54 protein-coding genes, 1 tRNA gene and 1 pseudogene (2 of these 56 running past the window's edge) are annotated in these 57,671 nt (G+C 46.3%); 42 read left to right on the forward strand and 14 right to left on the reverse strand.

Annotation, left to right across the window (positions count from 1 at the left end):
- From AC2T15_RS05100 to pdxH, 10 genes are all read left to right on the forward strand, one after another.
- On the forward strand, positions 1-538 hold the 3' portion of the coding sequence (locus tag AC2T15_RS05100; RefSeq protein WP_053099476.1) for a heme ABC transporter permease. It extends 212 nt beyond the left edge of the window; the window shows 538 of its 750 coding nt (coding positions 213-750); its start codon lies off the left edge, out of view; the stop codon is at positions 536-538.
- Between the two features lie 2 nt (positions 539-540).
- Positions 541-717 (forward strand): heme exporter protein CcmD, encoded by a 177-nt coding sequence (ccmD, locus tag AC2T15_RS05105; RefSeq protein ID WP_053102329.1) that lies wholly within the window; start codon positions 541-543, stop codon positions 715-717.
- Positions 714-1,217 (forward strand): cytochrome c maturation protein CcmE, encoded by a 504-nt coding sequence (ccmE, locus tag AC2T15_RS05110; RefSeq protein WP_053102330.1) that lies wholly within the window; start codon positions 714-716, stop codon positions 1,215-1,217. Before ccmD ends, ccmE begins: the two co-directional genes overlap by 4 nt.
- Positions 1,218-1,228: 11 nt before the next feature.
- Entirely contained in the window at positions 1,229-3,211 is a 1,983-nt protein-coding gene (locus tag AC2T15_RS05115; RefSeq protein WP_486779018.1) for a heme lyase CcmF/NrfE family subunit, read from the forward strand.
- A complete protein-coding gene (locus AC2T15_RS05120) occupies positions 3,204-3,743 on the forward strand; it encodes a DsbE family thiol:disulfide interchange protein (protein WP_053102332.1) in 540 nt (179 codons plus the stop codon). Before AC2T15_RS05115 ends, AC2T15_RS05120 begins: the two co-directional genes overlap by 8 nt.
- Positions 3,740-4,240 carry a cytochrome c-type biogenesis protein gene (locus AC2T15_RS05125; RefSeq protein ID WP_486778901.1) on the forward strand — a complete coding sequence of 167 codons (501 nt, stop codon included), beginning with the start codon at positions 3,740-3,742 and terminating at the stop codon, positions 4,238-4,240. Before AC2T15_RS05120 ends, AC2T15_RS05125 begins: the two co-directional genes overlap by 4 nt.
- Positions 4,237-5,496: a c-type cytochrome biogenesis protein CcmI gene (gene ccmI, locus AC2T15_RS05130; RefSeq protein ID WP_486778902.1), complete on the forward strand. Its 1,260-nt coding sequence runs from the start codon at positions 4,237-4,239 to the stop codon at positions 5,494-5,496. The genes AC2T15_RS05125 and ccmI overlap by 4 nt, the downstream gene beginning before the upstream one ends.
- A 19-nt stretch (positions 5,497-5,515) precedes the next feature.
- The gene (locus AC2T15_RS05135; RefSeq protein ID WP_486778903.1) at positions 5,516-6,475 is read left to right on the forward strand and encodes a putative 2-dehydropantoate 2-reductase; all 960 of its coding nucleotides are present in this window, start codon (positions 5,516-5,518) and stop codon (positions 6,473-6,475) included.
- 199 nt (positions 6,476-6,674) lie between these two features.
- Entirely contained in the window at positions 6,675-7,238 is a 564-nt protein-coding gene (locus tag AC2T15_RS05140; RefSeq protein WP_486778904.1) for an OmpA family protein, read from the forward strand.
- 34 nt (positions 7,239-7,272) lie between these two features.
- Positions 7,273-7,902 carry a pyridoxamine 5'-phosphate oxidase gene (gene pdxH / locus AC2T15_RS05145; RefSeq protein WP_486779019.1) on the forward strand — a complete coding sequence of 210 codons (630 nt, stop codon included), beginning with the start codon at positions 7,273-7,275 and terminating at the stop codon, positions 7,900-7,902.
- Positions 7,903-7,907: 5 nt separating this feature from the next.
- On the opposite strand, the gene AC2T15_RS05150 is transcribed toward pdxH, so the two are convergent.
- A complete protein-coding gene (locus tag AC2T15_RS05150) occupies positions 7,908-8,168 on the reverse strand; it encodes a hypothetical protein (RefSeq protein WP_486778905.1) in 261 nt (86 codons plus the stop codon).
- Positions 8,169-8,242: 74 nt separating this feature from the next.
- Here AC2T15_RS05150 and AC2T15_RS05155 point away from each other — a divergent pair, with 74 nt between their 5' ends.
- A complete protein-coding gene (locus tag AC2T15_RS05155) occupies positions 8,243-8,704 on the forward strand; it encodes an outer membrane lipoprotein (protein ID WP_486778906.1) in 462 nt (153 codons plus the stop codon).
- A gap of 79 nt (positions 8,705-8,783) precedes the next feature.
- Here the strand turns inward: AC2T15_RS05155 and AC2T15_RS05160 are convergent, their stop codons facing one another.
- Positions 8,784-9,704, reverse strand: coding sequence for a universal stress protein (locus AC2T15_RS05160; protein ID WP_286593689.1), 921 nt, complete (start codon positions 9,702-9,704; stop codon positions 8,784-8,786).
- A 226-nt stretch (positions 9,705-9,930) separates the two neighbouring features.
- Here AC2T15_RS05160 and AC2T15_RS05165 point away from each other — a divergent pair, with 226 nt between their 5' ends.
- From AC2T15_RS05165 to AC2T15_RS05180, 4 genes are all read left to right on the forward strand, one after another.
- Entirely contained in the window at positions 9,931-10,881 is a 951-nt protein-coding gene (locus AC2T15_RS05165) for a sulfurtransferase (RefSeq protein ID WP_486778907.1), read from the forward strand.
- On the forward strand, positions 10,878-11,969 hold the full coding sequence (locus tag AC2T15_RS05170) for a YeeE/YedE family protein (RefSeq protein ID WP_486778908.1): 1,092 nt from the start codon (positions 10,878-10,880) through the stop codon (positions 11,967-11,969). The genes AC2T15_RS05165 and AC2T15_RS05170 overlap by 4 nt, the downstream gene beginning before the upstream one ends.
- A gap of 410 nt (positions 11,970-12,379) precedes the next feature.
- A complete protein-coding gene (locus AC2T15_RS05175; protein WP_286593686.1) occupies positions 12,380-12,781 on the forward strand; it encodes an ArsC/Spx/MgsR family protein in 402 nt (133 codons plus the stop codon).
- A 171-nt stretch (positions 12,782-12,952) separates the two neighbouring features.
- Positions 12,953-13,222 (forward strand): DUF2789 domain-containing protein, encoded by a 270-nt coding sequence (locus AC2T15_RS05180; protein WP_053099490.1) that lies wholly within the window; start codon positions 12,953-12,955, stop codon positions 13,220-13,222.
- Positions 13,223-13,284: 62 nt separating this feature from the next.
- On the opposite strand, the gene metH is transcribed toward AC2T15_RS05180, so the two are convergent.
- Positions 13,285-16,980, reverse strand: a complete 3,696-nt coding sequence (gene metH / locus AC2T15_RS05185) for a methionine synthase (RefSeq protein ID WP_486778909.1) — start codon at positions 16,978-16,980, stop codon at positions 13,285-13,287.
- 134 nt (positions 16,981-17,114) lie between these two features.
- Between metH and AC2T15_RS05190 the strand changes: the two genes are divergently transcribed.
- The 8 genes and pseudogenes from AC2T15_RS05190 to AC2T15_RS05225 all read left to right on the forward strand — a co-directional run bounded on the left by AC2T15_RS05190 (position 17,115) and on the right by AC2T15_RS05225 (position 28,240).
- On the forward strand, positions 17,115-19,406 hold the full coding sequence (locus AC2T15_RS05190) for a fatty acid cis/trans isomerase (protein WP_486779020.1): 2,292 nt from the start codon (positions 17,115-17,117) through the stop codon (positions 19,404-19,406).
- Complete coding sequence (locus AC2T15_RS05195; RefSeq protein ID WP_053099492.1) at positions 19,407-19,655, forward strand: glutaredoxin family protein; 249 nt, start codon at positions 19,407-19,409, stop codon at positions 19,653-19,655.
- An 87-nt stretch (positions 19,656-19,742) separates the two neighbouring features.
- Positions 19,743-20,516: a ferredoxin--NADP reductase gene (locus tag AC2T15_RS05200; protein ID WP_053099493.1), complete on the forward strand. Its 774-nt coding sequence runs from the start codon at positions 19,743-19,745 to the stop codon at positions 20,514-20,516.
- Positions 20,517-20,681: 165 nt separating this feature from the next.
- The gene (locus AC2T15_RS05205) at positions 20,682-23,057 is read left to right on the forward strand and encodes an insulinase family protein (protein ID WP_486778910.1); all 2,376 of its coding nucleotides are present in this window, start codon (positions 20,682-20,684) and stop codon (positions 23,055-23,057) included.
- Positions 23,058-23,134: 77 nt separating this feature from the next.
- On the forward strand, positions 23,135-25,309 hold the full coding sequence (rlmKL, locus tag AC2T15_RS05210) for a bifunctional 23S rRNA (guanine(2069)-N(7))-methyltransferase RlmK/23S rRNA (guanine(2445)-N(2))-methyltransferase RlmL (RefSeq protein WP_053099495.1): 2,175 nt from the start codon (positions 23,135-23,137) through the stop codon (positions 25,307-25,309).
- A 182-nt stretch (positions 25,310-25,491) separates the two neighbouring features.
- Positions 25,492-26,625, forward strand: a complete 1,134-nt coding sequence (rluB, locus tag AC2T15_RS05215; RefSeq protein WP_486778911.1) for a 23S rRNA pseudouridine(2605) synthase RluB — start codon at positions 25,492-25,494, stop codon at positions 26,623-26,625.
- A gap of 159 nt (positions 26,626-26,784) precedes the next feature.
- Positions 26,785-27,168 (forward strand): hypothetical protein, encoded by a 384-nt coding sequence (locus AC2T15_RS05220; protein WP_486778912.1) that lies wholly within the window; start codon positions 26,785-26,787, stop codon positions 27,166-27,168.
- Positions 27,114-28,240: pseudogene (locus AC2T15_RS05225) on the forward strand (PQQ-binding-like beta-propeller repeat protein). The gene AC2T15_RS05220 and the pseudogene AC2T15_RS05225 overlap by 55 nt, the downstream one beginning before the upstream one ends.
- A gap of 66 nt (positions 28,241-28,306) precedes the next feature.
- Here AC2T15_RS05225 and acnB read toward each other — a convergent pair.
- Together acnB and AC2T15_RS05235 are read right to left on the reverse strand one after the other, a co-directional pair.
- A complete protein-coding gene (gene acnB, locus AC2T15_RS05230) occupies positions 28,307-30,916 on the reverse strand; it encodes a bifunctional aconitate hydratase 2/2-methylisocitrate dehydratase (protein ID WP_286593680.1) in 2,610 nt (869 codons plus the stop codon).
- A 286-nt stretch (positions 30,917-31,202) separates the two neighbouring features.
- Positions 31,203-31,763, reverse strand: a complete 561-nt coding sequence (locus AC2T15_RS05235; protein ID WP_486778913.1) for a 4'-phosphopantetheinyl transferase family protein — start codon at positions 31,761-31,763, stop codon at positions 31,203-31,205.
- A gap of 362 nt (positions 31,764-32,125) precedes the next feature.
- Here AC2T15_RS05235 and AC2T15_RS05240 point away from each other — a divergent pair, with 362 nt between their 5' ends.
- Genes AC2T15_RS05240 through AC2T15_RS05260 form a run of 5 tightly spaced genes read left to right on the forward strand, consistent with a single transcriptional unit; the run spans position 32,126 to position 35,671 of the window.
- On the forward strand, positions 32,126-32,824 hold the full coding sequence (locus AC2T15_RS05240; protein ID WP_486778914.1) for a tetratricopeptide repeat protein: 699 nt from the start codon (positions 32,126-32,128) through the stop codon (positions 32,822-32,824).
- A 42-nt stretch (positions 32,825-32,866) separates the two neighbouring features.
- Entirely contained in the window at positions 32,867-34,060 is a 1,194-nt protein-coding gene (locus AC2T15_RS05245) for a hypothetical protein (RefSeq protein ID WP_486778915.1), read from the forward strand.
- 18 nt (positions 34,061-34,078) lie between these two features.
- The gene (locus AC2T15_RS05250) at positions 34,079-34,621 is read left to right on the forward strand and encodes a GTP-binding protein (RefSeq protein ID WP_286593676.1); all 543 of its coding nucleotides are present in this window, start codon (positions 34,079-34,081) and stop codon (positions 34,619-34,621) included.
- The gene (locus AC2T15_RS05255; RefSeq protein WP_486778916.1) at positions 34,614-35,252 is read left to right on the forward strand and encodes a hypothetical protein; all 639 of its coding nucleotides are present in this window, start codon (positions 34,614-34,616) and stop codon (positions 35,250-35,252) included. Before AC2T15_RS05250 ends, AC2T15_RS05255 begins: the two co-directional genes overlap by 8 nt.
- A gap of 56 nt (positions 35,253-35,308) precedes the next feature.
- Positions 35,309-35,671, forward strand: coding sequence for a roadblock/LC7 domain-containing protein (locus tag AC2T15_RS05260; protein WP_486778917.1), 363 nt, complete (start codon positions 35,309-35,311; stop codon positions 35,669-35,671).
- A gap of 60 nt (positions 35,672-35,731) precedes the next feature.
- Here the strand turns inward: AC2T15_RS05260 and dusA are convergent, their stop codons facing one another.
- From dusA to AC2T15_RS05285, 5 genes are all read right to left on the reverse strand, one after another.
- The gene (dusA, locus tag AC2T15_RS05265; protein ID WP_486778918.1) at positions 35,732-36,703 is read right to left on the reverse strand and encodes a tRNA dihydrouridine(20/20a) synthase DusA; all 972 of its coding nucleotides are present in this window, start codon (positions 36,701-36,703) and stop codon (positions 35,732-35,734) included.
- Positions 36,704-37,033: 330 nt separating this feature from the next.
- A protein-coding gene (locus AC2T15_RS05270) for an IS3 family transposase (RefSeq protein ID WP_486778919.1) occupies positions 37,034-38,109 on the reverse strand; the annotation gives its coding sequence in 2 pieces (ribosomal slippage) (positions 37,034-37,860 and positions 37,860-38,109; 1,077 coding nt in all).
- Between the two features lie 493 nt (positions 38,110-38,602).
- The gene (locus AC2T15_RS05275; RefSeq protein WP_486778920.1) at positions 38,603-39,109 is read right to left on the reverse strand and encodes a S16 family serine protease; all 507 of its coding nucleotides are present in this window, start codon (positions 39,107-39,109) and stop codon (positions 38,603-38,605) included.
- A 515-nt stretch (positions 39,110-39,624) separates the two neighbouring features.
- On the reverse strand, positions 39,625-40,314 hold the full coding sequence (locus AC2T15_RS05280) for a hypothetical protein (protein ID WP_486778921.1): 690 nt from the start codon (positions 40,312-40,314) through the stop codon (positions 39,625-39,627).
- A gap of 48 nt (positions 40,315-40,362) precedes the next feature.
- Positions 40,363-40,635, reverse strand: a complete 273-nt coding sequence (locus AC2T15_RS05285) for a DNA-binding protein (RefSeq protein WP_486778922.1) — start codon at positions 40,633-40,635, stop codon at positions 40,363-40,365.
- Positions 40,636-40,750: 115 nt separating this feature from the next.
- Between AC2T15_RS05285 and AC2T15_RS05290 the strand changes: the two genes are divergently transcribed.
- The 11 genes from AC2T15_RS05290 to AC2T15_RS05340 all read left to right on the forward strand — a co-directional run bounded on the left by AC2T15_RS05290 (position 40,751) and on the right by AC2T15_RS05340 (position 48,665).
- Positions 40,751-40,960, forward strand: a complete 210-nt coding sequence (locus AC2T15_RS05290) for a DNA-binding protein (RefSeq protein WP_486778923.1) — start codon at positions 40,751-40,753, stop codon at positions 40,958-40,960.
- A 3-nt stretch (positions 40,961-40,963) separates the two neighbouring features.
- Complete coding sequence (locus tag AC2T15_RS05295; RefSeq protein ID WP_486778924.1) at positions 40,964-41,422, forward strand: hypothetical protein; 459 nt, start codon at positions 40,964-40,966, stop codon at positions 41,420-41,422.
- The gene (locus AC2T15_RS05300; protein ID WP_286593667.1) at positions 41,419-41,670 is read left to right on the forward strand and encodes a hypothetical protein; all 252 of its coding nucleotides are present in this window, start codon (positions 41,419-41,421) and stop codon (positions 41,668-41,670) included. The genes AC2T15_RS05295 and AC2T15_RS05300 overlap by 4 nt, the downstream gene beginning before the upstream one ends.
- A 679-nt stretch (positions 41,671-42,349) precedes the next feature.
- Positions 42,350-42,673, forward strand: a complete 324-nt coding sequence (locus AC2T15_RS05305) for a hypothetical protein (protein WP_286593666.1) — start codon at positions 42,350-42,352, stop codon at positions 42,671-42,673.
- A gap of 220 nt (positions 42,674-42,893) precedes the next feature.
- A complete protein-coding gene (locus tag AC2T15_RS05310; RefSeq protein WP_286640103.1) occupies positions 42,894-43,121 on the forward strand; it encodes a hypothetical protein in 228 nt (75 codons plus the stop codon).
- 17 nt (positions 43,122-43,138) lie between these two features.
- Positions 43,139-43,369 carry a hypothetical protein gene (locus AC2T15_RS05315; protein ID WP_486778925.1) on the forward strand — a complete coding sequence of 77 codons (231 nt, stop codon included), beginning with the start codon at positions 43,139-43,141 and terminating at the stop codon, positions 43,367-43,369.
- A gap of 152 nt (positions 43,370-43,521) precedes the next feature.
- Positions 43,522-44,811: a hypothetical protein gene (locus AC2T15_RS05320; RefSeq protein WP_486778926.1), complete on the forward strand. Its 1,290-nt coding sequence runs from the start codon at positions 43,522-43,524 to the stop codon at positions 44,809-44,811.
- Between the two features lie 9 nt (positions 44,812-44,820).
- Positions 44,821-45,168 carry a DUF2523 family protein gene (locus AC2T15_RS05325; RefSeq protein WP_486778927.1) on the forward strand — a complete coding sequence of 116 codons (348 nt, stop codon included), beginning with the start codon at positions 44,821-44,823 and terminating at the stop codon, positions 45,166-45,168.
- A gap of 6 nt (positions 45,169-45,174) precedes the next feature.
- Positions 45,175-46,302, forward strand: a complete 1,128-nt coding sequence (locus AC2T15_RS05330) for a zonular occludens toxin domain-containing protein (protein ID WP_486778928.1) — start codon at positions 45,175-45,177, stop codon at positions 46,300-46,302.
- Between the two features lie 75 nt (positions 46,303-46,377).
- On the forward strand, positions 46,378-47,649 hold the full coding sequence (locus tag AC2T15_RS05335; RefSeq protein WP_486778929.1) for a hypothetical protein: 1,272 nt from the start codon (positions 46,378-46,380) through the stop codon (positions 47,647-47,649).
- The gene (locus AC2T15_RS05340) at positions 47,649-48,665 is read left to right on the forward strand and encodes a phage integrase (RefSeq protein WP_486778930.1); all 1,017 of its coding nucleotides are present in this window, start codon (positions 47,649-47,651) and stop codon (positions 48,663-48,665) included. The genes AC2T15_RS05335 and AC2T15_RS05340 overlap by 1 nt, the downstream gene beginning before the upstream one ends.
- A gap of 38 nt (positions 48,666-48,703) precedes the next feature.
- On the opposite strand, the gene AC2T15_RS05345 is transcribed toward AC2T15_RS05340, so the two are convergent.
- The 4 genes from AC2T15_RS05345 to AC2T15_RS05360 all read right to left on the reverse strand — a co-directional run bounded on the left by AC2T15_RS05345 (position 48,704) and on the right by AC2T15_RS05360 (position 49,933).
- Positions 48,704-48,793 (reverse strand) — tRNA-Ser (locus tag AC2T15_RS05345).
- Between the two features lie 62 nt (positions 48,794-48,855).
- On the reverse strand, positions 48,856-49,248 hold the full coding sequence (locus AC2T15_RS05350) for a hypothetical protein (protein WP_053099502.1): 393 nt from the start codon (positions 49,246-49,248) through the stop codon (positions 48,856-48,858).
- Complete coding sequence (locus tag AC2T15_RS05355; RefSeq protein WP_053099503.1) at positions 49,245-49,616, reverse strand: phage holin family protein; 372 nt, start codon at positions 49,614-49,616, stop codon at positions 49,245-49,247. Before AC2T15_RS05355 ends, AC2T15_RS05350 begins: the two co-directional genes overlap by 4 nt.
- 2 nt (positions 49,617-49,618) lie before the next feature.
- The gene (locus AC2T15_RS05360; RefSeq protein WP_053099504.1) at positions 49,619-49,933 is read right to left on the reverse strand and encodes an ElaB/YgaM/YqjD family protein; all 315 of its coding nucleotides are present in this window, start codon (positions 49,931-49,933) and stop codon (positions 49,619-49,621) included.
- Between the two features lie 150 nt (positions 49,934-50,083).
- Between AC2T15_RS05360 and recC the strand changes: the two genes are divergently transcribed.
- The 3 genes in view from recC to recD are tightly spaced (at most 5 nt apart) and all read left to right on the forward strand, a layout consistent with a single transcriptional unit that may run on beyond the window.
- Positions 50,084-53,545, forward strand: a complete 3,462-nt coding sequence (recC, locus tag AC2T15_RS05365) for an exodeoxyribonuclease V subunit gamma (protein WP_486779021.1) — start codon at positions 50,084-50,086, stop codon at positions 53,543-53,545.
- 1 nt (position 53,546) lies between these two features.
- On the forward strand, positions 53,547-57,287 hold the full coding sequence (gene recB / locus AC2T15_RS05370; protein WP_486778931.1) for an exodeoxyribonuclease V subunit beta: 3,741 nt from the start codon (positions 53,547-53,549) through the stop codon (positions 57,285-57,287).
- Positions 57,288-57,292: 5 nt separating this feature from the next.
- On the forward strand, positions 57,293-57,671 hold the beginning of the coding sequence (gene recD, locus AC2T15_RS05375) for an exodeoxyribonuclease V subunit alpha (RefSeq protein ID WP_486779022.1). 1,691 nt of this gene lie beyond the right edge of the window; only the first 379 of its 2,070 coding nucleotides appear in the window; its start codon is at positions 57,293-57,295; its stop codon lies off the right edge, out of view.

Consider the following 57,671-nt stretch of genomic DNA (forward strand, 5'->3'; position numbering starts at 1 on the left):
TTATGTGACCCTAGCCATTGCCGGCCTGGTCAGCTTGGTCTGGAAAATGAAGGTTGCCGATGTTGCTTTGCAGCAAGCAGCACCGATTGGGGCGTGGATGACGTTTATTGCACTCTTTACTGGTGCGGTGTGGGGTAAGCCAACCTGGGGTGCATGGTGGGTATGGGATGCGCGTTTGACGGCGATGCTGATTTTATTATTTTTATATTTTGGAGTGATCGCCTTAAGTCATGCGATTACTAACCGCGAAAGTGCGGCTAAAGCGTGCGCGATTCTATCCATTGTCGGAGTGGTTAATATTCCCATAATTAAGTACTCGGTAGAATGGTGGAACACCTTGCATCAGCCTGCCACCTTTACCGTAACCGAAAAACCGGCGATGCCCTTCGATATGTGGATGCCTTTATTGTTAATGGTGTTGGGGTTTTATTGCTTTTTTACTGCGGTGTTATTTGTGCGAATGCGCTTAGAAATATTAAAACGCGAGCACCGAGCCCGTTGGGTCGGTGACATTGTGAAGCAACAGCTGGAGCGCTAGTTATGTATTTTGCGTCCTTGAGTGATTTTTTGGCCATGGGTCAGCATGGCATCTATGTTTGGTCGGCCTATGCCGTAGCCCTTGCGGTGCTAGGTCTAAATGTTATGTTGCCGTTGTTAGCACGTCGGCGTTATCTGAAACAAGCAGCGCGTCAGTTGCGTCGGGAGCAGTCACTGTGAATCCAGTTCGTAAAAAACGTTTAATCATCGTCTTAGCTATTTTATTAGGCGTCAGCGCGACCGTAGGGATTGGATTACTCGCCTTGAAAGAAAATATTAACCTGTTCTACAGCCCAACCCAGATCGCCCAAGGTGAGGCGCCGGAAGAAATGCGGATTCGTGCCGGCGGCTTGGTCAAAGACGGCTCGGTTAAGATTTTAAATGAGCAAGAGTCACAAAGTGACGACAAAACCATCGTCACTCGTCAGTTTGTGATCACCGATGGTCAGCATGATGTAACGGTGCAATTTACTGGCTTCTTGCCTGACTTGTTCCGCGAAGGGCAAGGAATTGTAGCGCAAGGTAAGCTGAATCATGCTCGGGTATTGTTAGCTGATGAAGTCTTAGCTAAACATGATGAAAACTACATGCCGCCAGAGGTGACTAAAGCCTTAGAAGAGGCCGGCGTTCTCAAGCATTATGAAAATGGCGATCAAGCGACCGCTAAGGATAAAAACTAATGAATAGCTTTATGCTGTTTATTCCTGAACTGGGCCACTTAGCGCTAATTTTAGCATTGTGCTTTGCCGTGGTGCAGTCAATTTTTCCGATTATTGGCGCGTGGCGCGGTGATCATCACTGGATGAGTTTGGCGCAGCCAGCCGCTTGGGGGCAGTTTGCATTTTTGCTGGCGGCCTTTGCCTGTTTAACCTGGGCCTTTGTGGTTGATGACTTTAGTGTGTCCTATGCGGCCAGCAACTCCAATAGCTTGTTACCTTGGTACTACAAGGTCAGTGCGGTGTGGGGCGCTCACGAGGGATCATTGCTGTTATGGGCATTGATTTTAGCTGGCTGGACTTTTGCCGTGGCGATCTTCTCCAAGCAGTTGCCAGAAGAAATGCTGGCCCGCGTGCTATCCATTATGGGCATGATCAGTGTCGGTTTTTTACTGTTTTTGATCGTGACCTCTAACCCTTTTGAGCGCTTATTGCCTTTAATGCCAATGGATGGGCGTGATCTTAACCCCTTACTGCAGGACTTTGGCTTAATTGTACATCCGCCTATGTTGTATATGGGGTATGTGGGTTTCTCAGTCGCTTACGCCTTTGCCATAGCAGCATTGCTTGGCGGTAAACTCGATGCGGCTTGGGCACGCTGGTCACGGCCTTGGACCCTAATTGCATGGGCGTTTTTAGGCATAGGGATTGCATTAGGCTCTTGGTGGGCTTACTACGAACTAGGTTGGGGCGGCTGGTGGTTCTGGGATCCAGTAGAGAATGCGTCCTTTATGCCTTGGCTAGTAGGCACAGCCTTAATTCACTCTTTGGCAGTTACCGAAAAACGCGGCGTGTTTAAGAGTTGGACAGTATTACTGGCGATTGCCGCGTTCTCCTTGAGCTTACTGGGAACCTTTTTAGTCCGTTCGGGCGTATTAACCTCGGTGCATGCATTTGCGGCTGACCCTGAGCGCGGTGTCTTTATTTTAGTTTTCTTATTAGTGGTGGTAGGGGCATCTTTAACGCTATTTGCCTTACGTGCCCCCGTTGTTAAAAGCCATATCGGCTTTGGTTTATGGTCACGGGAAACCCTACTGCTAATTAACAACATCATTTTAGTGGTTGCAACCACTATGGTATTAATGGGTACTTTGTATCCTTTAGTTTTAGATTCTCTAACTGGCGCCAAACTATCCGTAGGTCCGCCGTACTTTAATGCGCTCTTTGTGCCATTAATGGGCATCTTGATGCTGGCACTGAGTGTTGGGGTACTGTTGCGTTGGAAAGACACTCCAGTGAAATGGATTAGCAAAATGCTGCTACCAGTTTTATTGCTCAGCGGCATAGCGGCTCTAGGTTTAGGTTATTTCACCGCAGACTTTAATTGGGCGGTGGTAGCGGTTTACTTCTTAAGCTTTTGGATTGCCTTTGCTGTAGTGCGAGATGTGCTGGATAAAACCCGTCATCGTGGCCTTTGGAGTGGCATGCGTAAGCTGACTCGAAGCTACTGGGGAATGCACTTAGCGCATATTGGCTTAGCCGTTTGTGCCATTGGTGCAGTGCTCTCTACTCAGTTTAGCTCTGAGCGCGACCTAAAAATGGAAATCGGCGATAAGCTGAGTATGGGCGGCTATGAGTTTGTATTTGATGGTGCTAAGCACTTTGAAGGCCCTAACTACATTTCAGATAAGGGCACGATTCGGGTGTTTAAGGACAATAAACAAATTGCCACACTGCACCCAGAAAAACGCTTATACATTGTGCAGCAAATGCCAATGACTGAAGCGGGCATTGATCCAGGCTTTACCCGCGACCTCTACGTTGCCTTAGGTGAGCCCTTAGACAATGGCGCTTGGGCGGTACGAATTCACATTAAGCCGTTTGTACGTTGGATTTGGCTAGGTGGTTTTTTAACGGGTTTTGGTGGCTTACTTGCCGCTGCTGATCGACGCTATCGAGTTAAAGTTAAACGTAAAGTGCGTGAGGCTTTAGCAACAGGAGAAACAGCCAATGTCTAAAGGCCGTATAGCGGCAGTAGTCGCAATTTTATTAGGCGTAGCGGCTTTTGCTTGGGTAGCTATCTTTGGGATCCATAATGATCCATCAGAGCTGCCTTCAGCCTTAATTGATAAGCAGTTTCCTGCATTTGAGTTGCAGCAGGTGGATAATAGCCAAGTGCTAATTACTGAAAAAAGCATGCTAGGTAAACCGGCTTTAGTGAATGTTTGGGCAACCTGGTGCGCTGCTTGTAAAGATGAGCATCCGGTGCTGAATGACTTAGCTAAACAAGGCGTGGTAATCCATGGCGTGAACTACAAAGATGATAACGCCTCTGCACAAAAGTGGCTGCGTGACTTCCATAACCCTTATCAGCTGAATATTTTTGACCCTAAAGGTACCTTAGGCTTTGATTTAGGTGTGTACGGCGCGCCTGAAACCTTTATTGTCGATAAGGCAGGGAAGGTTCGTTACAAACTGGTAGGGGTAGTTACCAAGGAGGTTTGGCGTGAACGCTTAGCCCCGATTTATCAGGAGTTGCTAGACGAATGAGTAAGCGAATAAAAGCCTTAATTTTTGGCACCTCGCTTCTGGTTAGCAGTAGCTGGGCGGCAATTGATACGTTTGAGTTTGCGGATAAACAGCAAAATGAGCGTTTTCGAACCCTAACTGAAGAGCTGCGCTGCCCTAAGTGTCAGAATCAAAATATTGCCGACTCAGACTCACCGATCGCTCTCGACATGCGGGCGGAGATTTATCAAATGCTGCAAGAGGGTAAAACCAATCAAGAAATTGAAGAGTTTTTGGTCGATCGCTTCGGTGAGTTTGTGCGCTATCGGCCACCGGTTACCAACAGCACATTGCTGCTATGGTATGGCCCAGCGGCTTTACTAGGCGCAGGATTTGTGATTCTTGGCGTAATTTTATACCGCCGTAAGCGCGCCAGTATTAAGCAAACTCAAGCCAATGCTGCTGAGCTAAATAGTCAAGAGCAACAACAACTCGAGGCTTTGCTGCGTCAACAATCTCAAAATAAGAGTGAATCATGATAGGTTTTTATCTGGCGGCATTGAGCATGCTGCTTATTGCGCTACTGATATTTTTGCTGCCAGTGTTGCGGGTTCGCAAATATCAAGCAGAAGAAGATCGCACCGCATTGAACGTGGCGTTGTACCAAGAAAGTTTAGATGAGTTAGATAGCCAGTTTACCGCCGGAGCGTTATCCGCGGAACAGCTAGCTCAGGGGAAAGCCGAGGCTGCCCGCGTCTTACTGCAAGACACAGAAACCGGTACCCCAAAAAGTATTGGTGGTTTTGGTAAGGCACTGCCATTAATTGCTGCTTTACTGATTCCTATAGCAGGCTTTGGCCTGTATCAGCACTGGGGTGCCTATGACAATGTGAAGCTGGCGATGGATATGGCGGAGCCGCCAGAAAGTATGGCTGAAGTCATTGAGCGCTTACAAAAAGTAGTGGCAGTACAGCCTAAATCCTTAGATGCACTCTTTATGCTAGGCCGCACTTATATGAATGCTGAGCAGCCCCGTGAAGCTGCCCGCACCTTTAATGCAGCAATTGAGTTAGCTGGCCGCCAGCCAGAGCTACTGTCGCAGTGGGCACAAGCAGAGTATTTCGCTAATGGCAAACGCTGGAATGACGACTTGCAAGCAGCCGTTAATGAAGTACTGCAAGATAATCCTGATGAACCTACAGTGCTGGGATTAATTGGGATTGCAGCCTTTGAGTCAGGCGACTTTCAGACCTCAATTAATGCATGGTCCCGTTTAGTGGTGAGCTTAAACACGGAAGATCCTTCAGTTGAACCGATTATGATGGGTATTCAACAAGCCAGACAGGCGCTGGATCAACAAGGCAGTACGCCACGCGGCCCAACCCCGGAATTTAAAGCGGATAGTGCCAGTGAAGACAGCGCCAAGCAAAGCCTAGCAGCTATTAATCCTGAGTCAAAAATAACGGTGCAGGTGAGTTTAGCCAGTGAATTGCAAGGCACGCTTGCAGCTGACGACAGTGTTTTTGTCTTTGCCCGCGCCCAGCAAGGTTCGCCGATGCCGTTAGCGGTTAAGCGATTAACCGTAGCTGATTTACCGGTGACCTTAGAATTATCCGATGCCGATGCGATGCTAGATAACATGAAACTCTCTAGTTTTCCAAAGATCGCTGTGCAGGCTCGGATTTCAAAGCATGGCAATCCAACCGAGGGTGAATGGGAGAGTTTGCCACAAGCTAAAGAACTGCCAGTCACTGCTCCCGTGCACTTAGTGATTGATCAGGCGATTGAACCCTAAAGCGTAGAAGGAAGAGGCAATGACCGCTCAGCAAGCAATTAAAGTGGGAATTATTGGCACCGGTGCCATTGGTGGATTTTATGGCGTCATGCTGGCTAAGGCCGGATATGAGGTGCATTATCTGTTACGCAGTGAATACTCAGCAGTTAAGCAAAATGGCTTAATGATTCAAAGTGATGTCTATGGCGAAATACATCAAGCGCAAGCCAATGCTTGGAATGATGCCAGCCAAATGCCCAAGTGTGATTGGTTATTAGTTGGTGCTAAAACCACCAGTAATCCAAGCTTAGTGCCTTTGATTGAGGCAGCTGCAGCGGATAATGCTAAAGTGGTGCTAATGCAAAATGGCTTTGGTGTAGAAGACGAGCTGCGGCCTTTGCTGTCAGATAAACTGCATTTATTGGGCGGTTTATGCTTTATTTGTGTGCACCGCGGTGCGCCTGGGGTTATTTATCATCAGGCCTATGGCGGGGTAAATTTGGGCTATCACAGTGGTTCCGCTACGGCAGAGCAAGCGCTTGCGATCACTGAAGAGGGCGCCAGTCTATTCCGTAACGCTGGTTTAGACTCCAAAGCCATGGCCAATATTGAGCAAGCGCGCTGGCAGAAACTGGTATGGAACATTCCTTACAATGGTTTATCCGTGTTATTAGACGCCACTACCGGCGAGATGATGAACAATCCTGATGCCCGCGCTTTAATTGCTGATTTGATGCAAGAAACCATTGATGCGGCGACGGCTTGTGGTCATCAATTGCCCGACAACTTTGTACAAACTATGTTGAAAGCCACGGACAAAATGCCGGACTATCATCCGAGCATGTACCATGACTTTACCCACCAGCGGCCACTGGAATTAAAAGGGATTTATGCTGCCCCTTTAGCAGCCGCTAAGGCGGCAGGTTGTTCAATGCCTAAAGTGGAAATGCTGCTGCAAAGCTTAGCCTTTAAAGTAAATCAACCAATTGCCGAACTATAAGTTAAACTATCTACCTAAGTAAGTCGCTGGCTTACTTAGGGAAGATATTTTATTCGCAAGCCCTTTTAAAAAATATTGGGAAGAGTAGGCTAGTAGCTATTCATTTTGTTCACCCCTTTGACGATTTTTTGGGAAGACTATGCGCTTACATAAAGTTTTATGCGTTGCCTCTTTAGCTTTGCTATCCGCCTGCAGCTTTATGCAGAAAAAAGAAGAGCCAAAACCTTTAGTTAAAATGAAAGCTGAGTTGACGGCTGAAGAATATGCCGCATGGATGGCTGAGTATGAGCCTAAGCTTACCCAAGCCATTGTCGGCACACCGTTAGAATTAACCCGTAACGCGCGCAGCTTTATGGTAACCCTGCCAGTCGATCAGGCGTTTAATAAAGATCGTCCAAAAATGTTAATGCCCGCCATGTTGGGGCCTATCACTAAAGTCACTAAGCTGCTTGAAAGTGATGCTAAAACCGGGGTAATTATTTTAGGCCACTCAGATATCAGTGGAAATACTGCATTAAATGCCCAGCTAAGCCAAGATCGTGCTAAAGCCGTCGCGGCGATTTTTAACTTAGGCGGTATCCGTCATGACCGTTTATTGCTGCTAGGCATGGGCGAAGATAAGCCGCGTGCAGGACAAGCAACCGCAACACAACGTGCGCTCAACCGCCGAGTAGAGTTAATTATTACCCCCAAAGGCACCTTAACTAATACATTAGCTCAGTATCGTAGCGCACCTTATGGTGTACTTGCGGCGAATAAATAAGGTCTAATCTGTGTCTATTGAACACGTAGCTGCTATGCGCCGTAACTATCTACGAGATGGATTGCTCGAACATTCGGCGCCAATGGATCCTTTTGTCTTATTTGAGCAATGGTTTAATCAGGCGGTTGCTACTGAGCAAGCACCGATTGAGCCTAATGCCATGATGCTGGCGAGTGTTGATGCCAGTGGTCAGCCGCACTGTCGGGTGCTATTGCTTAAAGGAGTGACCGCTGAAGGCTTTATCTTTTTTACTAACTACGACAGTGCTAAAGGGCAGCAGCTTAGTGTTCAGCCTAAGGCAGCCATGACTTTTTTCTGGCCAACCTTAGAGCGCCAGGTGCGTATTGAGGGTCAGGTAAAACAGGTGGAGCCTGCTGTATCTGATGCTTACTATGCTCAGCGTCCGTTAGGTAGCCGTTTGGGCGCTTGGGCTTCTGAGCAGAGTCAGCCGATTGCTAGTCGTGAGGTATTAGAGCAAGCCATGCAGCAAGTAGAGCAACGTTTTGCTGACAGTGAACCAACTCGACCCGCGCACTGGGGCGGTTTTTGTCTTGAGCCGCAGCGCATTGAGTTTTGGCAGGGAAGAACTTGCAGGCTGCATGACCGGTTAAATTTTGTACGTGAAGCACAGGGCGGTTGGCGTCGAGAACGCCTAGCCCCTTAAGCACTTTAGCCGTTGCTTTGCTCCTGATCAAAGTCTTGGGCCGCTTGTTCTAGCCACTTAGGCAGCTGTTTATGAGCAACTTTTTGTTGCTGTGCTAACTCTAATTTTTTCAGCATGTAGTCACGCTTTAGCTGCTGCTGAGGGTGCTCATGGTCGACAAAGGAGAGCGCTAGGTCACGGTTAGACCAGCGCTTAATGCGCACATACAGCCACCAGTGAAAGTACAAGCCTGATAAAGTGGCAATAGCGATAATAAAGTAGTCCATAATTTCCTCGTTGTGAGCAACTTATTTGATTCTGCTTGGTCTAATAGGCCAAGCAAAATTTAGGAGTAAAAAATATGCGTAAGTCTATTGTGCTTGCCGCTTCATTAACAGCAGTTTCTTTATTGACCGGTTGTGCTTCAAGCTTAACGGGTGATAGTTATTCCCGTGCCGATGCACGTCAGGTACAAACAGTACGTATGGGCTCTATTGTTTCTTTACGTCCAGTTAAAATTGAAGGAACTAAAACCCCTGTTGGTGCAGGTGTCGGTACTGTTATTGGTGGAATCGCTGGAAGCGGTGTAGGTGGTGGACGTGGTAGCGCTGTGGCTGCTGTGATCGGTGCGGTCGCTGGTGGTTTAGCCGGTGCTGCTGCTGAGGAAGGCCTAACGCGCACCCAAGGTGTTGAAATTACCGTACGTGAAGATGACGGCTCTACTCGCGCTTATGTTCAAGCAGTACAAAAGAATGAAATTTTCCGTGTCGGTGAGCGTGTGCGCATCGTTACGGTTAATGGTCAAAGTCGTGTGACACACTGACAGTAACGCTGTATCGTTAAAAAAGCCCCGCCAGTTTAAATAACTGGCGGGGCTTTTTGTTGCTTTTATTACTTAAATACTAAGCAAAGCGCTGATTTGGATGGCGCATAATTAATAGATCACAGTTGGCTTCTTCAAGTACTCGTTCAGCAGTATGGCCAATCAGCGCAGTTTCTAGGCTGCCACGGGCAATCGCGCCTATCACCAGCAAATCAACCTCTTCTTGCTCTACAAACTCTGGAATGGCATTTTCAGCAAAGCCTTCGATCAGATGTTTGCGCTCGTCAGCGACGTTGTAATTACTAAAGAGCTCGGCAAAGCGTTGTTTGTGTTGGCTAATGCCAGCGCTTACTTGCTGATCATAGGTAGCGGCCAGGGTTGCATCAAAAATTAAGGATTTAGGGAAGGGGGCATAAGTATGTAGATAGTTTGCCTCCAGTTTAAGGGTTTGCTCGAAATATTGTGCGACTTGAATTAAATGATGGTCCAGCTCATTTTTTGTATCGTTTAAATGCCCTGGGTCTACCGCAGCACAAAGTTTCTTGCCGCGCCATTCAGAGTCGCGTGAGAGCCATAAAGGCACTGGGCAGTGGCGAATTAGCTGCCAGCTGGTGTTATTTAAAAATAAGCGTTCCAATAAACTATGGGTGGTGGCATCACGAAAAACAATATCTGGCTGTAGCTCTTTTACCCGCTGAATGACCATTTTAGATAGCGGCTTGCCCCAGCGCGACTCACAATTTACGGTAAGGCCTTTTTCTTTTAGCGGTTCAGCCAGCTTTTCTAGCCATTTTTTTCGGTTGGCTAGCAAAGAGTTACGTGCCTTTTCTTGGGCTGGGCCATCAAAGAAAAAACCACCTTCTAAAGCCGGGTTGTGCTCACAAACAATCAGCTCTAGCGCGGCCCCCGAGCGTTCAGCAACCCAAGCAGCGCGCTCTAAAGAAGGCTGCTTGTCTTCATGGGTGGGATCCAAAACAACGAGTAACTGCTTTAATTCCATTCCTAACTCCTTAGGTATTGCTAAACATAAATAATAGGTTCAGTAAATCCTGAAATCTACTAGGTGGTGTTGATAAGCGTCATGCGAACGAGGTTACACCGCTACAGCGTAAGGTCAACAGATTAAATAACTATATAACAATTAGTTATTAAATCATCCTTGGAATCTATGCCACTATCGCGCTCTTGTTGAATTTCGGAAAAACTTAGGTAGTCGGGTGGCCCTTATGTACCCAGTACAGCTATTTATCCTTGCGTTTTTGTTGTTTAGTCGCTTAGTGGCGGCTGAAGGCTTAACGCCATTAATTGAACCAGAGCAGTTAGCCGCTTACGTTGCAAGTGAGCAACCGCTGACCGTGTTAGATATTCGAACGCACGATGAATATCAGCAAGGCCATGTGCAAGGTGCTGTATCTGCACCTTACGCTCTGTGGCGCGGGCCGGCTAATAATCCTGGGCAGCTATTAAAGCCAGCTGAGTTGCAAGGTTTAGCGCAACAACTGGGGTTAGTTGAACAGCCGATCGTGGTTTACTCATCCGGTAGCGATGAAACTGATTTTGGTGCAGCAGCGCGGGTGTACTGGACCTTAAAATACATGGGCTTTACCCAGCTAAGTGTGTTGAATGGCGGCTTAGCTTACTGGCAAAAGCAGGGCTATCCACTGGATCAGCAATTGGTTCAGCCTCAACCATCCACCACGGCTATTCAATTACGCCCAGAACTTGTGATTTTACAGCCAGAACTGCTGCAAAAAGTGCAGCAACCTTCAGCACTGACGCAATTACTTGATGCTCGGCCGCAGTTGTTTTATCAAGGTACAGTCAAAGCGCCTACCGCCAGCGTGCCAGGCACTATTGCTAGTGCTCAGAGCCTTGAGTTTAGTCAGTGGTTTAGTGGTAAAGATAACCGCTTAAAAAGCCCGAGCGAAATTAAGCAGCTGATTCAGCACAGTGGATTAATGGCCGCTCAAGAAACCGTGTCATTTTGTAATACAGGGCACTGGGCAGCTACCAACTGGTTTGTACTTTCAGAGATTGGTGGCTTAACACAGGTACGTTTGTATCCTGCTTCATTGGCTGAATGGACACAAAGTCAGCAAGCATTACCGATGGAAAATACCCCTACACGGTTAGAGCAAATACACAGTAAGTTTAAGCAGTTGGTAGAGGCATTATGAAAAATCGTGCGTTATTGATCGTGTTATTTACCCTATTTACAGGGTTCTTATTTTGGTTTGTCTCGATTCGGCAAAGTCTGCTGTTTATCGTTGGAATAGGCTTAGGTTTAACCTTGGCCGGTGCTCGCTTTGGCTTCACCACGGGTTGGCGCAACCTGATTGAGCAGCGCGATGCTAGTGGCGTTTTAGCGCAACTGGTTTTACTGGCCATTGCCGCAGGTATATCCATCCCTTTACTGGCTAAATTTCCCACTGAACTCAATGCAGCTTTAGGTCCACCGAGTATTAGCTTACTGATCGGTGCCCTGGTTTTTGGGGCGGCGATGCAAATTGCCGATGGTTGCGGCTCAGGCACTTTGTATAAAGCAGGGTTAGGTATTCCTCTTAATATGGCTATTTTACCTGTCTTTGCCTTGGGCAGCTTTTTAGGCTCCGCACACTTGGGCTGGTGGCTAGAGCTGGGGCATCTACAGCCGGTTGGCTTAGTTACAGAGTTGGGTGCCAGTAAGGCACTGCTGGTGACCTATATAGGGTTATTGGTGCTGGGATTAGCTGCCTGGGCCTGGTCGAAAACTGCAGGGCCCACACGACAGTTATTTAATAAAACTTTATTAGTTGGGGCGGTGGTTATTGCTTTATTGGCCGTTTTAAATTTGCTGATTGCTGGTCAGCCATGGGGGGTAGTCTATGGATTTGGCTTATGGGCAGCGAAAATAGCCCAAGCCACTCAATTATTTGATCCAACGCTCAATACTTTTTGGAGTCAGCCGGTGAATGCGGCAGCGTTAGAGCAGTCAATCTTTTTAGACCTGACCTCAATTACTAACCTAGGTATTTTAGCAGGAGCGTTATGGGTCTTTTCTCGTAAGTCGGGTCAAGCATCTCAGCGCTTAACCGCTAAGCAGTGGATGGTCGGGATTATTGCCGGTTTTCTATTGGGCTACAGTTCGCGGTTAGCCTTTGGCTGTAATGTGGGGGCCATGGTCAGCGGTATTTCAACTGGCAGTTTGCATGGTTGGATTTGGGTTGCGATGGCCTTTATCGGTTCCTTATTTGGCGTACGTATACGCCGATATTTCGGATACTAATACTATGAACATTCATGGATCACTTCGTGTGGCTGTTTTTTGGATTGCTTTGCTTGGCTTTTTGAGTTGGGACTGGCTGCAGAGTCCACCTGTCAATTTGCGCTTAGAGGCCCCCATTATTGCCATAGGTTCTGGACAGGCGCCTTCTGGCGGACACTGCGCAACCTTTTAGTTAGCGCTGTCACTGACTTTTAATACAACTTTGGTTGAATAAGGTAGGCAGACTGCAGAGTTTTGTTAAAAAGTGTGACGCAGTTTGTGTAATAGTAAGGGCTTGAAAAGTGTCGTGCAGGTTGGGCTGCGGTTAAGTCACTCCAGGGAGGAGAGGCACCTATCTCGGTAGAGGTCACGCTTGTCGTGATCTAGCAATTATTAGCGCATCCGTTGTTATCTGTTAATTGGAGCAAAAAATGGCAAAGATCATTTTGTACCACGATCCTAAATCCTCGGTCTCGCGTGCGGCTTTGGTGTATTTAGAGCAACAGCGTTATCAGGTAAAGGTGGTACGTTACTTGGAGCAACCATTAACAGTAGGGAAGCTGAGTTCAATTGTGCAGCGTTTGGCTTTACCCGCCGTGCAATTGGTTAATCAAGAATTACTGGCAAAAATTAAAATGCCCTATGAGCGGTTAGTCCAGTTACCCGATGAGCAAATCATTAACTTGATTGCTGAGCACCCACAATTACTAGCTTATCCAATTTTAGTGGTTGATAAAGAAGCGGTCTTGGCCACTAGTCAGCAAAATATGCTGCGTATTTTACCCATGCGCGTCTACGAGTATTCCAATAAAGTTATTTTATTGTCTTATTAATCACAGTATTGGCAGTGATGTTCGCGGTGGCGAGGTAGGTGGTGCTGGCTCAGCGCCACTTTCAAGCAGGCTGTGAAAAGGCTGAAAGTCTAAAGTTTGTAAGCAAACTCTTTGCAAGATAGCGGGTCTTAAAGCTAACCCGTTTATTAGATCAAGCAAGGAGTACTAAGCATGAATACCGTGACTGAACCGCGCATGACTACGCTTTTTTCCCAGCTAGGGCTTGAGGACTCGCCTGAGGGGATTAAAAACTTTATAGCAACCCATCAACTGCCTGCAGAAGTTAAACTTACAGAGGCGCCGTATTGGTCAGAAGCCCAGCGTCAGCTTCTTAAAGAGCTATTAGAAGAAGATAGTGAGTGGGCGCTGGTGGTAGATCAACTGAATGAAGCATTGCACAAAGGTGATATGGGCTTTTTAGAGGGACTGAGTATTTTCTGATTGTTCAAGCCTGTTTATCAAAGTCCCAGCGGTTATTGCCGCTGGGACTTTTTAATGGTTGCTTATTCAGGATCATAGGCTAGGTTAGGCATTAACCAGCGTTCGGTTTGTTCAAGGTTTTGTTGCTTACGTGCAGCATAATGTTCCACCTGGTCTTTTTCTATTTTTCCTACCGCAAAATACTTGGCTTCTGGGTGAGCAAAGTACCAGCCACTGACAGCCGCTGTGGGGAACATCGCATAGTGCTCAGTCAGCCAAACAGCGCAGTTACCTTCTGGGTCTAGTAATTTAAATAAAGGACCTTTTTCAGTGTGATCAGGGCAGGCGGGGTAACCTGGCGCTGGACGAATTCCAGTATATTTCTCCCGAATCAGCGCTTCATTATCTAACGTTTCGTCAGGTGCGTAGGCCCAATACTGGGTGCGTACTTGTTGATGCAGCCATTCAGCACAGGCTTCCGCTAAGCGATCGGCTAAGGCCTGGACCATGATGGCATTATAGTCATCGCCTTGGGCTTGATATTGCTTACATAGCTCATCCACACCGATACCGGCGGTGACAATAAAGCCACCAATATAATCGCTGATACCACTTGCTTTAGGCGCTACATAATCCGCCAAACAGCGATTTGGCCCTTGATCACGGATAATTGACTGCTGGCGTAAGTGATGCAGGCGCGAAAGTACGTTTCCCTCCGCGTCATACACTTCTAAATCATCGTAATCCACTTGGTTGGCGGGCCAAAAGCCAAATAGCGCTTGAGCTTGAATTAGCTGCTCGTTGATTAGTTTGTCGAGTAATATCTGGGCGTCATTAAATAATGACTGAGCCGCCTCGCCGACCACTTCATCTTGGAAAATGCGGGGGTATTTACCAACTAAGTTCCAAGAAATAAAGAACGGAGTCCAGTCGATGTACTCACGCAGCACATTTAAATCAATGTTATTTAACAGTTTGGTGCCAGTAAATGTAGGCGCAGGCGCTTGATAATTACTCCAATCAAGTTGCAGGCGATTATCAATGGCTTGCTGATAGGTTAAATAGTCTGTTTTAGCACCGCGATTAGCGGTTCTTTCACGCACCTTGGCGTATTCCTCACGAATACCTTGTACATAAGCAGGCTTTAACTCTTTAGATAACAGGCTAGTAGCTACCCCTACCGCGCGTGAAGCATCGGTGACATAGACTACGGCGTCATTGGTATAGTGAGGATCAATTTTGACTGCCGTATGCGCTTTAGAAGTGGTAGCACCACCAATTAATAGCGGTAGATGAAAATCTTGGCGCTGCATTTCTTTAGCCACATGCACCATTTCATCCAAAGAAGGGGTGATTAATCCGGATAAGCCAATAATGTCGCACTTTTCTTCAATTGCGGTTTTCAGAATTTTATCTGCCGGTACCATAACGCCTAAGTCAACAATATCGTAGCCGTTACAACCCAAGACTACGCCAACAATATTCTTACCAATATCGTGTACATCGCCTTTAACCGTGGCCATCAGGATTTTACCTTTAGCTTCAGGTGTATCGCCTTTTTCAGCTTCAATAAAAGGAATTAGGTGAGCAACCGCTTGTTTCATGACTCGCGCTGATTTCACCACCTGTGGTAAGAACATTTTGCCGCTACCAAATAAGTCGCCCACCACGTTCATTCCTGACATGAGCGGACCTTCGATGACTTCAATTGGACGGTTCATGCCTTGGCGGCACTCTTCAGTGTCTTCCACAATATAGGTGGTAATACCTTTAACCAATGCATGCTCTAAGCGCTTATCGACTGGCAGTGAGCGCCACTCTTCGTTTTCGACTTCTTTTTTGCTGCCATCACCGCGGTACTCTTCGGCAATTTCCAGCAGTGCTTCGGTGGCATGGGGGTTACGGTTGAGAATGACATCTTCAACTTTATCGCGTAAGGCTAAAGGAATTTGGTCATAAATCTCTAGCTGGCCGGCATTGACAATGCCCATATTGAGACCATTTTGAATGGCATAATATAAAAACACAGAGTGAATCGCTTCGCGCACCGGGTTGTTCCCACGGAACGAAAACGACACGTTCGAGACGCCGCCAGAGGTTAATGCATGGGGCAGATTATCACGGATCCAAGCACAGGCATTGATGAAGTCTTGGGCATAATTGTTGTGTTCTTCAATCCCTGTGGCGACGGCAAAAATATTGGCATCAAAAATAATGTCTTCAGCAGGAAAACCTGCTTTATTGACCAATACATCGTAAGAGCGGGCGCAGATTTCAATTTTACGCTCAGCAGTATCTGCTTGACCTTGCTCATCAAAGGCCATGACCACAATGGCTGCACCGTAACGCCGGCAAAGTTTGGCATGCTCAATAAAGGCTTGTTCACCTTCTTTCATCGAAATGGAGTTAACAATACCTTTACCTTGAATACATTTTAAACCTGCTTCTATGATTTCCCATTTTGATGAGTCAATCATGATCGGCACGCGAGAAATATCGGGTTCGCCGGCAATTAGGTTTAAAAAGGTTATCATGGCTTGCTTGGAGTCAAGCATGCCTTCATCCATATTGATATCAATGACTTGGGCGCCAGCTTCAACCTGTTGCAAGGCCACTTCAAGTGCTTCGGTGTAGTTTTCTTCGCGAATTAACCGTGCAAAGCGCGCTGAACCGGTAATGTTGGTCCGCTCACCGACGTTAACAAAAAGAGAGTTACGGTCAATAGTAAAGGGCTCAAGTCCTGATAAACGACAGGCTTTGGGAATATCCGGAATATTACGGGGCGGATACTTGGCCACTACTTTTGCTATCGCTGCAATATGTTCTGGCGTCGTACCACAGCAGCCACCAACAATATTTAAAAAGCCGGAAGCAGCAAAGTCTTCAATTTGTGCGGCAGTTTGCTCTGGAGTTTCATCGTATTCACCAAAGGCATTAGGTAAGCCAGCATTAGGGTGTGCCGAAACGAAGGTGTCAGCTTTGGTTGATAGTTCTTGAAGGTAAGGACGTAACTCTTTAGCGCCTAGTGCGCAGTTTAAGCCAACTGAAAGAGGTTTACAGTGGCGGATTGAGTTCCAAAAAGCTTCGGTAGTTTGGCCTGATAAAGTACGTCCTGAGGCGTCAGTAATGGTGCCTGAAATCATGATCGGTAACGTCACGCCTAACTCTTCAAATACGCCTTCAACGGCAAAGATGGCGGCTTTAGCGTTGAGTGTATCGAAGATGGTTTCAATCATGATGATGTCGGCACCGCCTTGGATTAAACCGCGGGTCGCTTCGCTGTAGTTCTCAACCAAAATATCAAAGGTGACATTACGGTAGCCTGGATTGTTGACATCCGGTGACAATGAACAGGTACGGCTGGTAGGGCCAAGCACTCCGGCAACAAAACGAGGCTTATCAGGGGTTTCTAAGGTTTTCCCATCGGCCACTTCACGGGCAATGCGGGCGCCCTCAAAGTTTAGCTCATAGGCCAGTGCTTGCATGTCATAATCGGCTTGAGAAATACGCGTTGAGTTAAAGGTATTGGTTTCAATAATATCGGCGCCAGCATCAAGATAGGCCCGCTCAATTTTCTGAATTAACTGCGGCTGAGTTAGAATCAACAGGTCATTGTTGCCCTTAACATCCTGACTCCAGTCAGCAAAACGTTCACCTCTAAATTGCTCTTCAGAAAGCTGCTCATTTTGAATCATGGTGCCCATTGCGCCATCAAGTAATAAAATGCGTTGCGTTAATGCATGCAATAGAGCCTGATGGCGATTGCTTGGAGTGGACATGATAAAGGCTTCCTAAACAGACAAATCAACAAAAAGATCATAGCATAGCAAAAGCGATGCCAAAGCGCCTTGAACCACTTATTCGTTTTATTTATATAAAATGGCGAAATTCGCCTTATTTTGAGCAAGGATTTATGCGAGTACTTTTTTCTTTGATCTTAAGCACGTTGCTTGTGTTGTTAGCGCGGGGAGCAACCGCTGAGGCCATTTCTTATCAGCAACAGATTCAGCCGATTTTTAATCAAAAATGTATTGCGTGCCATGCATGTTACGACTCGCCATGTCAGCTTAATTTAGGTAGCAGTGAAGGCGCTAGCCGTGGCGCACACAAAGACAGCGTATATAACGGCACTCGCTTAAAAGCTCAGGCTACCACACGAATATTTGTGGATGCGTTTGGCGCTGAGCAGTGGCGTGACAAAGGTTTTTACGATGTTTTGGCTAAAAATAATCAGCAAGCTGCGTTAATGCAGCAGATTATTGACTTGGGCGCCAAAAACAACCAATGGCAGCCTAATCAGTTATTACCGAAAAATTTGGACATTGGTATTTATCGCGCTAACCAGTGCGCCACACAAGCTGAATTTGCCAGTTATGCAGAAAAAAATCCCCATGGCGGAATGCCCTTTGCCGTCACGGGTTTAACAGCAGAAGAGCGGCAAATCCTTAGCCAGTGGTTGAATCAAGGAGCGCCTATGGATTGGCAGGATTGGCAACCCACTGCGATCGAGCAGCAACAAATTCTACAGTGGGAAAATTTGCTCAATGGCCGCTCACTGAAACAGCAACTGGTAGGACGTTGGCTGTATGAGCACTTATTTTTAGCCCATATTTATTTTCCCGAAGGCGAGACCTCGCATTTTTTTCAGTGGGTACGTTCGCGCACGCCCAGCGGTGAGCCGATTGATTTGATTGCTACCCGTAGTCCAAACGAAGCAGTAGGTACGGATTTTTATTACCGTTTACGTCCGGTGGCGGATGTGTTGGTGCATAAAACCCATATTACCTTTGAGCTTTCTGCGGCTAAGTTAGCACGTACCCAAACATTATTTTTTACCCCGCAGTGGGAGGTTACGCAATTACCTGGTTATGGTGCTTACCACCGCAGTAATCCGTTTGCCGCCTTTGAGGCAATTCCAGCTGAGGCACGTTATCGCTTTATGCTAGAAAACGCTGAGTATTTTGTCCGTAACTTTATCCGCGGGCCAGTGTGCCGGGGGCAGATAGCGACCGATGTGATTCGCGATCAGTTTTGGGCGATGTTCCAAGCACCCGAGCATGATCTTTATATTACTCACCCAGCGTATCGGCAGCAGGTAACAACGTTACTCGATATGCCGGGCCAACAAGATGAACTACTTGATTTGCTTGGCTTATGGAAGGTGTATAAGAAAAAGCGCAATGCCTATGAAGAGTTGCGAAAAAAAGCCTATGCGGAATCTGAGTTACCTGATTGGTCGCATATTTGGCAGGGCAATGACAATGCCTTGCTGACAATTTTTCGTCAACATGACAGCGCCTCAGTGCGTAAGGGTTTAATCGGCGAGATTCCGCAAACCCTGTGGCTGATGGATTATCCTTTACTTGAGCGGACCTATTATCAGTTAGTGGTGAATTTTGATGTATTTGGTAACGTCGCTCATCAAGCGCAGACTCGACTGTACTTTGATCTGATTCGCAATGGTGCAGAAGTTAACTTTTTGCGCTTATTACCGCCAAAGTCACGCAAAAAACTGCTGCATGGCTGGTACCAAAAAAGTGGCAAATTAAAGATGCTGATGGACTATACCCAAGTCGATAGCCATACCGAAACCAGGTTAGAATTGCCCAAAAAACAGGCAAAAGATGCATTTGCTGAGCAATTACTTGTGCGCTTGAGTGCACTGAATGCGAGACCTGATCGATTAAATCGTTGCCCGGATGGCCAGCCCTGTTATCGCGAGAATGTGTCAGTGGCTCAGCAACAAACGGATCAATTATTGAGTCAGTTAGCCAGTCGTCAGGCCGCGGACTTACCGCTGATTAACTTTTTACCGGAAGCAACCTTACTGCGAGTAGCGTACAGTGACCAGCCGCGCGAAACCTATAGCCTGTTAAGAAACCGTGCCCATTCCAATGTAGCCTTTATGATGGGCGAGTCGTTGCGCTATCAACCGAAGCTAGACACATTAACCTTATACCCTGAAGTTCTTAGTAGTTATCCGAACTTTATCTTTAATATACCAGCCAACGAGATTGCTGACTTTGTAGTACAGGCCCAGCAAGTAAAGACTCAAAACGACTTCAGCCAATTAACTGAGCGTTGGGGTATACGCCGTACGCATCCAGACTTTTGGTACTATTTTCATGATGCTGCCGAGCAAATTAAACAGCAGCAGCCACGAGAATATGGCTTATTGGATATGAACCGTTATGAGAATTTATAAATGAATGAAGTTGTTGACTATCTATTTTATGCCACTGAAGGCTGTCATTTGTGTGAGGTTGCTGAACAACTTATCGCGCAAGTGATGACGCCCCGTGAAAGCATTGAATATGTAGAAATTGCACAATCTGATGCCTTAGTGGCGAAGTACGGATTAACCATTCCGGTTTTGCAATGCGTGCGTACGCAGCAGCAACTGATGTGGCCTTTTACTGCTGAGCAAGTGCAGTCGTTATTTACCGAGAGTTAAATTTCGTAATAGATTGCTTAATGAGAAAGCTTCTCAATAAGAGGGCTTTATTCTAAGCTGTAGACTCTGTTGTTTTAAAGGTGGCCCATGAGTAAGTTTTATCAAGAGAAAGTGACTGCTATCCATCATTGGACGGATCACTTATTTAGCTTTACCGCAACCCGTGACCCGGGCCTACGTTTTCGTAGTGGCCAATTTGTCATGTTAGGTTTGGAGGTTGATGGCCGACCGCTAATGCGCGCCTACAGTGTTGCTAGTCCGCACTATGCTGACGAGATTGAGTTTTTCAGTATTAAAGTGCCCGATGGCCCTTTAACGTCTCGCTTACAACATTTAAATGTGGGCGATGAAGTGCTAATTAGTCGTAAGCCGACCGGAACCTTAGTGCTGGATGATTTACTGCCAGGTAAGCGACTATTTTTGTTTAGTACCGGTACAGGGTTAGCGCCTTTTATTAGCTTGTTACAAGACCCTGAAACCTATGAGCGTTTTGAGCAAGTGATCTTATTACATGGCGTGCGCTATGAAAAAGATTTGGCCTACCGAGAGTTTTTTACCCAAGAATTACCCAATAATGAATTTCTGGGTGAATTAGTTCAGCAGCAGTTGGTGTATTACCCCTGTGTTTCACGCGAGCCTTTTAAGCATCAAGGGCGAATTACGAGCCTGATTGAAAACGAGCAGTTTTACCGTGATACGGGGCTGGAGCCACTCAACCCAGCCACCGACCGCGCGATGATATGTGGTAGTACCGCTATGTTGCATGACATTAAAGACATGCTTGAGGCGCGTAACTTTAAAATCTCACCGCGGATGGGTGAGATGGGTGACTTTGTAATTGAGCGTGCCTTTGCCGATTAAGTCCTCTAGAAACCTTGTTAGCCGACAGCACATCTAAGCAAGTGCTGTCGGTTTTTGTGCTTAAACTAATCGAAACGATGAGTAATCTAGGTCCAAAGATGGGTTGTGCCACGTGCTCGTTTAGCTGATGATGCCAAAATCCTGACCAGCTAAGAAGCTATGGCTATGCCGGAAAACGTTACATTAATTGAACAGCTAACTCTCGCCGCCAACGTGCAATTGAGTGTGTTAGAAGCTAATCAGTGTGAGCAAGCTGCACTCGTTATAGTCTGTGGCAGTGGTAGCCATCAAGAGCCTAAGGCTTGGCTAGGTCTGGCCCATTTTCTAGAGCACCTTGTGTTTCGTGGCAGTCAGCAGTACCCCGAGACCGACGGTTTAATGGCTTATGTGCAGCGGGTTGGAGGTAAAGTTAATGCACAAACCCAAGCCAATCTCACTTCATTTCACTTTGAGCTGGCGCCCGCATCACTACTACCGGCTACTGCACGCTTAGTTGATTTATTAGTGCATCCCTTGCTGCAGCCGACAGCTATTGCTTCTGAGCGTGAAGTGATTGAGCAGGAATATCAGCTATATGCTCAGCAACCTGGCGCCTTGCAACAGGCAGCAGTGGGATTAGCATTAGCCGCCGAACATCCGCTACAGCTATTTCGTTGTGGTAATCGGCGCAGTTTGGCACTTGAGCAGCCTGAGTTTATACGCCAGTTAAAAGCCTTTCATCAACACGCCTATCTGCAAAGTCCGCTGCGTATAGTGCTCTGCTGTACTGCTGATGATTGGCAGTTGCAAAAGTCAGCATGGCTGAGCCTACTCACGCCTTTGTTAACCTTGAGGCGACAGGCAAAACAGCCACCAACAAAGATTCAGTTATTGCCTAAGGCAGTTATTAGGCAGCATATTACTCAGCAAGCGCTGCCCCAGTTGGCCCTGTATGTGCCGATAGAGCCTGCATTACCTGATGGGCTGTGGTTAACCCAGGTATTTCAGCAGCAACTAGATCCTGCGCAGTTTTCATCAATCCAAGGTGTATGCCAAGCGGTGAGCGTGCAGCTGTTTTATCAGCAAGCCTGTCAAAGTATAGTGCTGATTAATTTAACCTTTAATACCTTAGCAGTTGATGATCTAAGCGCGCTGTATCAACACTGCCAGCAGCAATTACAGCATGCCATACTTGCGCTTAGCGGTACTGCCGCTCGGCATGATCAGCAAGTGGCAAAGCGGCGACGGGCGTTAACGGCCAGTGCTATGCAGCAGGCGCTACAGTACAGTCAGCAAACGCAACCAGTGGATTATTTTTCCGCCATTGTGCAGCCATTACAAAAGCTACAGCAGCAGCTAGCAGAACAACAGTGCCTCGTGCAGTTAGTTAATCTGGGTCCAGTAACTGCTACTGTGGATGTAGGTTTAACACTGCATGCTGAAGTCAGCTATCAAAACTTAACCCAAGCCTCAGGGCTGCATCGGTTGCCGCAACCCGCCTCAGCAGAACAATCAGTACCCAGCTCTTCACTGGCGCCGCAGCTTAAAAGCTTGTTGCAGCCATTGACTTCAAGAGCTGTGGCACAGACGTTAGTCACGGCTTATCTTGGCTGGTCGTTAACCTCATTATCCATTTCGCCGTATTGGGCGTTACGCCATGCTGAGCAGACATTACAGCCCTTAGTGGCTAGTTTGGCCTATCAAGGGGCGAAAGTTCGTTGTTTAGTGGCTAATCAGCAGCTATTTGTGCAGCTAACGACACCGGCTGATTATTTAATGCAGGCGCTTGCCATAGTGGAATGGCAGCTTGCGAAATTTGATCAACTGAAGTTGACCAATAAGCCACTGAAAGCGGCGGGACTTAGGGCCTATTTGGCGCAACTTGAGATGCGGCTGTTAACTGAGGCCTCTTCAGTCGCGCCGAGCTTAACCTTAGCTATGCCGCCCGATCATTGGTTGCTGTTTGGGCTTAACCTTAAAACTCAGCAAAGAGTCGAATTAGCCAGTGCTCCGCCGATAATGACTGCACCACTGTTGCCCGTCATCCAAGTGCACACACCGTCATTTAACTGCGGTTATTTAGCGCTAGTCATTCCGCTGGGAGTGTCAGAGCTTGGTTGTATTGCTAGGCAGCGGGTGGCGCAGTCCATCGCCAACGCATTACTGACAGTCTTACAGCAGCGCTTACGCGTAGAGTTAGGCTGCTGTTATGCCTTGACGTGCTACGCCGAAGTGCTGTTGCAGCAACCGATGTTAGTGATCGGGCTGCAGTCAGGCAGTGAGTTGGCGTATTTGCAACAACAACTCCAATTACTGTTACAGCAGTGGCTCGCAACGACTAATCCTAAAACTTTACTACAGCAGTTACAGTCAATGGCAAAGCAGCGCTTAGCGCCGGAAATGCTGCAAGACTTAGCGCTGAGCGCTTGGTTGCAACACCACTCGCTCAGTCAGCAGCTAGCCCGTGAGCGAAGTAGGTTACAGAGAGTAACCAAAGTTGAGCTGCAGCAATTGTTACTGCAGATGCAAGACAGCAGGACCTGGTATTGGCTTAGTGAATAACAGCTAAAAATAAAGGCTCATCAATTTTAGTGGCTACGGCTATACTAGGCGCAGATTTTTTTTAGGCGTTGATTGAAATGAGCACATTGTACGAACTGCATTTAACTTGTCCCAAAAGCCTGGAAGGGCTGCTACTAGATGAGGCCCAAGGTTTAGGCTTAACCCATACTCGGGAGCGAGTGGCGGGGGTACAAGGGCAAGGCAGTTTAGAAACCGCCTATCGTTTGTGTTTATGGTCGCGGCTAGCTAACCGCGTGCTGTTGGTTTTGCATCGTTTTCAAGCCAGCGATGCCGAAGCACTCTATCAAGGCGTGCAAGCCATTGATTGGCAAGATCATTTATTGGCTAATGGTAGCCTAGCCATTGAGTTTAGTGGCCGTGGTGCGGGTGTCGATAACACTCACTTTGGTGCGCTGAAAGTTAAAGATGCGATTGTCGATTATTTGCGAGATAAAGCTGGCAATCGTCCCAGTGTTGAGAAAAAAAATCCAGATGTGCGGATCCATGTGCATGTGCAGCGCAATGAGGTGACAGTTTCGCTGGACTTATCAGGAACCAGTTTGCACCAGCGTGGCTATCGTTTGCAGCAAGGCGCTGCGCCACTAAAAGAGAACCTTGCCGCGGCGATTTTAATTCGCGCCGGCTGGCCAGAGTTAGCGAAACAAGGCCAAGCGCTCTCGGATCCCATGTGTGGTGTGGGTACCTTTTTGATTGAAGCGGGTTTAATTGCAGCCGATATTGCACCTAACTTAAAGCGTGAGCACTGGGGCTTTAGCCAGTGGCTAGGGCATGTTCCGGCTTTGTGGGCACGTTTGCATGAAGAGGCGTGTGTGCGTGCCGAACAGGGGTTGGCGAAAACACCGAATTGGATTCGTGGTTATGAAGCTGATCCACGATTAATTCAGCCTGCGCGCAATAATATTGAGCGTGCAGGACTCAGTGAATGGGTCAAAGTGTATCAAGGCGAATTAGCCACTTTTGCTCCCAAACCCGATCAAGGCCAAACCGGCTTAGTGGTTTGTAACCCGCCGTATGGTGAGCGCTTAGGGGAAGAAGCTAGCTTAATTTATTTGTACCAAAACTTAGGCGAGCGTCTGCGTAGTCAGTGTACTAACTGGCAGGCTGCCGTTTTTACCGGTGCACCTGAGTTAGGTAAACGTATGGGCATCCGTAGCTATAAAAATTATGCCCTGTGGAATGGCGCACTGGCTTGCCGTTTATTACTGTTTAAGGTGCAGCCGGATCAGTTTGTGCTTGGCGGTAATACTTTGGCTGCGGAGTCTGTAACAACGGAGCAAGAATCTGCCGCGCGTTTAAGCGAAGGCGCGCAAATGTTTGCCAATCGGTTACAGAAAAATTTGCGCAACCTAGGCAAATGGGCGCGTAAAGAGGGCATTGAATGCTACCGTCTTTATGATGCGGATATGCCTGAGTATGCGGTAGCAATTGATCTGTACGGACAGCAAGTGCATGTACAAGAATATGCTGCGCCTAAATCGGTCGATGCCGCCAAAGCTCAGGCCCGATTTTTAGATGTGATTGCGGCGATTCCAAGTGTTTTGCCAGTCCGTCCTGAGCAAATTGCAATTAAGCGCCGCGAGCGGCAAGCGGGATTAAAACAGTATGAGCGGCAGGCGCAAAAAGGCGAGTTCTTTCAAGTCTCTGAGCAGGGCGTTAAGCTGTTGGTAAACTTGCATGACTACCTCGATACGGGGTTGTTTTTAGATCATCGTCCGATGCGCCGAAAAATTCAGCAGCAAGCCGCAGGTAAACGGTTTTTAAACTTGTTTTGCTACACCGCAGCAGTAACCGTGCATGCGGCTAAAGGCGGCGCTCGCACCACGACCAGTGTGGACTTATCTAAAACCTATCTCGATTGGGCGCGGCGTAACTTATCGTTAAATGGCTTTTCAGATAAGCATCGATTAGAGCAAGCGGATGTCATGCGTTGGTTGGAAAAAGAACAAGAAACCTATGACTTAATCTTTATTGATCCACCGACCTTTTCTAATTCGAAACGCATGACCGAAGTATTTGATGTGCAGCGTGATCACGTCAAATTAATTTACTTAGCCATGCAGCGTTTAGCAGCTAATGGTGTGCTGTATTTCTCGAATAACTTCCGTAAGTTTGTCTTAGCCGATGAGTTAATGGTTCGTTATCGGGTGGAAGAAATTAGTGCGCAGACCCTGGATCCGGATTTTGCTCGTAATCCTAAAATCCATCGCGCATGGAAAATCCAGCACCTATAAGCTGAATGTTTTAGGCGTAAAGTGCGGGCTAAATAATTCACCATAAACGGATGCATAATGCCGTGGCTCAGCGTATGATGCGCCACTGCTGCAACGCTATTTCTCAGCGTTAATCTGCAGTCGATCTCAATCAAAAAATGCGCCCAGCCGCGCAGTGTCAAAAATACACCGGGAGGTGCCAGATGACCGACAATAATCAATTTTTAACTGAATCTGAGGCTATAGAAGACTCAGAATCGGCTGCGCCTACTGGCGAAAAGCTGCAAAAAGTATTAGCTCGTTTAGGCTTAGGTTCACGCCGTACCCTTGAGCAGTGGATCAAAGAAGGTCGCATTAGCATTAATGGCCAGGTGGCTCATTTAGGGGCGCGGGTCGAAGCGCGGGACAGTATCAGTGTTGATGGTCGTCCTGTAAAACGTGAAGAGCTAGAGCAAGATATTCGCCGGGTGCTAATTTATAACAAGCCAGAAGGTGAAGTCTGTACGCGTAAAGATCCTGAAGGACGGCCAACAGTATTTGATCGTTTACCACGACCTAAAGCTGGACGCTGGATCAATATTGGTCGCCTAGATATTAATACCTCGGGCTTATTGCTTTTTACCACAGACGGTGAGCTGGCCAATCGGATGATGCACCCATCGTTTGAAATGGACCGCGAATACGCGGTGCGGGTGCGCGGTGAAGTAACCGATGAAATGATCGAAACCTTAAAAGAAGGGGTTATGTTGGAAGACGGTAAAGCAAATTTTACTGACATTCAGCGTGCGCCGGGTGGTGAAGGTTTTAACCGCTGGTTCCACTGCGTAGTGATGGAAGGTCGTAACCGTGAGGTTAGACGTTTATGGGAGTCGCAAGGCGTAGTGGTGAGCCGCTTGAAGCGGGTACGCTTTGGGCCGGTATTTTTAACCTCTGAAATCAAACAAGGACGCTGGCGTGAGCTCACCCAAGCAGAGCTGAATATCCTCAGTGCTGAAGTAGGCTTAGAGGCCGTACAGTTGCCTGAGGTCAGTGTTAAAGATAAAGCACGACAAGAGCGTCAAGAGCGCAAAGTTAGCCGTCCTGTACATCGTGCGCGCGGCAATCGTCGCCCTGAAGACGAGCGTGAAGTTAAGCGCAATACTTTAGAGCGCGGCCGCAAAGGCAAAGAGGGCAACGCCCGTCCTCAGCCTGTTGAGCGTAAAAAACGTGCTGATCGTGGTGAGCGCAAAGGTGAGTTTAGCGCAAATCAGCGCTATACAACCGAACCTCAGCGCCGTTTACGTCCAGAAAGCGAAGCCGATGTAACTCCAAGTCGTCGTCCTAAAACGCGTCGCTAAATCTGTTGCTTTAAGTGATGAATTAGCCCAGCTGTTGCTGGGCTTTTTTATGCGTTTTATTAGCGCTTTAGCCTAGTGTTTAACAGGCTGGCTGAACTAATTGCGGGCTCTTCTTCTCCTAACAGAGGTGCACAGAACTTCTAACGAGAGGGATGCAAGATGATCACATTAACAGCGGCGGTGATTGCACTGCTGGGCGCTTTTTTGCTCCTGGCGGGTGGTTATTTAACGTGGTTAGGGAGGAGTTGGTTTTATTTGGCCTGTGGCGCGGGCTTATTGCTAGCAGCCTGTGGTATTTATCAGCGGCGTAACTGGGGACGATTAGTTTATCTTGGCGTGCTGGTGCTGACCTTAATTTGGGCGGTCATTGAAACTGGCTTTAGTTGGTGGCCAATGGCTTCACGCTTAGGTTTGTTGATCGTACTGGGGTTATGGTTAGTTAGTCCTTGGATGGAACGTCATTTTCAAGCAGCTGCCACAGCGCGCTTATGCTTAAATTATGGGCTAGCAGGAGTCGTGGTGGCAGTACGCCTGATCAATTAGGTAGCTATCGCAATGAGTCAGAAGAAAAATATGCCTCCTCGGTGGTAGCACTGGATATTAAAACCGGTGAGGCCAAGTGGGTGCAGCAATTTGTGCACCATGATCTTTGGGATATGGATACGCCATCGCAACCAAGTTTGCTGGACCTTGATACCGCAGAAGGTAAACAGCCAGCTTTAGTTGTGCCGACTAAGCAAGGGGATGTGTATGTACTGAATCGAGAAACTGGAGCACCGATTTTACCTATTACTGAACACCCTGCGCCTAAGGGTTTAATGGTACAAGATGAGTTTACTGCAGAGACACAACCGGCTTCGGCTTTAACTTTTAACCCTCCAGAGCTAACAGAGTCAGATATGTGGGGTGGAACTTTAATTGATCAGCTTCTATGCCGTATTCAGTTTAAGCAGTTGAATTATCAAGGCCGTTATACACCACCATCCGAGCAAGGAACAATTGTGTATCCAAGCAATTTTGGGGTGTTTAACTGGGGTAGTGTGGCCGTTGATCCTAAGCGACAAATTATGTTTGGTATGCCGCTGCGCTTAGCCTTTATTTCGCGCATGGTACACAAAGATAATCTTGATCATTCGACTGAGTTTAATACCGGTGAACAGGGGGTTAATTTCAACCAAGGTGCTGATTATGCGATGGAGTTAAAACCCTTTTTATCACCACTTGGGTGCCTTGTCAGCAACCACCTTGGGGGACTATTGCCGCAGCCGATTTAGTAACAGGAAAAACCATTTATCAATATGTAAATGGCAGTGTCCGCGACCTTACGCCTTTGCCTTTAGATTTTGAGATGGGAGTACCAGGCATTGGTGGCCCTATCATTACGGCGGGTAATCTGGCCTTTTTAGCAGCGACTGTTGAAAACAGCTTTAAAGCCTATGATTTGGTTAGCGGAGAAGTGTTATGGAAGACTCGCTTACCTGCAGGAGGGCAAGCCACTCCGATGACTTACTTAAATAGCCAAGGAGAAAAAATGGTTGTGCTAGTGGTAGGAGGGCATGGCTCAATTGGCACTCAAGCAGGGGATTATGTGATTGCTTATAAACTTAAACCGTAATTAGTCTTAACAATAAAAAACGCCTCGCAAATGCGAGGCGTTTTCATTACTTCAGTTAACAGTCACTTAGGCTTGGATTACTGGAATCTCAGCATTAGCGGCTGCTTCTTTATAGGAAGCAATTTGGTCGAAGCTGAGGTAGCGGTAAATATCGGCAGCCATGCTATCGATGTTTTTCGCGTACTCCATATACTCTTCAACGGTTGGTAACTTACCTAGGATCGAAGAAACGGCAGCTAACTCAGCAGAAGCTAAGAATACGTCCGTGTTATCACCTAAACGGTTCGGGAAGTTACGAGTAGAAGTAGAAACTACCGTTGCACCAGTCTGAACACGTGCTTGGTTACCCATGCACAGTGAGCAGCCTGGCATTTCCATACGAGCACCGGCTTTACCGTAGATGCCATAGTAGCCTTCTTCGGTTAACTGGTACTGATCCATACGGGTTGGTGGCGCTAACCATAAACGAGTTGGAATACCGCCTTTTACTTTCTCCAGCAGTTTACCTGCTGCACGGAAGTGACCAATGTTGGTCATGCACGAACCGATGAATACTTCATCAATGGTGCGACCAGCAACTTCTGATAATAAACGAGCATCATCTGGGTCGTTCGGTGCACAGAGAATCGGCTGGTTAATTTCAGCTAGATCAATTTCGATCACAGCTGCGTACTCAGCGTCTTTGTCTGCTTCTAAGAGTTCAGGCTTAGCTAACCATGCTTCCATCGCTTGAGCGCGGCGCTCAAGGGTGCGTGCATCACCGTAACCTTCACCGATCATCCAACGTAACATGGTGATGTTGGACTTCAGGTACTCAGCAATGGCTTCTTCAGGTAGCTTAATGGTGCAACCTGCGGCTGAACGCTCAGCTGAGGCATCTGATAATTCAAACGCTTGCTCAACGGTTAAATCATTCAAGCCTTCGATTTCTAAGATGCGGCCAGAGAAGATGTTTTTCTTACCTTTCTTCTCAACGGTCAGTAAACCTTCTTGGATCGCGTAGTAAGGAATAGCATGAACCAGGTCACGTAAGGTGATACCAGGGTTCATTTTACCCTTGAAGCGTACCAGTACTGACTCAGGCATATCCAACGGCATAACACCGGTAGCAGCAGCAAAGGCAACTAGACCCGAACCGGCTGGGAAAGAAATACCCATAGGGAAGCGGGTGTGTGAGTCACCACCGGTACCAACGGTATCAGGTAGTAACATACGGTTTAACCAGCTGTGGATGATACCGTCACCAGGACGCAGGGAAACACCGCCACGGTTACGGATGAAATCCGGTAGGGTGTGGTGGGTTGTTACGTCGATTGGTTTTGGGTAAGCCGCTGTGTGACAGAATGACTGCATTACTAAGTCAGCAGAGAAACCTAAGCAGGCTAAGTCTTTTAGCTCGTCACGGGTCATAGGACCGGTGGTGTCTTGCGAACCTACAGTAGTCATTTTTGGCTCACAGTAGGTGCCTGGACGAACGCCTTGACCTTCTGCTAGACCGCAAGCGCGACCAACCATTTTTTGCGCTAGAGTAAAGCCTTTACCGCTGTCTGCAGGGGCTTCAGGCTTTTTGAATAGGTCAGATGGGCCCATGCCTAGCTCAGCACGTGCACGCTCGGTTAAACCGCGACCGATGATTAACGGAATACGACCACCAGCACGTACTTCGTCTAGCAGTACGTCAGTTTTCAATTCAAATGTGGTCACTAGCTCGTCTGAACCGTGACGACGTACTTCACCTTTGTAAGGGTAAACGTCGATCACATCGCCCATTGCTAGGTCAGTGCAATCAAATTCGATGGGCAGGGCGCCTGCGTCTTCCATGGTGTTATAGAAGATAGGTGCAATTTTGGTACCAAAGCAGAAACCACCAGCACGCTTATTAGGAACGTTCGGAATATCATCACCGAAGAACCATAGTACCGAGTTAGTTGCTGATTTACGTGAAGAACCCGTACCAACAACGTCACCCACGTAAGCAACTGGGTAACCTTTGGCTTTAAGCTCTTCCATTTGCTTGATCGGACCGACTGAACCTGGAACATCAGGCTTAATGCCTTCACGCTCCATTTTCAGCATCGCTAGCGCGTGCAGTGGGATATCCGGACGTGACCAAGCATCAGGTGCAGGAGACAGGTCATCAGTGTTGGTTTCGCCAACCACTTTAAATACGCTTAGCGTGATTTTTTCTTCAAGTGCTGGACGGTTTTTGAACCACTCGCCCTCAGCCCATGATTCTAAGACGGCTTTAGCGTGTGCGTTACCGGCTTTCGCTTTTTCCGCCACATCATGGAACGCATCAAACATCAATAAGGTGTGCTTGAGTTGTTCTGCAGCAGTTTCAGCTAGCTCGGCGTCATCTAGCAGCTCAACTAGGGTAGCGATGTTGTAGCCACCTTGCATGGTGCCTAACAGTTTAACTGCATGCACCTTGTCAATGAGCGGAGAAGTGGCTTCACCTTTGGCTACTGCTGATAAAAAGCCAGCTTTAACATAAGCAGCTTCGTCTACCCCTGGTGGTACACGATCAGTGATTAGCTCGAGCAGGAAAGATTCTTCGCCTGCAGGTGGGTTTTTCAGCAGCTCAACTAAACCAGCGGTTTGTTCAGCATTTAACGGCTGAGGCACAACGCCTTGTTCAGCGCGTTCAGCTACGTGTTTACGGTAGGCTTCAAGCACAGTTTTACCCTCATCAGTGGCCCCTGTATTATGGCGGGGCGCTTATCCAGAAGCTGTTTTCAAAGTTTTACGAAGGTACTTAAACGGCTAATAATGGTAGGGCTTAGCTAACCGAATTAAGTCCTAACTGTGCGTGACGCTTTGAAAACAGCTTCGGTTCAGATACGGAATGCCTTTAAAAGGCGCCACTATTCTAAGGGAGATACGCAATAAAGTTAAGTCACATTAGCAGAAAGACTAAAACCTGTATCACAGTGAAGGTATAGCTTTGCTCTGCAGCCACAGGTTAAGCTGGCACTCGCACTAAACTCAGCACATGCTGCTCAAGTAATACGCACTCGCAAAGAAACTCGTGTCCAGCTTGCCAGCGCGAGTCTAGGTTAATCAGCAGCTTAATCGCACTAATGATTAAAGGTTGTTGCGGGTTGATTACAACTTCAGCCGCCTGAAAACCGAAGAATACGAGCGATAACGGGTAAAGCGCTTTATAGAGGCTTTCTTTAATCGAAAATACTTGGGTGACAAAGAGAGCTTGCTCGACGGGGGAGAGCTGATCTAGTACTCGTTGTTCATTGGCGGTAAGAATGTGTGGCGCTAAGCGCAAGGCTTTAGTTACAGCTAAATAAGCCTCTGCATCGAGGCCAATGCCTTGAAACGAAGTTAGTGGTGCGACAATGGCTGCGGCGAACCCTTGGCTATGGGTAATAGCGCCACAGCTGCCAGTAGGCCAGAGGACAAAGCCATGTTCTGGGTGTTTGTTAAGGCGCGCTGTTTGGTTGGGCTGCAATATCTGTAGTGCTTGCCGTGCACAGGCACGGCCAGCGTAAAACTCTGCTTTTCGTTTCACTGAACGGCCATTAGGTGCTGAAATACCCAAATAAAGCCAATTTTTATGATCTGGGGCAAAGTCTTTAAAGACTGTACAGGTCAAAACACAGCTAAACTGTAAAGCTGTAAATGGCCATGCTGTTTTAAAAGATAAAAAAGGCATATAATTAAAGCGTTTATGTGATTTGGTGAGAAAAAGAGAGAGTGAGCGAGTACACTCTTAAGCTGTGTTTGATATAGGTTTCTTAAGTTCTTGCCAGTGTGCTGAATCAAAATGACCCTTGTCAATTTGATAGATGGGATTGCAGGGGAGTTAGGGGACAAATTCTGCTGTTTGATTATGCAGTGTGTCATTATTCTATGTGAAGTGTTGTTAATGTTATGGATATTCCGATAGTTAAGGTGAAAAATGAGCAGGCTAATAGTGCTTTAAGTGTAGACTTACACTTTGATTTAGCCAGTGAGTCGAGGTTGCGGCTATTACCTTGGCTGGAAGCAAGGCATGAGAGAACTTTACAGTACTTGAATCAAGCACTGATTAAAAATCCTAAAAACTTACGTTGGCACACTCAAAAAATTTTTTTATTGCTAGAAACAAAAGCCGTGCAGCAGCTATCCGCTGCGCTAATTGATTTGTTTATCGTCACTGGTGCGGCTGGAAAAAAGCTGAAACAACAGTTACTTCAACTAAGTGAACCTTTGCTTACCGCTGAGCAGTTCCAGTTTTTACAGAGTAATCAAGCTGGCCAAATTACTGCTCAGACTATTTTACCTTCATTGTTAGTAGGCGAAGGTTATAGCTTATTAAATAAAGGATTGATCGGTAGCAGCCAGCTACTAGAGCGCTTTGAGACTCAGTCTTCACCTTCTACCACTGTTATGCTTACTTTGCATGAGCAGGCGTTATCTTGCATGGAGTATGGGCAACTCGAAGAGGCGTTAGCATTATTACAGAAGGCGCATGCTGAAAATCCACAGGACGATAAAGTCAGTGTAGATTTGCTAGCAATTTATGTGAGTTTAGGAATGAAAGCAGAGCAAGAAGCTTTATTACAGGAGTTGCAAGTTGATATCGAGTAACAAGCAAGCAATATCTGTATTTTTGCTGAGAATACGACTTTTATGAAAAAAACAACTATTGCCTTGCTAGGTTTTAGTGAGCGAGCACAAAGTATCTTGGGGTTGTATTTGTCTAGGCGGAAAATGGCCAAGTACACCTTAGTGGAGGGCGTAGGTACGCTTAACATTATTGATTTTGACTGTGTTAATGCAGAGCAACTCTGGGAAAAACATAAAACTGGAGCGGGTGAAATACCTACTATTGTAGTTTCCATGCAAGAGTTGCAGCTAGAAAATGCTCTTTGGTTTAAAAAGCCTTTAAATTTAGAGTTGCTCACAGAAACTATAGATAGATTAGTGGCTGAATATCAACTAAGTCAGCTGGCCAAGCAAGATAATGCTACAGCAGGCCTAGACCCAGAAGAAACAGCCGAGAATACTCAGCCCAAAGCAGATCTCTCTGAGCAGCGTTTATTTATTTCGCAATCACTGCAGGGTTATAGTCAAAGTTACCGCAAAAACCAGGTTAAACATAGCTCCGATGCCTATGAGGAAAAGCGAAGCCTGCAATGGTTTTATGGTATGCGTGATGATGAAGATTATTTAGATTCAAGTAAGTCTGATGAGCTATATTACCAACCAGCTAATTATTTACAGGGTGTGTTTATGCAGGCCCAACAGCTTGCTAAGAGTCAGGGGCAGCCTGTTTTGATTAATGGGGGTGGGGTAAACATGGTCATAACAGACCTGGGCACACGTGTATACAGTGAAACCAAGGATACCTTGCTGCATAAAGTGAGCTTTATTAATACTGAGGAACAATCATTATTTATAGCTAAAGCTGTTGAGCAACATTCCTTTTTAGAGCAGCGCTTGAGTAGGTTAACGCGAAGGGCAAGTAGTGAGCTTCTCTGGAGTCTCAGTATGTGGAGTTCTAAGGGGCGTTTACCGCTAAATATTTCTGGTGAAAGTATTATTCAGTTAAAGCGCTGGCCTAACTTCACCCGTAAAGATCTTTCTCCGCATGCCATGGAGATAGCAGCCCTATGGTTCAATCAAAAAGTGTCAATTAATGAAACTGCGGCAATTTTAGCGGTTCCTTATCGTGCTGTTTACTCTGTTTTTAGTGCTTGTTATGCACTGGACTTAATTGAGTTTATAGATGAGATTGAGCCAAAGAATCAATTATCTTCATCAAAGCAAAAAGTCTCGCTGCCTAAACGAATTTTCAGAGCCTTGTTTAATAAGCTTAGTTAAGAAATAGGACAGAACTACATGGCCCAACAATACAAATTAATTTTTACCGGCCCTGTTGGTGCAGGGAAAACTACAGCGATAGCTGCGTTAAGTGACTCTGAAGTTATTAGCACCGATAGCAAGGCAACTGATATGACTAGGGAAAGAAAAGAAACTACTACAGTTGCTATGGATTATGGAACGCTACGTCTTGAGGATGGAACGCACATTCATTTATATGGCACACCAGGTCAAGAACGTTTTGATTTTATGTGGGAAATTCTCACTGAAGGTGGCTTTGGGTTGATGTTGCTAATTGATAATACTCGGCAACAACCACTACAGGATTTAGAGTTTTACGTGAAGTCTTTTCGTGAGTTTATCGATGCTACTCAGCTTGTGGTAGGGGTTACACGAATGGATCAGAGCCGGGTCTTAGAGCTTGATGATTATAATAATAAGCTTTTAGAACTAAATGTAAGGGCACCTGTATTTGAGGTGGATGCGCGCAGTAAGCAAGATGTTTCGGTTATGTTAGAGGCTTTGTTGCATAGTTTAAATGTGAGTACGCGTAATGCTTAACTATCAGCTAACGAAAGGCTCTTATATTTATCCCACTCCCGCCGGAGCTTATTATGCTGTCACTAATAAGCAAAAAGATGCAGCCCGAAATTTTTTAATCACTCTTATGAGTTGTAATCAAAGCCCAGAACTAACAGAAGAAACTCTATGTGAGTTATCAGGAATGGCGCTTGAGGATACACTTATATTACTAGAGCGCTTGCAGTCATCAGGCCTGGTTCAGGCTATTAATGAGCCTATAGACGTAATCCAGCTGTCTTTAGAGGATGCTCTTCCTAGCTTGCTGCAAAGATTAAGTGGCAGTGAGAAAGCATTGCTAGCAGATGAAAATGGATTTTATTTATCATCTTATGGCTTTCATCACGAGAGTTCGGAAGAGCTTGCTGGCTTGGCAGCTGAACTGAGTAAGTTGCAAGAGCGATATGTAGGGTTGTTAACTGGCAATTTGAACTACCAATCGTGTGCTATCGGTGTGATTAATGCAGCTGGTCATTCTGATATTGGTTTTTGGCCAATGCATGTAGGACAACAGTACTTTATATTAGTACTCAGCGGTACTCCTCAGCTAAACAAAAACTCTCTGGTAGAGCTGGTTTGGCTATTGATTAACCGTTACGGAACAGAGAAATAAGTTTTCTGAGTCGTTGAGTAAAACCTTAGTTATTAATAAATTTTTGGAGTAAACATATGCGGGCTGAAGTATTAACCTCAATTTTAAGCGAGCTCAATGGCTCTTCAGCAGACATTGAAGCTTCTGCTGTAATTTCAACAGATGGACTAGTGATGACAGCTTTGTTACCGGCTGGCATGGATGAGGATCGAATCGGTGCGATGAGTGCCGCTATGTTATCACTGGGGGATCGCACTGCTAAAGAGCTGGCTCGTGGAGAGTTAGAGCAAGTGTTAATTCGTGGCGCTAAAGGTTATATTTTGATGACCCATGCAGGGGAAGAGGCTGTTTTAACTGTAGTAACCAAGGCTAACGCAAAGTTGGGTTTAATTTTCTTAGATGTGAAGCGCGCCGCTGAAGCGGTAACTAAAATTATTTAGAGTTTTGTACGCTAAGAAAGATAAGATTGGGCCATCTTTCTTAGCGTAAAGCTATAGTTGTTAGTTCCCATTAAGCGCCAAAATCGCTTGCTCATATACCTTGATTGGTGTTTCGCTGCGATAAATATCTGACGACAGTAATTGCCTAAAGCGTCTAGCGCCAGGAAAGCCTTGAGCAATTCCCAGTACATGGCGAGTCACATGCTGCGGCGCTTCACCTTGCTCAAGGTGTGCTACAAAATAAGGCAATAACTTTTCTAATAGCTCAGTCCGAGTCTGTACTTTAGGGGCAGTAGCGGCAAATAACTGCTGATCAACTTGCGCGAGCATCCAGCTGTTGTAGTAAGCTTCACGGCCTAGCATGACGCCAGCAAACCGCTGTAAATGCTGTTGGCATTGGTCAAAGGTTTTAATTCCACCATTGAGAATAAATTCAGTCTGCGGGAAATCTTCTAGCAGACGAGCAGCGGTCTCATACTGGAGTGGCGGTACTTCACGGTTCGCTTTAGGCGATAACCCCTCAAGAATGGCTATGCGCGCATGCACAGTAAAACTTTGGCAGCCGGCTTGGTGGATTGTTGCCACAAAATCATGCAGATCCTCATAGCGTTCGCGGCCATTAATACCGATACGATGTTTGATCGTGATCGGAATCGACACCGCGTCCTGCATCGCCTTAAAACAGTCGGCTACCAATTCAGGGTGCGCCATTAAACAGGCACCAATCATATTATTTTGCACCCGATCACTGGGGCAGCCCACATTAAGATTCACCTCATCATAGCCAGCCTGTTCGGCTAATTTCGCGCACTTGGCTAAGTCATGGGGATTACTGCCACCCAATTGTAAAGCAATAGGGTGCTCAGCCTGGTGGTAACGCAAAAAACGCTCCGTTTGCCCATGTAGCAGTGCGCCAGTAGTAATCATTTCAGTGTAGAGCAGGGCATGCTCACTCATTAAGCGGGCGATATAGCGAAAATGACGGTCGGTTAAGTCCATCATCGGAGCGATGGAGAATCTTCTTGAAAGCATGGTATTTAGCTGAAGTTAAAAGAAAGAGAGTGTAGCAAAACTTGCTCAATAAGGCTGTTAGATTAACTGCTGTTATCAGCGCAAAGGTATCTACTAGGCATGAAGTCTAGAAATGAGCTACCACGCCTAAGCCGCTTCGCGGTTAGACAGGGTTTCGTGGAGCTCTAGTAGCAGGTCAATGTGTTTGACTGCTACTAGAAGTGGTCACGTCAAATTAGTACTCGAATATACAGTCGTTGAGCAAGATAACTTCTGATATGGCCACAGGGTGTGGCCTGTGTGTCTATGATGTAAATACCCCATTTATAACACAGCCATCTCGTAGAGAATTTATGCCGCATTTCGGCACTCTAACGGCGTCATGTCATTCAGTGAGTCGTGTGGTCGTTCAGTGTTATATAACTCAATCCAGTTTTCGGTTATTTGCTTTACCTCATTCAGGTTGTTGAAAATATATAAATCCAGTACATCATCACGATACGTTCGGTTAAATCGCTCAATGTATGCGTTTTGGTAAGGGCAACCAGGTTTGATGTAATCAATCATAATGCCATGCACTTTTGCCCAGCTGGTGAAGACTTCTGAGGTAAATTCACTGCCGTTATCAACGCGAATTTTCTCAGGGTAACCGTGCCATTCAGCCAGCTGGTCCAGATAACGTATTACACGCAACGATGGCATACTGGTCGCGATATCAATGCCGAGTATTTCACGGTTAAAATCATCAATAATATTGAATGTCCGAAACCGGACTTTGTTGTGTAAGCTGTCGCTCATAAAGTCCATTGACCAGCACTTACCCAGCGCACTAGGCGCAGCCAGAGGCTCAGGGTTGCGGTTAGGCACGCGTCGCTTGCCTTTGCGCCGCAGGTTCAGTTTTAACTCAGTATAAACACGATATACTCGCTTGTGATTCCAGCTGTGGCCTAGCTTGCGAAGACGTTTGAAGCACTTTGGAAAACCCCAGCGATGATGTTTTTCAATCAACGCATTGAGTGCATCAATGATTGCAGTGTCATCGGTTAACTTAGGTTCGTAATAATAAGCGGTACGGCTGATGCCAACCGCATTACAGCACGTTACAACGCTCGCGTTATACTGCACCTGTAGCTCACGTGCCCAAACTTTTCGTTCTGCCACAGGTGCTAAAGCTTTTTTATAATATCTTCTTGCATCTGCGATTTTAGGCTCAAATCCGCATACATTTGTTTGAGCCGACGGTTTTCTTCTTCAAGCTCTTTTAAACGGCGCACATCGGATGCTTCCATACCGCCATATTTTTCGCGCCACTTATAAAACGTTGAATTGCCGATGCCATACTTACGGCAGAGGTCTTTGATCGGCATACCAACTTCAGCTTCTTTCAAAATCGCCACAATTTGGCTTTCAGTCTTTCGTTTGCTCATCGTTAAACTCCTTTCGTTTAGCTTAAAAGAAATTCTACGAGTAATCTGTATTATTTTACGGGGTATTTACAATGAGTCCATCACTCTGTGTCTTTTTTATCTTTTTTATCTTTTTTATCTATATCAATGAAAAGAAACAGGATGATAGAGCAAAAGAAGGTGATTATAATTATTAGGTAAAAATTTATGAATTTCATATTTTGCTTTCTTTTTTAAGTGTGGGATTTTTATATATGATGCCTGATCCTTCTAATAATTCAATGGTTTTTAGAGTTGGTTTTTAATGTTTAACGAAAGACGCATTAAGACTTTTATTGTCTTAGGTATTGGTTTTTAGTATCTGTTATTTTGAGTATAAGTAGTTCTAATTGATTACGTAACTATTAAGTATCTATATTAAATTATGCTTTACCTTATTTGTTGAAGGCTAAACAATCAGGCACCATTTAGCTGAGCCTCTTAGTTATGTTTTAGAGGATTCATGAGTGTAAGATTAATCCACTCCCAATGCCTTCATCACAGCATCTACTGGATCTGCGTAGAAGCTCGTCTGGAACTTGGTAAACAGCTCAGCCGGGATATTAGGAATATCTATCGCACTAGCCATCGGGAGTGCGACACGTTTTCCTCCAGCATCAAAAGCTACCTGTAGACATTCGGCGATACTTTCCACAGGAGAGATATTACCGCCAAGACTCATATCCCCCAGAATAACCATCTGATTTTGAGTTGGACGGCCAAGTAGGCCGGAGGCAAAAGCGACTAAACAGCCTAGTGACATATCGTTAAGTAATCCGGTACTTTGCAGATCGACTACATGTAGGTGAAAGTCATGCTCGAGTACCTTTGCTGATGCACTGATGCGGTTAGCATTTGCTTTAAAATAGTCAAAAGCGATTTTTACTTGCTCACGAGCACTACTTGAATTCCATAGACCAGACGTAGCCAGTTTACCGGTCCCTTTGGTTACTTGGAGTTCAATACGGTACAAACCTGGCATACCTTTGCTGCTAAGACCGATAGTATGAATAAAGCTGGGTTTGCTTGGACTGATAAGGCCTGACTTTATGAAAATACTTTTATAAATAAAAATATTTTTTCTGTAAAATTCAGCTAGGAGAAGCCTGTAACTTAAAAATAGCTACCTGTGAATGCACATTACTCAGGTGTAAAGAATAAGCGTATGCTGAGGGAGGAGGACGGAAACACTTCAAAGGTTCGGGATCAGTATTCTTACGAGCAGGATTTTTTCTGCTTGTCCTGATGCCATCGTTTGAGTTTAAAATCAGCTAACTATGTCTGGGGTGTCTACTAGGGTGTCTACTCACTTTCCAGGCATAAAAAAACCCTTTATTAATCAAGGGTTTAGTACAAAATATGGCGGTGAAGGAGAGATTCGAACTCTATTAGTTACGTCTCTATGCCGTTCATCATTGCTCTAGCCCTTGAGTTGCGGCGGCATGATCGCTCTTTAGTGCTCGTTGTGTCAATACGTTTTCGACACTTTATCGACAGTTACGGCATCATGTTTCTTGCTGTGCAGGCTTCTTTATCGCCAGCGTTGCAGCGACTTACAAAGTAAGCTTTAGCTCCTTTCCTGCAGTCACGATAACGCAGGCTGCCATAGTCCTCATTACTACAAACTGATGTGGTATTAATTCGACCGTTTCTCACCTGGTATGAAAAAATGCCACGGATTGTTTTGCCTCTACCACCTGTTCCAGAGACAACGCTCGTCCATTGCCATTGAGCAGACTTAGTTACTACCGATTGAGGCGTGTGTTTTGGTGCTCCATTAAAGGATCGATTTATTTCACGCACTCTAGCATCTGTTTGTGCTTGGCCTTGTTCGTAATAGCGCGCAGGTGGTGGGGCTATTGTGTTGATTGCACCTTTTGGCTGATAGTTACTATCGTTAAAAACGGTCTGTCTTTCTGTTGGTTTTGGGGGGCTTATGCTGGGTTCAATGTAGTTATACTGGCTTTCTGCATGATCTTTAAGTAGCTCATCCTGTGCTGCTGGAGCCAATGAAGGAGCTGGCTGAGTTTTGAAGAGATTTAAATTTTCAACTTTAATTTGAAGAAATATTTGTACGGCATAGCTAAGCAAAACTATTGATAAAACTGTGCCAATCACATAAGACCAAGGGTTACGCTTTTTCCTGTAACGTTTTCCACCAATACGGTCTCGTTCATCAATCCACACAATAAACTCCTTATTTAAACCACCGTTCGGCCACGCGTTTTGTGACGTTTATGCCAGATTTGGTTCGTCCAATTTTTCATTTGCTTCGTCATAAGCAGGGCTAGTCTGTCCTGCCTCTGGCATTACTTCCCCACTAATTAGCCAGTAGCGGTATTGCGGGAAAAAATTACCTAAAATCTCGATTTCTTCTGCACCAACTCTGGCTCTGCCTCTTTTGATATTCATCCATCGAGCATAGTCAGTAGTACCAGCTTTTGAGAGCTCAACAATATTACACCGCTCTATCAATAGTAAAAATCTATCGTTAATTGTTTCGCTCATTAATAAATACCATAGGTTGTACTATGTACAATTTATTATTTTGTACATAGTATGTGTACACAGTACAAGTTAAAGCTTTTATAGAGCTTCATAGAGCAATGATAGGGCAAACCGTATGGATTTAGAACTAGACCACAAGACTTTGTTAGTAGCACCACCGGTTATGCCGTGGCGTGAGTTTGCGGACTGGATTCGTATGGATGCCGAAACGGTGCGTAATTGGATTCAACGCGGTTACTTACCAACGACCAAAATCGGCCGTTACCGAATGATTAACGTAGCGCAGTTTGTCCAGTCGCTGCTTGAAGAAGAAGGTGAGGTTTAAGCCATGATGACTTTTGATGAAGATTTCATTCTTGATCGCCTTTTTGAGTGTCTCGGCATTTGTGAGTTTCAGGTAAAGCGATCATTTGAAAATGAGTTGCTCTTTCATCGTTCATATGAGCAAGCCCAGCGCTGGTTGAATCGCTACGAGCTTCTGCTAGGTGCCGATTCTCACAAGGTTATCTATATCAAGTCTAAGCTCGCGATCTTAAGAGCAAGCTTTGTAGAACATGAAATTTTGCTTGATCTTGAATCAGAAGAGCTAGAAACCGTCCAGGAGCACAATGCGAAAAATAAACAAGTACTTAAGCCGGCCGCATCAGCCCAATTGCCAGTGTGCCGTGTGTTGGGTCAAGTCTCTAAAGCCGCAACTGAAAGACAGCAACGCCCGTTATCGCTTGGCTGGTTCCCAACCCCAACAAAATTTCTTTCACATACTCGACCAGTCGGAGGTTTAGCGTGATTCCGTCCCGTAAAAAAGATATTCAGCCAGAACAAAAGCGTTTTTATGTGCACTCGAATACTTTGGTTCACTTAGAACTTCAAAAAGAAGCTTATCGCCGTGGTTTAAACCCATGGGACTTGGGTGGTTTAGTGATTCAGCAGTGGATTGAAGCGGGTTTTCCTAATCTTGCTCCCGTTGAATCTCAAAACCCTTGCCCGTCGCCGTGTTCGTCGGTCGCGGAATCGACCAGCGGCGGCCAGAAATGAGCGGCAAGCGCCCGAAGGGTTCACTTTACGCTTGCCGCGAATTAATGGCAGCCGCAGATTCATGCGCGACCACGAACGGCCAAGGGCAAGTGCGTTTCACCCCTTGCCCCGAGCTGGAAGAGGAAGGGAGCGCTTTTAATGCTCTTAACCGAGTGAACTGTATTGCGAGTTTTAACAGGTCAAGTGACCGTGGAATAAATCCGAACATGCTTCATCGTTCGGGTTTTATGCCGCGAAAGCACTTGTACCTAACACATAAAGCAAGCCTTGGCACGGGGTGTGTGAAGCGCTTCACCTCACACGCCCCGAGCCCTCGGCGGCAAGAGCGGGATAACAAGGGCAGCGCCCTTGGTTTTGATCTTAGCGCCGGGATGGCAAGAGGCTTAGGGATCGTTACCCGGCAGGGCCAAGACAAAAAAGCGTTTCATCTTTTTGGCTTGGTGAGCGTAGCGAGTAGAGCCCGTAAAGCCACAATGGCTTTGCAGCATGTATTGAGTTGCATCTTGTTCCACTGCGGAGTGGAAGGCGATCTAGGGTGATAGGTATGTCCAGCGTTCAACTCGACTGGCAGTCGTTTCCGCGCAGGATGCAACTCAATGAATGCAGTAGCAGACGTTAAATCCAGTCATTTGACTAAACAACCGAAAAATTAGCGTTAAGCGCTATAGGAGTAATGAAAATGCAAATGTTAATGGAAGCCCAATTATTGAGCGTTCAACTGACCAAAGTAGATAACAACATTTATGCCAAAGCGTTCGTAGCTTCGGCACCTAATGGCACCAGTGAAGCCATTTCATCCGTTACTAGCATGAACCTAGCAGAAGAAAACGCAGAACAAATTTTTCGCTCGGTACAAGAGCAAGGTATCCAGTTTGGTGAGACCGTGAAAATCAGTATCAAGATGGTGCGTGGTGCACAAAACTCGGTGCGAAACATTATTGAAGATATTCAGCGCATCGCTCGTCCAGGTGCACAGCAGCCAGCACAAGCTAAAGATAAGTAAGGAATAAATAAATGGCTCAATTTCGTAGATGTATGAATTGTGGCGAGTCTTTTGAGCTTGAGCATTCATTTGTAGATTACATCTGTGATTTTTGCTATGAGCAACTCTACCAAGAGCTTTCAGAGTGTTCTGATTGTGGTGCGAAATTTCACCAAGAATCATTGCATCAATTAACTTGCAGCGATTGTGCAAACAATCCTTGCCTTTAAAGAGGTTTGAAATGATTAACGCCCTTACATGCAACGGTGATTTGACTGTTTCGGTCGAGGGCGTGCCGTTTTGTGCGGGCACTTGGGAGCTTGTACCAATGCCCGAACATTTCGACATCCAACAGCTAGACCCTATGACTTTAGGTGCTTTTTTTGGTGTCGGTTTTTCGTTAGTCGCTACCGTTTTAATTGGCTCACTCGGAGCCAAGGCGGTTTTAGACTTCATCAAACGCGCATAAGCGCAAAGGAGCTTTATATGAAAGGTTTACGCAAAGTGGGCACAGCTTTTGCTGTTGCGGGTTCGTCTGCACTGATGCTAGTTGCAGGTTCTGCTCAAGCTGCCGATGGCTGGGACTACGCTTCCCTAACTTCCGGCATTGATTTTTCAGGCATTGGCATTGGCGTTCTTGCTGTTGCAGGTTTGCTGGCTGCGGTATACGCAGGAATCAAGGGCGCGCGCATTATCCTTGGTTTCTTACGCAGCTAATTAACCGTTGTTGGCCAACAACACAGGGCGGCTAATAGCTGCCCTTTTTTTTCAAAAAAATCAGTGGTGAATGAAATGGAACATCTTTGGCACTTTGCCTTTTTTTGTATCGGCGCGGCTTGTTCGTATGCAGCATTTTCGAGGTTTTAAAGATGTTTGATTTTAAGCGGGTTTTTATAATTTCTATTTTGCTTACTGTGAGCAGTTGTGTGTTTGCTGAGGAATATTATTGGTCATTTATTAATGCTTCCGGTCATAAAAAATCAGAGAGGTGGGAATCTTTATCGGAAGCTATATCTTCATTTAATAGAGCACCTCAACAGTTTATAGCACCTGCAAAATCTCACACTACGATGTACGGAGGTCATTTTAAGACTGAATCCCTTTATAATTTTGGTTATCAAACAGTTTATAGCGATACAAATATATATAAATCAGGGCTTAATTATTATTTTCAGAGGTTTGGTGAAAGTTGTCGGGATGGAACTATATATAATAAAAATACTGGCGAATGCGTTGCCCCTGAGCCAGACGTCCCCGAAATAGAATCTTTCGAGTTCCTCTTTTGCTACAACTATTCGGGCGGTGATGACTGCGAGGCGGGTACTAAGCAAGAAGTACCGCGTGAAATTTGCAAAAACGGCTATGTCTATGAGCCTAGTTACTCTTCTGAATACACCAGCTGTTACGGCATTACTTCCTCTTCCCCAGCTATTTACTGCTCATCTGTTGCTGATTTAACTAGCAAAACTTGCTCATCTGAATACCAAAAGCAACCCGCTAATAATTCATGCCCCGAAGGTAAAAAGCCTGGTCAACTTAATGGCAAGTTTTACTGTGCGGGTGGTGAAGATGTGAACGGTGGAGAATTAGGCGGGGGTGAAACTGGAGGGGGGGAAACTGGTGGCGGTGAAGGTGAAGGTGGTTCCAGCGGGGGCGGTGAAACTGGTGGGGGTGAGGGTGAAGGCGGTTCCGGTGGCGGAGGATCTGGCGGAGGTGGTGGTTCAGGCTCAGGCGGTGAGGGTGAAGGCGGTTCCAGTGGTGGCGGTGGCGGAAGCTCTGGCGGAGGTAGTTCTGGTTCGGGTGAAGGAGCTGGAGAGGGTGCAGGTCAAGGCGAATCCGTTGATGGTTGCGAAAATTGCTCTTTTGGTGATGAGCGCGGAGACCCTTTTGATGGAGAAGTACCAAGCTTTAGCGAATCGCTAAATCGCGCAACTGATGCCATGAAAAAAAGCCCGATTGCTCAATCAATTGGCAAAATTAGCTTTTCCTCTGGCGGTAGCTGCCCAGTGGGCAACACTGCAATCGAGACCCCTTTGGGCACTATCCCTTTAAATTTTGTTGAGCATTGCGAACTGTGGGAAAAGATTTCCCCTGTTTTATCCGCAGTCTTTTTAGCATTTTGGGCTCTGGTTTCCGTTCGTGTTTTCTTGAGTGCGTAGGTGAATAAAATGGAAGCTATATCAGGATTTATTCAAACAATAATCAACTTTTTTAAAGTTATCTGGGAAGCCTTTAAAAATCTATTTGAATGGCTGGGCGATGCTTATGATGCCTTTATTGATTTCTTAAAAAATCTGCCCGAGTGGACTTTTTCAAAGTTAGTTGATGGCTTTATTGAGTTCTTTAATTCAATCCCAGTGCCTGATTTTTTTAATCAAGCTGCTAGTGCTTTTTCTGGCATACCTCCCGAGGTGGTTTACTTTGCTCAGCCGCTGCATATTGGAACAGGCGTGACTATGGTTCTCGGTGCGTATTTATTACGTTTTATTGTTAGACGTTTACCATTTTTTGGGTGATTAACTATGGCAATTGATGCTTATGTCGGGTTGCCAGGTCACGGCAAAAGTTACGGGGTAGTTGAGCATGTGATCATTCCCAGTTTGAAACAGGGGCGGCATGTAGTAACCAATATCCCCTTAAATGTTGATGCTTTGCTAATGGATTTTGGCGGCACTATTCAGCAACTGCCCGATGATTGGTTTGAGCTTGAGGACTTAACGGAATACGCAGTAAACGGCTGTGTTTTGGTGCTGGATGAGCTTTGGAGGCGCTGGCCTGCTGGAATGCTAACGAATCAGGCTAGTATCGGTGATAAGTCATTGCTCGCTGAGCACAGGCACAAAGTAGACAAAGAAAATCGCTCAATGCGCATTGTGCTAGTAACTCAAGATTTATCGCAGATTGCCAGCTGGGTGCGTGTACTCGTTGAGACTACTTATCGCATAGCTAAGAAAAGCAAAAAGTTCTATGTCGTCAGCATATATTCGGGTGCAATAACGGGTAATAAGTCGCCTAAAACTTCGTTGCTTCGGCAAGCTAGCGGACGATTTAAGAAAGAGGTATTTGTTTACTATTCATCGGCTACACAATCAGAAACAGGCAATGTAGGCGATGAGACAACGGCCGATAACCGAGCAAGCATCTTAAAAAGTTGGGGATTATGGGCTTTATTGGGCATTGTGATTATAGGTGCGTTTATCGGTGTTTCTGGATTGATTAAGTTTTTCTCTGTACCTGAGCCAGAGCCACAAAAGCCAAAGCTTTCTCCTGTTGCTGAGCTTTTACGCGATGAGCAAGATAGAAAACCCGTCTTAAAATCAACTCAAGCTGTTTTCAAAGAGATATTGCCCATGTCTAGCACGCCACCGCTTTCTACGTTGTGGCGGGTCGGTGGTTATGTCAAAGGTGATGGTTTAGAACGTGTTGCGTTGGTTTCATCGGGTCGCGTTCGTTACGTGCCTATTTCGCACTGTGAGTTTTACGAGAGCGGTATTGATGTCTTTTGTGATGTCGACGGTGAGCGCGTTACGCCTTGGAGCGGCTCGGGCGCAGTCACGACCGTTTTTGAGGCTTCACCAGTACGAACCAGCCAACAGCAGAGCGCGCCTGTTTTTAGCGAGCGCTCGCAGATAGAAACAGGCGCGCTCTGAGTTGGCTGACGTCCCTGTAACACGTCATTAAACAGAACAATCAAAGTCTCACTAAAGCTCATTAAGGTGGTTTAAGTGTCTAAAGCAATTCATCAGTATCGATTAAACGACCAAGGTGTCGAAGACAAAACAGGTCGTATTTTTATTAATCCAAAAAATCTAGGTTTAAGCGACTTATCAGGCGTTCGTTTGTTGCGTTGTGCCGTTGATACGGTTCGCCAGTTGTACCGCGGCAAGATTAGACAAGGCGTTTTAGAGCTATTTGAACAAAGTGGCATGGTGAAGCTAGGTGGGCATGATTTTCACGCAGGGCGCATTGGGCGGGATTCAGGCTATCAATTTCGATTACAAAACGCTGATATGGGCGTAATTCTGCTGATTAAGAACTTTAACGTCAAAGAAACCGATCATGGGCCACACTTAAAAATCGAAGTGTCACCTCATACGATTGAGAATCACACGCCTAAAAATCTGCAAGTTATGCTAGACGACTTGGCTGAGTTAGTGCTTGAGGATCAGGAATATAACCAATGCGCTGTGCATATTGCGCTAGATGTACAAGGTTGGCAGCCACCTGCAGATACAGTAGCTCGTATGGAATGTCGTTCTAAGCGTGTGCGCGATATATCAGGCATTGAAAGCTTAGAGCATGCAGCAACAGCAAGTATTTATGGTAAAGGTGAAACCTATATGTTTGGCTCTGCGGGTGGTGTTCAGTTAGCTATCTACAATAAAACACTGCAAGCCAGGTCAACCGATAAGCTCGACTTTTGGCGGTCGCTCTGGTCGCGAGCCTATAGCGACTTTGATACCCCGATGTTTAACCCAGACGAAACGGTTTGGCGTATTGAGCTGCGTTATCACCATTCAGTTATTCAGCAGTTTGCAGAAGGTTCGGTCAATACTGAAACAGGCGAGTGCATCTATACCCGTTCATTTGCTGAGTTTGCACCGCATTTAGAAGGGCTTTGGCGCTACGGGTTTAACTCATTTAAATTACTGGAACAAAAGGGCGTTTACGATCCAGCTTGGACACTGTTCGCACAAGATGCCCAAGTACAAACAGGGGTGGAGTCATTGCTAGACGATACGGAATACAAGCGCTACTACAAGACTGCTAGCGGCTTTAGTGGGAAAAACGTTGAACTGTTTATGGGAAACTTCGTATCACTTTTAGCCAGGGAGAAAGTAGGCGCAAAAAAGGCTTTTGACCGGTTACAAGAATGGGAGTGCTGGCCGGTAATTCAAGAACACTTTGAAAACAAAGGCATGACTGAGCGCGATATTTACAAATGGCTACGGGATAAGCTAACAGAGCGAACAATCCGCTGGGGCGTGGCAGTCTAGTGGCAATTAAAAAGCTAGATGATGGGCGTTGGTTCGTTGATATTGAGCCCGTTAAAGGTAAACGCTTCCGTAAAACAGTGAAAACTAAGGCTGAAGCATTAAGGTTTGAGGCTCATTGTCGTGCTAATTATCAGCAGTTGGTCAGTGACCAGACTAATCAGCGTGATAGGCGGGATCTGCTAGAGCTTATTCAGCTTTGGTATGACCTGCATGGCATTAATTTGCGCGATGCTAAGAAGACCTTTTCTCGTTTAAATCTACTTGCTAAAGCTTTAGGTAATCCAGTTGCTCAACGATTATCAGCAGGGGCTTTCATTAAGTATCGAAATCATCGCTTAGAGCAAGGCATTAAGGCTAAAACGCTCAATACAGAGCTTGGTTTCTTACGTTCGGTTTATAATGAGTTGTATGCTTTAGAGCAGATCGGCTATAGCAATCCGTTACGTCTAGTCAAGCCATTAAAGCTACAAGAGCCAGCATTAACTTTCTTGACCACAGCACAAATCAAGATCTTGCTTGATGCAGCGATTAATAAAACGCTGAACCCACATGTTTACGCAATAAGTTTAGTTTGCCTGAATACGGGGGCACGCTGGTCTGAAGCTGAGGGGTTAAGATCTAACTCGGTACGCAAAGGGTTGGTAACTTTCGCTAAAACTAAGTCGGGGCGTGTGCGATCAGTGCCTATATCTAGCGAGCTGTCAGAGTTTTTACTAAAGCACTGGGCAAAGTATGGTGACTTTACACCCTCGCTTTCTTCGTTTAACCGTGTTTTGGAGCGGTCTAAGTTAGTGCTTCCTGCGGGACAAGCATCGCATGTTTTAAGGCATAGTTTTGCGAGTCACTTTATACAGAATGGCGGGAATATTTTGACGCTACAGAAGATTTTAGGGCATACCAGTTTGGCTATGACGATGCGTTATGCACACCTGGCACCGGATCATTTACAGGACGCGATTCGCTTTAATCCGTGTATCAATATCGACATATTATCGACACTTAAACCGCAGGCATAAAAAAACCCTTGAATAATCAAGGGTTTATCTTATAAAACTGGCGGTGAAGGAGAGATTCGAACTCTCGATACGGTCTCCCGTATACCCGCTTTCCAGGCGAGCTCCTTCAGCCACTCGGACACTTCACCGCAAATGCTCTGTAAAGAACAGCGCGTATCATACAGGTAATTTATAGAAAAGCAACCTGTAGCTAATACAAATGAAAGGGATCTTTTTTAGCTTTGCTGTTTTTGCGCTGGGTAAGATCACGGGACTTATATAAGCCATACACGGCGCCAGCAATCGGCACCAGTGCTTTCACCGCAGTAAACCATTTATTACTAGAAGCTACTGGCTGCTTAACTGGGGCTGCAGTGGGTGTTTGCCGTTTAAACATTAGGCTAGTGAAGGCCGTGCCGATAAGGCCAATTAATGGCAGGTAGCTATTACTTAGTTTTTCATAGCCAGCTTGCAGCTTAACTACAGGTTCGGCCACTCGCAGTACTTCTTTACGCATTTGTTGGCGCCTAAGCTCCATCCGCATGCGAATTAAGGTTTTACGATCTGGGGGGAGTTGGCCACCCGCTAACAAGTCACGATTCATGGTAACAATTGCTCCCTTGCTCGTTTTAGCTCGGCTAAAGAGCTCTCAAAAGGAGTGTGCTCTGACTTTAGGGTGCTTCTTAATCTTAATAAGCTAGCCGCGAAGATTACAAAATATAACAAGCATACTCCACCAATCGCCCAGTAACGGTGAGTATCCCAAAATGCAATCACCACCCAAGTACTCAAGCCAACAATTAGCAATAAACCCGAAATTAGGGCAAAGCCGATCAGCAACAGTAACTGTGAACTACGCTCTTTTTGCTCTTGCAGCTCAATGCTGAATAATTCGACATGATCATGCAATAAGCCTAAAGCGGCAGCGCCGAAGCGCTTGCCGGATTGAGATAAAGTATGCTCGTTAGACATAATTAACGTTTACCAATCAACATGCCAAGTAAGAAGCCAACTCCGGCACAGACAGCCATGGATTTGAAGGGATGATCTTGCACATAGGTTTCACCTTGATCAAGCGCTTCTTTACCTTTGGCAACCACTGCTTGTTCAGTGTTGACTAAAGCTTCGCGAGCACGTTGTAAACTGTCAGAAATTTGCTGACGCATTTCATCAGCTTTTTCTCCAGCTAACTCGCCTGAGTGCTCCAGTAATTGCTCGGTATCACTCACGAGTGCTTGAAAATCCGCTAGGAGATCGTTTTTATCTTGTGCAATTTTACGTTTAGCCATGATTAGGTAACCTCATTGTCCGTGTATGATGTTTTATTAACTACGGTTAAGTAGAGTGATAGTGCTAAATAATAGTTCCAAGAATGTTGTTTAGAGTATTGGTTTTTTGGAGGTGAGGTGATTAGTCAGTCAGTGGTAAAGCCAGGGTTTATGGTGATCCATAGTAATCAATTGGAAGATTTGCGTGCGTTAGTGGTGCACTGGCTGAAAACGCATCCTTTGCTGCCCTTAGAAAATGAGATCTTTCTAGTGCAAAGCAATGGTATTGCGCAGTGGTTAAAGTTAGCGCTAGCAAGTGATGAACACATGCAAATTGCAGCAGCGACAGAAATTGCCTTGCCGGGACGTTTTTTATGGAAAATTTACCGCAATGTCTTAGGCACTGAGACTATTGCAAAGCAGTCGGCGCTAGATAAAGCGCCCTTAACTTGGCGCCTTATGCGTTTATTACCCACGGTGTTAGATAACCCGCTGTACGCACCGTTAAAACGTTTTTTAGCCGATGATGAAAGTATGCGTAAACGCTATCAGCTAGCCGAGCGTTTAGCGGATTTGTACGATCAATACCAAGTCTACCGTGCAGACTGGTTAGAAGATTGGGAACAACAACAGGCGCAACTGCGAGTTAATGCCAATCAACTAAAAAAGCTTACCGCCGTGCAGCAGCAAACCGTAGACTGGCAAGCAGACTTATGGCGAGTGATGCTTGAGGATGTAGGGCAAGAGGCGATTAATAGTAGTAGGGTAGGCGTACACCAACACTTTATGCAGCGCATGGAGCAGTTAAGCCAAGCCCCACAAGGTCTGCCGCGGCGGGTGATTATTTTTGGTATTTCATCATTACCCGCACAAACGGTTGAGGCCTTAGCGGCTATTTCACGCTTTACCCAGGTATTACTCTGCGTACATAACCCGTGCCAGCATCACTGGGGCGATATTGTTGAAGACCGGCACTTGCTTAGCCACCAATACAAACGCCATGCAACTAAGCAGGGGATGCCTAGCGAAGTTGATTTAGAAACCTTGCACCAACATGCCCAGCCTTTATTAGCTGCTTGGGGCAAGCAAGGCCGTGATTACATTAACTTGCTTGATCAGCATGATGACCCGGAACACTACCTAGAACGCTTTAAGGCGATCAATCAACGAATTGATTTATTCGACCCTATGCCCACCAGCCACTTATTAGGGCAATTACAGGACGATATTTTACAGCTGCGCTCACTAAGCGAAACCCAGCAACAGTGGCCGGCAATTAATCCAGAGCAAGATCAGTCGATTCAGTTTGCGATTTGTCACAGTGCATTACGTGAAATAGAAGTGCTGCACGACCACTTACTCAAGTGTTTTAACCAAGACAGCACATTACGTCCGCGGGATGTAATTGTAATGGTGCCCAATATTGATCAATACGCGCCCTTAATTCAGGCGGTATTTGGCCAGTATGCCTTGCAGGACGAACGCTTTATTCCTTTCACCCTGAGTGATCAAACCCAGCGTGGCAATGATCCACTGATGATTGCGGTAGAGCGATTGTTACATCTGCCGGAGCTTAGAATCACCGCCAATGAAGTGCTGGAGTGGTTAGATGTGCCGGCGATTCGTGAGCATTTTTCGATTAGCCAAGCCCAATTACCCTTATTGCAGCGCTGGCTGCAAGGCGCAGGTGTACGCTGGGGCTTAAATCAAGCCCATCGTCAACAACTGGGTTTAAATGCAATTGATGCACAAAATAGCTGGTTATTTGGCCTGCGTCGCATGTTAATGGGCTATGCCGCCGGTGACAGTGAGCGCTTGTTAGGCATTGAGCCTTATGCTGAAGTGGCAGGATTAGAAGCTGCGTTATTAGGCCCATTGTATGAGATGCTACAAGCGCTTGAGCAGCTATTAGGCGAAATGTACCAAGAACAGACTGCAGCGCAATGGGCAAGCGTGTTCGCCAACTTATTAAGCCGGTTTTTCACTGCCATCAATGAGCGCGAGGCCGTCTTGCTGCAGCGTTTACAGCAAGGCTTAGAGCAGTGGTTGAGTTTATGTGAGGACGCAGCATTTGATCAGCCATTGCCTTTAATGGTGGCCCGCGAGGCTTGGTTAACCCAGGTCGAAACTGATCGTTTGAGCCAGCGCTTTTTAGCCGGAGCCGTTAACTTCTGCACCTTAATGCCAATGCGTGCGATACCCTTTAAAACAGTATGTTTACTGGGAATGAATGATGCGGATTATCCTCGGGCACCGACCCCGTTGGATTTTGACTTAATGGCTAATGATTATCGACCAGGCGATCGTTCGCGCCGTGAAGATGACCGGTATTTATTGCTCGAGGCCTTATTATCAGCTAGAGAACAGTTATATATCAGCTGGGTAGGGCGTAGTGTGCGCGATAATACTGAGCTGCCGCCGTCGGTGTTGGTTGGACAGTTGCGCGAACACCTAAATGCTGGCTGGCAAGCAACTACGCAGCAGCCACTGGTTAACGCATTAACCACAGAGCATGCGCTACAGCCCTTTAGTTCTCGTTATTTTGCAGCAGATAGTGGGTACTTTACTTACGCTAAAGAGTGGGCGCAGAACTTTATGTCTGATACTGATCGCTTACCAAGTCCTTCATATCCGACCTATCGGACAGCTGTACTTGAGCCACAAACTGTTTCATTGGCCCAATTTCAGCGTTTTATGCGCAACCCAGTAGAGAGCTTTTTGCACGAACAGTTACAGGTTAACTTACGCCGTTATGCCAATGAATTAGAAGACACAGAGCCCTTTGCATTAGATGCGTTACAAGTGTTTTCAATTAAGCGCCAAGTGCTTAATCAGGCAGCTGCTAGGTTAGCGCCAGAGCACTCAGCAGAGCAGTATGTGCAAGCTGAACTGCAGCGTTTACAAGGCCAGGGGATTTTGCCGTTGGCAGGCTTTGCTGAGCACTGCATCTTGCAAATGCAGGCAGGATTAGTCGAACAGCTAACGAGTTATCAGCAGCTCATTAAAGAATGGCCCTATCTGAATCAGCAGCCTAAGCCCTTAAGCTATCAGTATCGATCAACTGAATTAACCGGGTGGTTGGGGGGCTTGCGTCAAAAAGCAGCTAATTCATCTGAGTTGGCGGCCATTTATCTGGAGCCCAATGTGCTAAAGAAAGGTAATAATTGGCGTGCTCACCGTTTACTTAATGCCTATATCACTCATGTCTTAGCTGCCGCTAACGGCATCAATTTGACCAGTATTATTCAAAGTGAAGGGATGCAAGTCATTTTTCAGCCTGAACCGCAATTACCAGCCCAGCAGCAAGTGCAGGAGTGGTTAGAAATCTGGGAGCAGCACCTATTAGAGCCGTTGCCGATTGCGCAAAAAACGGCTTTTGTATTTCTGGAAGCCTTAGCTAAAGGGCCATTAGAGGCATCGACTGAGCAAGCCCAACAGCAGGCGAAAAAAACCTATGAAGGCGATGACTACCAGGTAACCGGCGAAGTACAGCAGTCCCCGGCGCTGGCTCGCTTTTACCCTGACTTTACAGCGCTTAGTGCTGATCAACGTTTTTTTCAATTGGCCCATGTACTGTATGCCGCACTGCATCGTTCGCTGACTTTAGCTGGCGTGAAACAGGAGGACAACTAACATGAGCCAAACACCTTTAGCTTTACAGTTACCTTTACAGGGCAGTCAGTTAATTGAAGCCAGTGCCGGAACAGGTAAAACCTATACTATTTCTGCCGTGTATTTACGTTTAGTCCTTGGGCATGGTACCGAGCAAACCGCTTTTGCTCGTCCTTTATTACCCCCAGAAATTTTGGTGGTAACCTTTACCGATGCAGCCACTGCAGAGCTTAAAGACCGTATTCGCCAGCGTTTAATTGAGGCTGCTAAGGTTTTTCGTTTACCCGCTACTTCAGCAGAACTGGTGTCGGTTGATCCGCTATTAATTGCACTACGTGATGATTTTGCTGAACAGGCATGGAGTAGTTGCGCCTATAAGCTGGAGCTAGCTGCGCAATGGATGGATCAGGCAGCCATTTCCACCATTCATGCCTGGTGTCAGCGTATGCTCCATGAACATGCATTTGATAGCGGCTACCTATTTAAGCAAACCTTAGAAACCGATTTTTCAGAGCTAGAGCAACAAGTAGCAGAAGATTACTGGCGTGAGTTTTGTTATCCGCTCACGGGTGATCTACTAGAGCAAGTGATTGCGCAGTGGCAATCTCCTGCTATTTTACTAAAACAAGTGCGCCCATTATTAGGGCGTATTGCTACGCAAGCAAAGCCTATAACCAGTGCTTTAACAGCGGTTAAGCAGCAGGCTGAGTTACAGGCTAAGCAGCAGTTACAACAATTGAAAACCCAGTGGCAACAGGCTTTAGAGGCATACTGGCCAACCTTAGAAGCTGCTGTTCAGGCCAAACACTTACCGAGAAAACACTTAGAATGGTTAGGCTTTGTACAAAGTTGGGCACTTGATCCGCAGCAGGCAAGCTTTAAAACCACTGCCGCCGCCAAGCGCGATCTAGCTTGGGAGGGCTTTCAAGCAGCCTGGAAAGGTGCTGCCGAACAGTGCCCAGCGCCCAGCTTTTTAGTGGAAAATTGGTATGCTGCTACGCTCGAGCAGCTCGACCGGCTAACAAGCCAATTGCCAGAGCAACTGCTTAAACATGCCGCAACTTGGATTGCCCAGCGGTTTGAACAGGAGAAGCAACAGCGCTCCCTGATGGGCTTTGATGACATGCTCAATCGCCTAGACACTGCATTACAAGGCGAAAATGCGCAGCGTTTAGCGGAGACGATTCGCCAGCAATTTCCGGTAGCGATGATTGATGAGTTTCAGGACACCGACCCAGTTCAGTACCGAATTTTTAATCAAGTCTATGCCATTGAAAGCAATCAGCCAGAAACCGCCATTTTGCTGATTGGTGACCCTAAGCAAGCTATTTATAGTTTTAGGGGCGCGGATATCTATACCTATTTGCAAGCGCGCCACGCCACAGAAGGTCGGCATCACACCTTAGACACTAACTATCGCTCTAGTCAGGCGATGGTAGATGCAGTTAATTATTTATTTGCACAGGCTGAGCAGCGGGAAGCTAAGGGCGCCTTTTTATTTGATAAAAGTCAGCATGCCTTGCCATTTCACACCGTACAAGCCAAAGGTCGTGCTGCAAAATGGACAGTTAATGGTGAGGCTGCCCCAGCCTTAACTTGCTGGTTAAATGAAAGCTTAACCGTAAATAGCGAGCATTATCTTGCCGAAATGGCTGCTAGCTGCGCCACTGAAATTACTCGCTTACTGACGTTGGGCCAAACTCAGCAAGCGGGGTTTGTGACGGATGAAGCTTTCCACGGGCTAAAGCCAGGTGACATTGCAATTTTGGTACGCAGTTTTAATGAGGCAGAAGCTGTACGTCGTGAGCTAGCTGAACGCAAGGTGCGTAGTGTCTACTTATCTGATCGCGATTCGGTATTCAGTACCAGTGCAGCCCAGGATTTATGGCACTGGCTTAATGGCTTTTTGCATCCACAAGATGATCGTTTGATTCGAGCAGCGTTGACCGCCAGCAGCTTAAATTTGTCATTGCCACAGCTGCACTCCTTTGTTGAGGACGAGGTGCTGTGGGAACAGCAAGTGCTAAAATTTCGTCGTTATTACGAACTTTGGCAAAAGATCGGTGTTTTGCCGGCCATTCGCCAGTTTATCCACGACTACCAATTGCCAGAACAGCTAGCCAATGACCCACAGCGCGAGCGCAAACTGACCGATATTTTACACCTAGCAGAAGTGCTACAGCGTGCCAGCAGCGAGTTAGACAGTGAATGGGCTTTGCTGCGCTTTTTAGAAGGCTTGATTGATGGCGATCAGCGTGCTGCAGATGATTATATAGTGCGCTTAGAAAGTGATGCCGAACTGGTAAAGGTGGTTACTATCCACAAATCTAAGGGGCTAGAATATCCGTTAGTGTTTTTGCCCTTTATTTGTCGAACGCGCCAACTAAAAAAAGGTGAGCCTTACAGCTATTTTGATGGCCAAGCGCGGCAGTATTGCATCCATCATGACGAAGAAAGCTTTGCGCTAGCAGAGCAAGATCGACAAGCCGAAGACCTACGCTTACTGTACGTCGCATTAACCCGTGCACAATATGCATGCTGGTTGGGTATGGCAGATGTTTCTTATTACAAAAAATCAGTATTTCACGCTTCTGGCATTGGCTACTTACTCAATGGATTAACGCCTTTAGCGCAGGCTGAATCACTGGAAACAGTACTGACTCAACATCAGCAACAGTTTACTGCGATGCAAGTGCTGCCTGCTCCGACTGCAACAGCAAGAGTTTATGCAGGTGATGAAACAGCGCAACAGCAGCCGATATGGCTAACGCCGCAGCGCGCAGTAAAAGAGCATTGGTGGATTGCCTCCTACAGTGCGCTTAAATTGGGCACGCAGCTGACTGAATTAGTGAACCTACCAGAACCTATCGAGCCTGAAGCCACTCACTTTAATTACCAAGATAAATCCGCCCAAGCCGGTAGCGAAGACAGCTTAGTCACCGAGCTAGCCGATCAGCATGAAGCCTTAGCCTCCTTTGATGATCAGCTAGCCGTAACTTTAGATAAAACCATTCACCAGTTTCCTAAAGGACCAACGCCTGGGACTTTTTTACATAATTTATTTGAAATTGCCGGCGAACACAGCTTTGGCTATTTGTTGGAGCGCCCTGGCGAATTAGTGCAACTGCTTGAACGTCGCTGCGCTGCCTTTGATTGGCAAGACTGGGTGCCTACGCTAACTGCTTGGTTAAGCAAAGCCCTCAGTTGTAATTTACCCATTACTGCTGAGGGAGGCTTGCGCTTAAAAGATTTAACTCAGTATCAAGTAGAAATGGAATTTTGGTTTGAAGCGCAGCGGGTGAATGTCTTGGCGTTAGATCGCTTAGTGCAGCAGTATGAGTTTGCTGGTGAGCTTCGTTTGCCTTTAGAGCCTGATCGTTTGCATGGCATGTTTAAAGGATTTATTGACTTAACATTTGAGCATCAAGGCCAGTATTACGTTGCCGATTATAAGTCTAATTGGTTGGGGGAAGATGACACTGCCTACACCCAAGCCACTATGCAGTCGGCTATTTTACAGCACCGCTATGATTTGCAGTATGTGCTGTATTTGCTGGCTTTGCATCGCTTACTAAAACTACGCTTGCCTAATTATGACTATGATCAGCATATTGGCGGTGCTGTGTATTGGTTTGTGCGGGGCATTGATGCTGATAGTCGAGGCGTTGTCAGTCGTAAGCCTCCTAGGCAGCTGATCGAGCAACTTGATGCTTTGTTTAAAGGCAAGGCGCCTGAGCAGTTATTAACTAAGGAGCTGGACTAATGGATATGCAGCAGTTAGATATTTTTCAGTCCGTGTCGCCAGACCCTAGCGAGCCTTTCGATTATTTGGCCAGCCATGAATCGGTGTTTAGGCTATTGCAGCATTGGCAAGCACTGGATTGGTTACGCTCGCTAGATAACGTGTTTGCTCAGTTTATTGCCAGCTTATACCCTAGCGCCTCGCCGTTATTTGTTTTGGCCGCCGCTTTGGTCAGTCATCAACAAGGGCGTGGGCATGTCTGTTTGCTGCTGGACGAAACCTTGAGTCATCCCGACTTTGCTTTGTCTTTACCGCCTGAAGGCAATGGACGAATAATTCAGCCATTATTACCATCCACCGTGCTGAGTCAAGTTACTCTGGAGCAATGGCTGCAGCAAATTGAAC

It is taken from the genome of Thiopseudomonas sp. SA1F2-1K (genome assembly GCF_057443035.1).

Coding starts and splice junctions, on each gene's coding strand:
- ccmD (WP_053102329.1), top strand. CDS start 541: ATGTATTTTGCGTCCTTGAGTGATTTTTTGGCCATGGGTCAGCATGGC.
- AC2T15_RS05115 (WP_486779018.1), top strand. CDS start 1,229: ATGCTGTTTATTCCTGAACTGGGCCACTTAGCGCTAATTTTAGCATTG.
- AC2T15_RS05120 (WP_053102332.1), top strand. CDS start 3,204: ATGTCTAAAGGCCGTATAGCGGCAGTAGTCGCAATTTTATTAGGCGTA.
- AC2T15_RS05125 (WP_486778901.1), top strand. CDS start 3,740: ATGAGTAAGCGAATAAAAGCCTTAATTTTTGGCACCTCGCTTCTGGTT.
- ccmI (WP_486778902.1), top strand. CDS start 4,237: ATGATAGGTTTTTATCTGGCGGCATTGAGCATGCTGCTTATTGCGCTA.
- AC2T15_RS05135 (WP_486778903.1), top strand. CDS start 5,516: ATGACCGCTCAGCAAGCAATTAAAGTGGGAATTATTGGCACCGGTGCC.
- AC2T15_RS05140 (WP_486778904.1), top strand. CDS start 6,675: ATGCAGAAAAAAGAAGAGCCAAAACCTTTAGTTAAAATGAAAGCTGAG.
- pdxH (WP_486779019.1), top strand. CDS start 7,273: ATGCGCCGTAACTATCTACGAGATGGATTGCTCGAACATTCGGCGCCA.
- AC2T15_RS05150 (WP_486778905.1), bottom strand. CDS start 8,168: ATGGACTACTTTATTATCGCTATTGCCACTTTATCAGGCTTGTACTTT.
- AC2T15_RS05155 (WP_486778906.1), top strand. CDS start 8,243: ATGCGTAAGTCTATTGTGCTTGCCGCTTCATTAACAGCAGTTTCTTTA.
- AC2T15_RS05160 (WP_286593689.1), bottom strand. CDS start 9,704: ATGGAATTAAAGCAGTTACTCGTTGTTTTGGATCCCACCCATGAAGAC.
- AC2T15_RS05165 (WP_486778907.1), top strand. CDS start 9,931: ATGTACCCAGTACAGCTATTTATCCTTGCGTTTTTGTTGTTTAGTCGC.
- AC2T15_RS05170 (WP_486778908.1), top strand. CDS start 10,878: ATGAAAAATCGTGCGTTATTGATCGTGTTATTTACCCTATTTACAGGG.
- AC2T15_RS05175 (WP_286593686.1), top strand. CDS start 12,380: ATGGCAAAGATCATTTTGTACCACGATCCTAAATCCTCGGTCTCGCGT.
- AC2T15_RS05180 (WP_053099490.1), top strand. CDS start 12,953: ATGAATACCGTGACTGAACCGCGCATGACTACGCTTTTTTCCCAGCTA.
- metH (WP_486778909.1), bottom strand. CDS start 16,980: ATGTCCACTCCAAGCAATCGCCATCAGGCTCTATTGCATGCATTAACG.
- AC2T15_RS05190 (WP_486779020.1), top strand. CDS start 17,115: ATGCGAGTACTTTTTTCTTTGATCTTAAGCACGTTGCTTGTGTTGTTA.
- AC2T15_RS05195 (WP_053099492.1), top strand. CDS start 19,407: ATGAATGAAGTTGTTGACTATCTATTTTATGCCACTGAAGGCTGTCAT.
- AC2T15_RS05200 (WP_053099493.1), top strand. CDS start 19,743: ATGAGTAAGTTTTATCAAGAGAAAGTGACTGCTATCCATCATTGGACG.
- AC2T15_RS05205 (WP_486778910.1), top strand. CDS start 20,682: ATGCCGGAAAACGTTACATTAATTGAACAGCTAACTCTCGCCGCCAAC.
- rlmKL (WP_053099495.1), top strand. CDS start 23,135: ATGAGCACATTGTACGAACTGCATTTAACTTGTCCCAAAAGCCTGGAA.
- rluB (WP_486778911.1), top strand. CDS start 25,492: ATGACCGACAATAATCAATTTTTAACTGAATCTGAGGCTATAGAAGAC.
- AC2T15_RS05220 (WP_486778912.1), top strand. CDS start 26,785: ATGATCACATTAACAGCGGCGGTGATTGCACTGCTGGGCGCTTTTTTG.
- AC2T15_RS05240 (WP_486778914.1), top strand. CDS start 32,126: ATGGATATTCCGATAGTTAAGGTGAAAAATGAGCAGGCTAATAGTGCT.
- AC2T15_RS05245 (WP_486778915.1), top strand. CDS start 32,867: ATGAAAAAAACAACTATTGCCTTGCTAGGTTTTAGTGAGCGAGCACAA.
- AC2T15_RS05250 (WP_286593676.1), top strand. CDS start 34,079: ATGGCCCAACAATACAAATTAATTTTTACCGGCCCTGTTGGTGCAGGG.
- AC2T15_RS05255 (WP_486778916.1), top strand. CDS start 34,614: ATGCTTAACTATCAGCTAACGAAAGGCTCTTATATTTATCCCACTCCC.
- AC2T15_RS05260 (WP_486778917.1), top strand. CDS start 35,309: ATGCGGGCTGAAGTATTAACCTCAATTTTAAGCGAGCTCAATGGCTCT.
- dusA (WP_486778918.1), bottom strand. CDS start 36,703: ATGCTTTCAAGAAGATTCTCCATCGCTCCGATGATGGACTTAACCGAC.
- AC2T15_RS05275 (WP_486778920.1), bottom strand. CDS start 39,109: ATGCCAGGTTTGTACCGTATTGAACTCCAAGTAACCAAAGGGACCGGT.
- AC2T15_RS05285 (WP_486778922.1), bottom strand. CDS start 40,635: ATGAGCGAAACAATTAACGATAGATTTTTACTATTGATAGAGCGGTGT.
- AC2T15_RS05290 (WP_486778923.1), top strand. CDS start 40,751: ATGGATTTAGAACTAGACCACAAGACTTTGTTAGTAGCACCACCGGTT.
- AC2T15_RS05295 (WP_486778924.1), top strand. CDS start 40,964: ATGATGACTTTTGATGAAGATTTCATTCTTGATCGCCTTTTTGAGTGT.
- AC2T15_RS05305 (WP_286593666.1), top strand. CDS start 42,350: ATGCAAATGTTAATGGAAGCCCAATTATTGAGCGTTCAACTGACCAAA.
- AC2T15_RS05310 (WP_286640103.1), top strand. CDS start 42,894: ATGATTAACGCCCTTACATGCAACGGTGATTTGACTGTTTCGGTCGAG.
- AC2T15_RS05315 (WP_486778925.1), top strand. CDS start 43,139: ATGAAAGGTTTACGCAAAGTGGGCACAGCTTTTGCTGTTGCGGGTTCG.
- AC2T15_RS05320 (WP_486778926.1), top strand. CDS start 43,522: ATGTTTGATTTTAAGCGGGTTTTTATAATTTCTATTTTGCTTACTGTG.
- AC2T15_RS05325 (WP_486778927.1), top strand. CDS start 44,821: ATGGAAGCTATATCAGGATTTATTCAAACAATAATCAACTTTTTTAAA.
- AC2T15_RS05330 (WP_486778928.1), top strand. CDS start 45,175: ATGGCAATTGATGCTTATGTCGGGTTGCCAGGTCACGGCAAAAGTTAC.
- AC2T15_RS05350 (WP_053099502.1), bottom strand. CDS start 49,248: ATGAATCGTGACTTGTTAGCGGGTGGCCAACTCCCCCCAGATCGTAAA.
- AC2T15_RS05355 (WP_053099503.1), bottom strand. CDS start 49,616: ATGTCTAACGAGCATACTTTATCTCAATCCGGCAAGCGCTTCGGCGCT.
- AC2T15_RS05360 (WP_053099504.1), bottom strand. CDS start 49,933: ATGGCTAAACGTAAAATTGCACAAGATAAAAACGATCTCCTAGCGGAT.
- recC (WP_486779021.1), top strand. CDS start 50,084: ATGGTGATCCATAGTAATCAATTGGAAGATTTGCGTGCGTTAGTGGTG.
- recB (WP_486778931.1), top strand. CDS start 53,547: ATGAGCCAAACACCTTTAGCTTTACAGTTACCTTTACAGGGCAGTCAG.